Genomic DNA, 50,114 nt, shown 5'->3' with positions numbered 1-50,114 from the left:
TTTTATAAAGTTTAGTATACTTTGACCTTCAAATACTTCCATAATGACTGATTTTAAAGATATAAATATACAGAAACTAAATGACTAGCTCAATTATTTTTATTTTCATAATCACCTCTTTTTGGGAGGGAGTCGGATTTTTATTGGCGGCAAAATCCATTTTCAGGTTTGGGGATTTAAAAGAGAATAAGGAAATAAAACTAACAGAATATATATTGATAGGAACCCTTATAAGTTTTGCCCTGGCAATATTTATAGCAGAAATATATTTGAAATTAAAAAGTATTATCTAAAGAAAACTACAAATTTTGTAATAATCAAGAAGAGTAAACAATAAAACCAAATAATTATGAAAACAGATTTATATACTAAAATTGTATTAACGGTTATTGCCGTATGTTTATCCATATTAACGCTGCAAAACATAGATATTATACCCAAAACCTATGCAGCTGAACCAAACAAAAACGGGAATATTTTAGCTGCTAAAAATTATGGCTTAGTTCCTTTAAACAGTGACGGTACAATTGATGTCAACATAACACGGATTACCACAACTGATGAGCTCGATGTTAATATTGATGAAATTGGCGGCGGATCTGTTTCAAGTGGAGGTCCGATTCCGGTAAACATAAAAAACTAACATCACTCCTGTTCAACCGAAATTATATTAAAGAATGAAAAATAGTAATAACATTAAAAAAGAATTACCGATAGAGCAAAATATGGAACTGCTAGCAATATTGAAAACCCGTTTTGAGAAAAATATGAACCGCCATACAAATATCGAATGGAGGAAAATAGAAACAAAACTGCAGGCTGATCCCGAAAAACTATGGTCGCTCAACGAAATGGAAAGAACCGGAGGTGAGCCGGATGTAATTGGTTATGACAAAAAAACAGACGAATATATTTTTTATGACTGCTCAACAGAAAGTCCTAAAGACCGCAGAAGTGTTTGTTTTGATCGCGAAGGGCAGGAATCAAGAAAAGAACATAAACCTGAAAATAACGCCATTGATATGGCAACTTCAATGGGAATTGAACTTTTAACAGAAGAGCAGTATCGCGAATTACAGCAATTCGGGAATTTTGATGCCAAAACATCAAGCTGGATCCAAACGCCATCTGAAATCAGAAAACTGGGAGGGGCACTTTTCGCCGATTTCCGCTACGGTAATGTGTTCGTATATCACAATGGGGCACAATCATACTATGCAGCAAGAGGTTTTCGTGGGGTCTTAAGAGTTTAAAAAAGAAAGAATACTTAAAAAATCTGAATTTATATTTTACTGCTGACATAAGGCTGTCATTAAGCTATTTTACATTTGTTGTATAAACTTAGAAAAAAAAAATTTTTATGACCATTCGACCAGCAAATCCAAATAAAAAAGTAGCCCAGTTAAATGAGCTGGAAACTTTTTGCCCTGCCAGCCAGCAAGAATGGAGAGACTGGTTGAAAGAAAACCATAACTCAAAACAATCTGTCTGGCTCATTTGTTATAAAAAACAAACCAATATCCCCACCATATTTTGGAGCGATGCTGTTGATGAAGCACTTTGTTTTGGCTGGATTGACAGCACCCGAAAAACAATTGATAATGAGAAATTTATACAATTTTTCTGCAAAAGAAAACCCAATAGTGTCTGGTCAAAAATAAATAAAGGGAAAGTAGAGCGATTAATCAAAGAAGGAGTTATGGCACCCGCAGGTTATGAAAGTATTGAAAAAGCAAAGCAAAATGGTTCCTGGATAATTTTAGACGATGTAGAAGAATTGTTAATTCCTGAGGATTTGGAAAAAGCTTTTGAAAACCAAAAAAATTCAAAAGAATATTTTTTAAGTTTAAGCAAATCTGTTCAAAAGAGTATCCTGCAATGGCTTGTACTTGCTAAACGACCAGAAACCAGACAAAACAGAATTAACGAAATAGCAGAACTGGCTTCACAAAAGCTAAAACCAAAACAGTTTAGATAATAATCTAAGACTCTAAACAGATAACAAAAGTGAGGCATTGAATACAAAAAACACAAAAATCATTTAATGTTCAGTCTGAAAATGGTATTCTTTTAAATTCTAATGTTGATTTATGCTTTTCACATTCACTTTTAATTCATAATTTAGTATGTTTTAAAAATGAAAATCATGACTACAAAAGAAATTGCAAGAGATTTTCTAAACCTGGCGGCCAAAGGTCACTCTCATGAGGCATTCCGACTATATATAAGTCGAAATTTTAAGCATCATAATGTCTATTTTAAAGGTGATGCCGATACTTTGATGCTCGCCATGGAGGAATCAGCAAGACTGAATCCTAATAAATTTTTTGAGATTCATCATATTTTAGGAGATCAGGATATGGTGGCAGTACATTCACACGTTAAACAAAGTACCAGCGATTTGGGCGTTGCAGTGGTTCATATTTTCAGGTTCGAATCCGATAAAATAATTGAACTTTGGGACTTAGGCCAATGTATTCCTGCAAAAATGATAAACGAAAATGGAATGTTTTAATAAAATCAGAAATCGCCAGATAAAAATACCTTTCCAATGTCAAAAAACAAAACAACTGAAACTGAAAAAAGCGTTACTGATTTTATCAATACTGTTGAAGATGTAACTAAACGAAATGACGCATTTGAACTTGCAAGATTAATGCAGGTGCAAACTGGTTTTGATGCTAAAATGTGGGGAGCGGCTATTATCGGTTTTGGAAGCTATCATTATAAATATGACAGCGGACATGAAGGTGACGCACCACTTGTTGGATTTTCCCCAAGAAAAGATGCTATTTCACTTTATCTTTATCCTTCATTTGAAAATAAGGAAGAATTATTGTTGAAATTAGGAAAACATAAAGCCGGAAAAGGTTGTATCTATATCAAAAAAATAGCAGATATTGAAGTTGAAATCTTAAAAAAAATGATTTCACTTTCGGTCGAGAATTTAATCAAACTACATCCCCAAAACTAGAAATGGTCACAATTCTTATCATAATTTTTCTTTTAGGAGTTTTTTTATCTGCTTATTTGCAAAATCCAAAATTTGGAAAAGAACCTTCAGGGCAAAGACTGAATTTAATACAAAAATCCCCTCAGTTTAAGAACGGAAAATTTGAAAATAAAAGTAACACGCCCCAGATTACAGAAGGTTATAGTTATTTTGAAGTTTTTTCGGAATTCTTTTTCAAAAAAAAAGAAAGAAGGAATCCTGTTGACCTGTTTCCATCTGTAAAAACCAATTTATTAACACTTTCAATTGATGAGGATATTATGGTTTGGTTTGGGCATTCCTCATATTTTATTCAAATTGAAGGAAAACGTATTTTAGTTGATCCTGTTTTCAGCGGGAACGCCTCACCTATTCCCGGGACCACGAAATCATTTAAGGGAACCGATATTTATACAGTTGATGAACTTCCTGTAATTGATTATCTATTGATTACTCACGATCATTATGACCATTTGGATTATGAAACAATCCTTCAATTAAAATCAAAAACCAAAACAATAATCTGTGGTCTTGGTGTAGGTTCACATTTTGAGTACTGGGGCTTTCCTACTCAGAACATTATCGAGAAAGACTGGAATGAAAAAATAGAACCTGACCCGGATATTACACTTCACATTACTCCTGCAAGGCATTTTTCTGGCAGAAGTTATAAACGGTGTACCACATTATGGCTTTCGTTTGTTTTAGAAACCAAAAATTTCAAGATGTATTTAGGAGGAGACAGTGGTTACGATACTCATTTTGCTGAAATTGGCAATCAGTTTGGCCCTTTTGATATTGCTATTCTTGATAATGGACAATATGATATCAAATGGAAATACATTCACAGTTTGCCTGAAGAAGTGATTCAGGCAGCAAAAGACTTAAAAGCAACAAGATTATTTCCGGTTCATTCTTCTAAATTTCCATTAAGCAACCATCCTTGGGATGAACCTCTTAAAAAAATTACCGAACTCAATAGAAATTCTCAAAATCCTATCCCATTAATCACACCAATGATTGGAGAACTAGTATATCTGAAAAATGAAAATCAACCGTTTAAAGCTTGGTGGACAGGAATACAATAAATTAGATCATATTATGAGCCTCTTTACAAACAAAATACTACTACAGCTTACCTTTTTTACGATTGTCTTTTTGACTTCGTTTCAGGTATTTTCCCAAAACACCTACGCCTTCTTTGGATCATTCAACAGAGACAAATCTGCAGAATCCATTTTTGTTTACCAATTAGATACCGTAAATGGTAAACTGACTAAAATAACTGCCGTAAAAAATCTCGTTAGCCCATCATATTTAACGATATCGCCAAATGGTAAATTTGTTTATTCGTGCACGGAAAGTAAAACTCCAAACGGAGGAAGTGTTAGCAGCTTTGAATTTAACCCCAAAAATAAGAGCCTGACTTTTCTAAACACTCAAAAAAGTGGTGGTGAGAATCCTGTTTATGTTGCTGTCCATAAAAATGGAAAGTGGCTGGTGAATGCGAATTATACCGAAGGTAGTGTTTCTGTTTATCCACTATTAGAAAACGGGGGGATCGCTCCTATTACGCAAAATTTTCACTATTTGGAAGGAAGTGTCCATAAAGAAAGACAAACACGGTCGCATGTTCATTCTGCTGTTTTTTCTCCCCAATTTGATTATCTTTTTTTACCGGATTTAGGTGCAGATAAAATACGTTCTTATCAATTTCATGAAGATCAAAAACAACCTTTAACAGAAACAAAAATTCCTTTTACAAAAACCGGTCTGGAAAGCGGTCCCAGACATTTTGCTTTTCATCCCAATCAGAAATTTGGCTATTGTATTGAGGAAATGGCCGGAGCAATAAGCGTGTATGAATATGAAAACGGGATTTTGCAAAAAATCCAGCACATTAATATGCATCCGAATAAAATTACTGATGGTTTTGAAAGTTCTGATATTCATATTTCGCCTGACGGAAAATTTTTATATGCTGCAAACAGAGGGAAAGAAAATAATATCGTGATTTTTTCCATTGATCAAAACGGTCTTTTAACAAATATAGGATCCCAGTCTACCCTAGGAAAACACCCCCGGGTTTTTGCCCTTGATAAAACCGGAAATTTTTTGATTGCAACCAATGTAAATACTGGAAATGTGGTTGTTTTTAAAAGAAACAAAAAAACAGGCATGTTAAAAAAAACAGGTAAAGAAATTAAAATACCAAACGTTTCCTGTGTTAAAATCAAACAAATTTAACAAACTAATTCTAAAATGAAAAAATCCAATTTCAATTTACAACCTGAAATTTCAGAAGATATTAATTCCGTAAAACGAAAAGCATTTCAATGGCCTTTACAAAGTCACATCAGATCTTTTAATCATAGATTTGGCCGGCAGACTGAAAGTCAGTAAGGTTCTAACACTATTTATTAGAAGCTAAAGCAAAATGCACTAAAGTACATAGTTGCAAAACTATATCTGAAACCAATAAATGAGTTGATGTTTCCTCACAACGGAATTGATATTCCTCATTTCAAATACGAATTAAAAAATATAATAAATGAAAAGAATAACAGTTTTCTGCGGATCTAGTTTTGGTACGGATGAAATTTATAAGGAACAGGCAACATTACTTGGTGAAACATTAGCCATACAAAATATAGGCTTGGTTTATGGCGGTGCCAATGTAGGCTTAATGGGGGCAGTAGCAGATGGCGTTTTGAATAAAGGTGGTAAAGTAATTGGCGTTCTTCCTGATTTCCTGAGATCAAAAGAAATTGCCCATACAGGCTTAACCGAGCTTATTTTAGTAGAAAGCATGCATGAGAGAAAAACCAAAATGAATGATTTATGCGACGGCGTTATAGCACTTCCGGGCGGTTTTGGTACTCTCGAAGAGCTTTTCGAAATGGTAACATGGGCACAATTAGGCTTGCACAAAAAACCAATTGCCATCCTGAATATTAATCGATTTTACGATCCATTGGTAGAAATGATACAAACTATGGTAACTAAAGGTCTGTTGAAAGAAGCCAACCAGCAAATGCTTTTAGTCAGTGATACTATTGAAGATTTACTGGATAAAATGCAAAATTATGTTCCACCAACTGTTGGAAAGTGGATTGATAAGGAAAGGGTTTAGCCACATACAACCAGAAATGTACTTTTAACACTGTTTTTAAATTATGTTCCTTATATTGTAACTCCAAAAAAAAAATCATACAAATCAAACTATTTTACGTATAATGAAATATTTAAAAAACAATTATTTTTTACTCGCAATCATTCTATTCTTAAATTTAAATTTTACATACGCACAAAAAACAGATACAGGAAACTGGTTTATCTATTTTGGAAACCAGGCCATCAATAAAAAATGGAATTGGCACAATGAAATTCAATATCGAAATTATAATTTTGCCGGTGACACTCAACAATTACTGTTAAGAACTGGAATTGGCTATAATTTAACTGATAACAACAATAATCTTTTACTAGGTTATGCTTATATCAACTCACAGAATTATGTTCCTGATACTGATGATAAAATAAGTTTTGATGAAAACAGGATTTATCAGCAGTTTACAACCCGACAAAACTTTGGGAGAGTTTACATACAGCATCGTTACCGTATGGAGGAACGCTTTTTGAAAGATGATTTTCAAATGCGTTTTCGTTATTTTCTTGCATTGAATGTTCCAATTAACAAACCAACAATGGAAGATAATGCCTTTTATATTTCAGCTTATAATGAAGTTTTCCTAAATGCGGAATCCCCTGTTTTTGACAGAGATCGTGTTTATGGTGCATTGGGTTATGTTATCAATAAAAATTTTAAAATTGAAGCCGGCTTTATGAGGCAGATTCAGGAAAAATCAGGCCGAAATCAATTTCAAATCGTAATTTATAACAATATTCCGTTTAGCAGTGCCAAATAGAAAGTCTCTTTTATAAATTAAAAATTATGGCAACAGAGAATTCAAATTTCGCTAAAGCCGAAATGCTTATCAGAAAACCGGTTTCAGAAGTTTTTCAGGCTTTTGTTAATCCGGAGATTACTTCTAAATTCTGGTTTACAAAAGGTTCCGGAAAATTAGAGCAGGGCAAAAAAACAGAATGGACTTGGGAAATGTATGGTTTTTCACTTTCAGTTATGACTCATGTTATACATGAAAATAAAAAAATAGTAATTGAATGGGGAAATCCAGACGAAAGTACTTTAGTAGAATGGACTTTTACTCCAATGAATGAAAACGAAACTTTTGTAAGCATTACCAATTCCGGTTTCAGGGATCCTGACAAAATTATAGACCAGGTTCGAAATTCAACAGAAGGTTTTGCTTTGGTTTTAGCCGGTGCAAAAGCCTATTTAGAACATAAAATTCAGTTAAATCTGATTTTAGACAGATTTCCGAAAGGGCTCGCATAAAAAAAATCAGGTTTCAGGTTTACCACACAGCCCGAAACTTAAAAAACCAAAACTCATGGAAACTAAAAAACCCGAAAATATTGATGAATACATTGGCGGATTCCCGAATGATGTTCAGGAAATTTTAGAAAAAATAAGAATGGTAATACAGAAAGCTGCGCCTGATGCAAAAGAAAAAATCAGTTATGCGATGCCTGCTTTTAACCAAAATGGTATCGTAGTCTATTTTGCCGCTTTTAAAACCCATATTGGCTTATATGCTTTACCCACAGGTCATGAAGCTTTTAAAGATGAGCTTTCAGAGTATAAATCCGGAAAAGGATCAGTTCAGTTTCCTTTAAACAAACCGATTCCGTACGATTTAATTACCAAAATTGTAAAATTCAGAGTGAAGGAAAATCTGGAAAAAGCAAAAAAGAAATAATTTTAATGGATCTAAACGGGCATTATCAACAACTTTACACTAAGTCTTCTCAAGCAATTTTAGCGGGAAATTACAGCTTAGATCCCCAGATTAATGATTCATCCGATTCCCGATTTGGTATTACATTACTCATCCGTCCATGCCAAACTGTAAAAAACCAGATTCAGTTGTTTTTAGAGAAATTAAAGGCAATCGATCCCGCACAATATTATTATCCGGATTCCGATATTCATATAACGGTAATGTCGATTATTTCCTGTTATGAAGGTTTTAATTTAGATAAAATCAGCGTTGAAAATTATATCGAAATCATTCGAAAATGCATACTTGATTTAGGCGAAATTAAAATTAAGTTCAGAGGTGTAACAGCTTCTACATCTGCCATCATGATCCAGGGTTTTCCTACTTCCGGATCTTTAAATAATTTGCGTGAGAAACTCCGGGAGAATTTCAAAAAATCAAATTTAGAACAAAGTATTGATAGTCGGTACGCTATTGCCACGGCACATTCGACAGTAATGCGATTTCAGGAAGAGCTGCAGAACCCTGAGAAATTAATGACCGTTACAGAAAATTTCAGAAATTATAATTTTGGGGAATTTACGGTAGAAAAAATTGAATTAGTATGCAATGATTGGTACCAGCGAGAAAGAAATACCGTTACTATATGTGACTTTTATTTAAGGTAAATTTTCAAAATCAGCTTTGTTTAATTTTGTTAATAAAAGTTGGATTATGAAAATTTAAGCTTTACGAATTTCAATTACCTTTGAGTTTTAAAAAAGTAAATTGTAAGGTGCAGAAAAAATTATACGGATTAGATCATTTAAGAGTTTTTGCAATATGTTCTGTTTTTTTATATCATTATCAAATTCCGATTTTTGGGCATCCTGACTGGTTACCAAATATTGCTAAATTTGGATGGACCGGTGTCGATTTATTTTTCGTTTTAAGCGGGTTTTTAATTTCTTCACAGCTATTTTTTCAAATTAAAAATGAGACAAGAATTTCTTTTAAAGATTTCTTTTTAAAACGTTTTTTCAGAATTCTTCCGCTCTTTTGGTTTGTTACAGCAGTTTATTTTCTTGTTCCAATATTCCGGGAAAAAAAATCGCTTCCGCCTCTGTGGAAATTACTAACGTTTACTCAGAATTTCGGATTGAATATTCAGGATTTCGGAACATTTTCTCACGCTTGGTCGCTTTGTGTAGAAGAACATTTCTATTTGCTTTTACCAATTGTGCTAATTTTTCTCCAATCAACAAATCTTTTCAATAAATCGTATTGGATTTTAATTGTTCTGTTTGTTTTTGGTTTTGCAATTCGGTTTTATAACTGGGAAAATTTCTACCTGCCAAATAGTAATAAAGCCAATGAATGGATGTTTTGGTATAAATTTATTTATTACCCAACTTATAACCGTCTCGATGGGCTTATAACAGGTGTTACTATTGCCGCAATTTATCAATTTAAGCCTGATTTATGGAATAAACTTTCCAAATTTGGAAATCATTTTTTGCTGTTAAGTTTGATTTTATTGACAGGGGCCTATTTTTTATGCTACGAAGAAAGGTCATTTTATGCTTCCGTTTTTGGATTTCCTATAGTAGGCTTGGGATACGGATTTATGGTTTTAGGTGCAATATGTCCAACGAGTTTTTTATATAAATGGAATTCAAAAACGAGCACCTTTATTGCAGCACTTTCCTATGGAATTTATTTGACGCACAAGGGAATAATTCATATTACGCAGGAAATTATTTTGCTTTTTAATGCCGATATAGAAAGCACCTTTACACTTATAATTTGCATTTCAGCATGCCTGTTAGTTGCTTTTTTGCTTCATAAAACAATAGAAAAACCATTCATGGCACTAAGAACAAAATACGGTTCATTTAAGTGATTATAGTCTGGTTTGGTAAAAAGTCAACCCTGAATCATGATCTTTTGTAGTTAAATTTTGTGGGATTCACGGTTACAAAATCACTTAAACTCACCAAAATGCCACAAAATACCAGACGGATCATACAGGAAACATTCTCTTCCCCACTCTAAATTACGAATAGGAATCAATTTAACACCTGAATATTTTTCCGGAAGGTTCAAAGCTAAAAGTTCATTGTAATAACGTTTTACATCATCCACTTCTACAAAAATCATGGTATTGTCAATCCATTCTTTTGCATAATAATCCTGAAGATAAAATGCTGTTTCATTTGTTTTGAAAACAGAAAAATCAGAATCCAAAACCGTTTCCTGAAACCCTAAATCACGATAAAAACTTCTTGAGATTTCGAAATCTTTCGCACCGATAAAGGGGCGGATTGATTTTATTTTATGGTACATTTTTAATTTAGATTTATAGATAATGATTCAAACTGGAAGGATTTTCATGAAAACCAATCAATTCCATTATCAAGACGAACAAGAAAATCTGTAAAAGATTTTCCAATTTCAATATTATTTTTACTGTTCAAATCAACAAAAGGAGAAAGAATTATTTTTAAGTTTTCATATTGGTCAATTTCAATTCCAATAAATTCTCCACTCCCATTTGTCCCAATTCCAATTGTACCATTCAATTGCTTAACAATATTATAATTTTCATTTGCATGAATAATTTCTTCTAAACTCCAAAGTTTTATAAATTCAACCCCAATAAATTGATCAATACCAAAATAATTTTCAAGATAAAAAACATAATCTTTTGGGAGTTTTAGTTTCGAGTATGATTCTACATCAATAACCTTAAATTCAGATTTTATATCTCTTTCTGGAAAACTATACTTTTCGAATATCTTTTGTAAATTATCTTTCATAATGAAATTTATAAGTTAGCTTCACAAAATAATTAATCATCCCTTTTTCAAAATATTCCCTAAACCTCTACCAATCTGTTCTATTGCTTCGATTCCTTTTGTCAGTGGGGTTGACGTAAAATCTTCATAGGCGTCCATGGCGCTTTCTTGTCGGTTATCCTGTGGATATACCAAAATCAGGTTATTATCAATAAATGATTTTTCGAATTTTTGAGGCAGTTTCTCAAAAATTGACTGATACGAAACAGAACCTTTTCTCGATAAATTAAAAATAATCAGATCTGTTGGTTTTATTTCATCTGAAATCGCTTCAAAATCTTCCCAATCCAAAATGCTCTTAAATCCCAATTTTGCATTTAACTTTAAATTATTCACTATTTGCTGAATTGCCTGATGGGTTTTGTATTCACCGTAAATAACAATCTGAGTACTCAGTTCCTGCGATAACCTGAATATTTTCTGTATCAAAGGTTGAAATCCTATTCCTCTTTCAGAAAAAGGCGGACAAATGAAAACCAATCTTTTTTCTTCAACAAAAGGCTTTTGAAATCTGCAAATGAATAGGTTTTTATCTACATTATTAATTATTGAATCTACGTTATCTCCAAAAATTTTGTCCAGAAATCCGGTTTTTCTTGGCCAGCCAATAATCACAATATCCGACATGATTTCTTTAGAAGTTCGTGCAATTCCACTAGCCGGATTATGATCGATTCTGGCAATTGTATTAATTTTTATTTCAGAAGCTGATCCCTGTATGACAAATTTGTCAACCGCCTTTCGATATTTTAAAATATTAATCTCGGCCTGGTCATTATTAGGCACAATCGTTAACAGCGTTACCGGATTCACTGATTTTTTGTCTTTTATCAGTAGTGCAAAATCTAAAAGACTTGATGTAGCAGACGTCTTTGCCAGCGGAATCAAAATATGTTCATCTAAAATCTGGTCTCTGTTTGCATCTACAGAAGAAACTTCTTCTTCGCAAATGGCAATTTTTTTAGCTGCTTTTTCCGTAGCAAAAGAGGCGACAATACAGGTTATTAATATTAAAATAATGGTTCCGTTTAAAATATTTTCATCCAGGATGTTTGCTTTAAATCCAACTAAAATAACAGCCAAAGTTGCTGCGGCATGAGCACTGCTTAACCCAAAAATAAGCTGTCTTTCGGTTTTTGTGTATTTAAAAACGATCTGGGTAAAAAATGCTGCAATCCATTTTCCAAAAATGGCGACTACGCTTAATGTTGCGGCGACAATCAAAGCTGTAGGACCACTTAAAATAACACTAATATCAACCAGCATCCCTACAGAAATAAGGAAAAACGGAATAAATAATGAATTCCCGATAAACTCAATTCTATTCATTAATGCTGAAGAATGTGGAATCAGCGGATTTAATGCCAAGCCTGCTACGAAAGCGCCAATAATAGGCTCTACTCCTGCTACTTCAGCTAAAAATGCTGCAAAGAAAACAACTGAAAGCACAAAAATATAATGGGCATGTTTTTCACTTTCCAGTTTCTTAAAGAACCATTTGGCAATTCTTGGAATTACCAAAAACATAATGGCCGAAAATATAGCCAATGAAACCCCTAATTTTATCCAGAAAGCCTGATTTAAGTTTCCCTGACTGCTTCCCATAATCACCGCTAAAATAATCAGGACAGCAGTATCTGTGAGGATTGTTCCTCCAACGGTTATGGCTACAGCCTGGTTTTTTGCAATACCAAGTTTGCTTACAATCGGGTAAGCAACCAAAGTATGTGTTGCAAACATACTTGCTGTTAAAAAACTTGCATTAAAATCATATTGCAACAAATAATAACAGACGGGAAAACCAATTGTAAGAGGGAAAATAAAGGTAAAAAAACCGAATAATAAGCTTTTATTTCTATTAGCTTTAAATTCATTCATATCCAGTTCTAAACCGGCAATAAACATAATATAAAGTAATCCGATAGTAGAAAATAAATCGACAGCAGAATTTTTCTCCAGTATATTGAGTCCGTGAGGTCCTATGGCAACCCCGGAAAGTATCAGTCCGATAATGCCCGGAATATTTATTTTTTTCAATAAGATGGGACACAACAAAATAATAAAGAGAATCAGGGAGAAAATCAATACAGGATTGCTAAGTGGTAATTCGAATTCGTTAAATAAATGGGTGAAAAATTCTATCATAATAAATTATATTCTTCTTTTTGTGGTTTTTAAATTTTCGTAAAAAGACAGCTGTCAATTAAATGAGCGACCAATCTGAATTTTCAGTTCATTTATAATCCGAAATGCTTTGTTGATTGTTCCTGCTTTACAAAAATACCTAAAAAAACTACGCTCTTTTTACGAAAGCTGCATATTAAGGAATATATTTTATTTCATTGATAAATTATTAAAATTTAATATTTTTTTTAACAAAAACGCAACATTAACAAATGAAATCTAAAGTTCATTGCATTATTCAATTATCTTTGTCTTACTTAAAGATTGAACAATGGAAGAATGTATCTCTGTTTTTGATATGCTTAAAATTGGTGTTGGCCCTTCGAGTTCACACACACTTGGGCCGTGGCGGGCTGCAGAACGTTTTTTAGAAGAATTAAAAAATGAATCCATTTTAGAACAGGTTACCAGAGTCAAAGTAGACTTATACGGTTCCCTCTCTTTAACCGGTAAAGGTCACGCCACTGATCTAGCCGTTATGCTGGGCTTAAGCGGCCAGGATCCCGAATACATCCCAGTTGATAATATCGCCGGAATTATCAAAACCATCGAAACCAAAAATGAAATCATTTTAGGCAATCAGTTTACGATACCGTTTTACTTTCTTCAGGATATTGCTTTCAATAAAGACTTTCTTCCTTTTCATGCAAATGGATTAAAATTTACGGCTTACATGTCCGATGATTCCGAATATGAATCTATATTTTATTCTATTGGAGGAGGTTTTGTTGTGAAGGAAGAACGCATCAATGCAAAAAAAAAGGAGGTTATTAAATGTGCGTTCCCCTTTCCTGTTCAAAATGCCGTTGAGCTTTTAGATTACACCATCACTGAGAACAAAATGATTTCAGAAATTGTGTATGAAAACGAAAAATCAATGCGACCTGAAGAAGAAATCCATTCGGAACTGATGCGTATCTGGAATACGATGCTGGAATGCATGTACATTGGCTGCCATACGGGAGGAATTCTTCCAGGCGGATTAAATGTCCGCAGAAGGGCTTTTGATATGCACCAGAATTTAATTGGTCTGTCAAATTACAGCGACCCGCAAAGCTGGCTGGAAGAAATCAGAAAAACAGAGGTTAAATTTCGCCAGATTCTAAAATGGGTAAGTTGTTTTGCACTTGCCGTGAATGAAGTAAATGCCTCTTTAGGACGCGTAGTTACAGCACCAACAAACGGAAGCGCTGGTGTAATTCCGTCTGTTTTAATGTATTATCTGGTGATTGAAAACCATAATGCCGGAGAAAAAGAAATCAAACAATTTTTGATGGTAGCCGGAGAAATAGGAAGTATTTTCAAAAAGGGCTCTACAATTTCTGCTGCAATGGGTGGATGTCAGGCCGAAATTGGTGTTTCTTCATCAATGGCTGCCGCTGCACTTTGTGAATTAATGGGCGGATCCCCTGCCCAGGTTTTGATGGCTGCCGAAATTGCCATGGAACATCATCTTGGTTTAACCTGCGACCCAATTGGCGGTTTGGTTCAGATTCCGTGTATTGAAAGAAATACAATGGGAGCCATAAAAGCTATAAATGCTGCCGAACTGGCTTTAGAAACCGATTCTAAAAATGCAAAAGTACCACTGGATAAAGTAATTAATACGATGTGGCAAACAGCAAAAGATATGAATTCTAAATACAAAGAAACTTCTGAAGGCGGACTGGCGATTGCAGTAAATATGGCAGACTGTTAAATCTTAAAATCATTTTAATAGTAAAGGTTTTTATAAATGAAAACAATAAACATATATTTAATCCCAACTACATATTGGATAATTCAGTATCTGAAAAAGCCTTCATCGAAAAGTATGGAACATATATTGAAGCATCCCTAAAGTACACTCATAATTATTCTATTATTATGGAAGCCAGTCAATTTAGGATAGAATTCAAAAAAGAGAAGCTATTCAGCTTGGAAATATTCTTTTTTGCTGATCCTCAGTTTACAATTATTCAATACTTTTACATTCTCAAAAAAAAATAAAATGTCAGTAGCAAAAAAAGATTATAAAAGAATCACAACAAAATCGTTAATCGAAATGAAAAGTCACGGAGAGAAAATCTCTATGCTAACAGCTTACGATTATACGATGGCAAAAATTGTTGATACCGCAGGAGTTGATGTGATTTTAGTAGGCGACTCTGCATCCAATGTTATGGCGGGTCATGAAACTACTTTGCCTATTACTCTGGATCAAATGATTTACCACGCTTCATCGGTAGTCCGTGCTGTTGATAGAGCTTTGGTTGTTGTAGATTTACCTTTTGGAAGTTACCAGTCTGATCCTAAAGAAGCCTTGCGTTCGTCAATCAGAATTATGAAAGAAAGTGGAGGCCATGCAGTAAAGCTGGAAGGCGGAAAAGAAATTAAAGAGTCTATCAAAAAAATATTAAATGCAGGAATTCCGGTTATGGGCCACTTGGGTTTAACCCCACAATCTATCTATAAATTTGGAACTTACAGCGTTCGTGCGAAAGAAGATGAAGAAGCTGAAAAGTTAATGGAAGATGCCAAAATGCTGGAAAAAATTGGTTGTTTTGGAGTAGTTTTAGAAAAAATACCTGCTGATCTGGCTGAAAAAGTGGCCAAAAGTATTTCTATACCTGTTATTGGAATTGGTGCCGGTGGTGGCGTTGACGGGCAAGTTCTGGTTATTCATGATATGTTAGGAATGAATAATGAATTCAGCCCTCGTTTTTTACGTCGCTATTTAAATTTATATCAGGAAATGACTTCTGCAATTGGTCAGTATGTAACGGATGTGAAGTCAAGTGATTTTCCGAATTCTAATGAGCAGTACTAAAATAGTATTTTAGATTGTTGAATTTTTAGATTTTTCGAAAGATTCTTTTGAATTCAATACTATAAAATTATAAATTATTTAATGCATCGATTTAAAAAGACTTAGGATTTGGAAGTCCAGTAAACAATTTTGTTCCAAAATTTATAATATTACCTCAAATTTTCCAGAGCCTGAAAAATTTGGTTTAACGAATCAACTTCGTTGTGCTTCTGTGTCAGTTCCTTCTAAATATTCCAGAAAAGTGTTCACGAAGCAGTAATAAAGATTTTTCAAGGTTTCCTGAAATTACAATTGGTTCTATTTTCGAAATTGAAAACTCAGTTATTAATCTCTTTTGATTTAGGATATATAAATAAAAATTAGATGAATTATGTTTTAATACCATTTAGAAATATAAAACAGTTTTTTGTTTTCCTCACCCCAGCCCTCTCCAAAGGAGAGGGAGTTAAAAAAATCGGATTATTTTATATTTCTAAATGGTATAACCTGAATAGAATTGTAAAAATGACATTAAAATTTAAATCTGCTTTGATTTAAGTTCAGTCGAACAATCTAAAAATCCTATAATCTAAAATCAATTTTGAAAATAATTTCTAATAAAAACAACCTCCAAATTCTACACGAAGACAATCATATTATTGTGGTGAATAAACGTGTAGGCGATATTGTACAAGGCGATAAAACGGGAGACAAACCTTTATCTGAAGTCGTAAAAGAATATATTAAAGATAAATATAATAAACCAGGCGACGTTTTTCTGGGTGTAATTCACCGATTGGACAGACCCACAACAGGAATTGTAGTTTTTGCCAGAACAAGTAAGGCGTTAACACGAATGAACGAAATGTTCAGTAATCGTGAAACACAAAAAACCTATTGGGCCGTTGTAAAAAATAAACCTCTGGAAACAACTGCTAAGTTGGTTCATTATTTAAAAAGAAACGAAAAGAACAATACTTCTAAAGCACATATAAAAGAAGTTCCGGACAGTAAAATTGCCAGTTTGGATTATACTGTTTTCAAAGAACTTCAAAATTATGTGGCACTCGAAATAAATTTGCATACGGGCCGCCATCATCAGATTCGTGCACAATTGTCGGCTATTGGATCTCCTATAAAAGGTGACTTAAAATATGGTTCTGACAGAAGTAATCCTGACGGAGGGATCCATCTTCATGCAAGAAAGCTGGTTTTTGTTCATCCCGTTTCCAAAGAAAATATTACCATCATTGCACCAACACCTGATGAAACCATCTGGAATGCCTTATGATTTTATGACTAAATTGTAATTATTTCGATTTTTATCAAGTAACTTGCATAGTCAAAAAATCAAAAAAATGGACTATAAAAATGACATCGGATACCGTAAAGAAACGCTAAAGAAGTTATTGTATACTATTCAGGAAAGCGAGGATTTAATTGTAAAAGCTTTATACGATGATTTTAAAAAGCCTGAATTTGAAGCTGTTTTAACCGAAACTCATTATGTGATTTCGGAATTGAAAGCTACCATCAAAAATATTAATAAATGGTCTAAACGAAAACGCATTTTTCCATCCCTGCTCAACTTTCCATCCACTGATTATATTTATAAAGAACCTTACGGAAACGTTTTGGTTATTGCTCCCTGGAATTATCCTTTTCAATTGGCTTTATGCCCATTGATTTCTGCCGTAGCAGCAGGAAACAGAGTTGTCTTAAAACCTTCCGAACTTACTCCTCATACATCTGCCATCATAACCAAAATCATTGGAAAAACATTTCATATTAATCATGTTGAAGTCGTCGAAGGCGGCGTTGAAGTTTCGAATGAACTACTGGCACAACGCTGGGATTATATTTTTTTTACCGGAAGTGTTTCAGTCGGTAAAATTGTAGCTAAAGCGGCTGCGGAAAACCTAACTCCGGTAACGCTTGAATTAGGCGGAAAAAATCCGTGTATTATTGATGAAACTGCTAATTTAAAATTAGCCGCAAAAAGAATTGTCTGGGGAAAATTTATTAATGCGGGACAAACCTGTATTGCCCCGGATTATATTTTGATCCAAAAAAACATGAAAGTGCCGTTTGTCACTTTGTTTATTGAAGAAATTATAAACTCCTATGGTAAAAAACCAGAGAAATCACCTGATTTTGCCCGTATCATCAATACCAAAAACTGGCTGAGACTAGTGAATATGATTGAACCCGAAAAAGTGTTTTTTGGCGGAGAAAGTGACGCCAATAAATTGTTTATCTCACCTACTCTCATTGACGAACCCGGTTTAAATAGCCCTGTAATGAAAGAAGAAATCTTCGGCCCCATTTTGCCACTGCTTACCTACGAATCAGAATCTGATATTCATAATATAATTACCCGGTTTGAAAAACCTCTTGCTTTCTATATCTTCAGCGATGACAATTCTTTTGCCAAAAAGCTCATTAAAAACTATTCTTTCGGAGGAGGCTGTATTAATGATACCATTATTCATTTTTCGAATAAAAGATTACCTTTTGGAGGCGTTGGCCATAGTGGTATTGGTGCTTACCATGGCCAATTAAGTTTTGATATTTTTTCTCATCACAAAGCGGTGGTTAAAAAAGCGAACTGGCTTGATTTACCCTTGCGTTATGCGCCCTATCAAAATAAACTGGAAACTATTCGGAAGTTTTTAAACTGGATGTAAACCAACAAAACATTTATATACTATTAAGATTATGATACGTAATTGATAAAAAATATTATATTTACGTCTAAATAACCAACTTAAAGCCAATATTATAAAGCAATTTTACTAAAAAATGAAATCTACACTAAACCAAATTGAACAAATTAAAAAGTATGGATATACTTTGGATTTTTCGAATGTATTTAATCATGCTTTCGAAAACTATAAAAAAATTGCCCTTTATGCCGGATTAATTCTATTGATCTTATTTATTCTTTCCTTTTTCATTGGAGGTTTAGGTTTTGTGCTTTATTTTGGGGCAGAAAACTTAAATAAAGATTTTATTGAGAGTTTTTCTAACCAACAGCCTTCCACTACCAATTTAATTATATATACTGGTATTGCTACGCTAATATCTTCTGTTTTTAGTCCTTTTGCTGCCGGATTTTTAAAAATGGCCGATTGTGCAGACAAGGATGAAACTTTTAATGTTTCTACTCTCTTTACCTATTACAGGCCTAACTATTTTTCACAAATTTTTCTTGCCACCCTACTTATAGGCTTGCTTAACGGGCTAATTTCTATTGCCTTTAACTTTCTGGGAATATTATTCGTAGATACATTACTTACCATTATTATTTCCCTGTTTACGTCGTTAACAATTCCGTTAATTATTTTTGGAGATTTGCACGTATCAGATGCCATTAAATCAAGTATCCTAATTGTCAGTAAACAACCTTTTCTTATTGTATTGTTGTTTATAGTTGCCGGTATCGCCTCCATGGTTGGTTTTATAGGGTGTTGTATTGGGATAGTATTTACTATTCCGTTTACCTATTCGATGACTTATGCAATTTACAGCGCTATCATCCATACGGATAATCCAGATTCAATCGATTCTATTGGCCAATCAGATTTTGAATAAAAAGAATAAGCTAAATAAAAAAACCTGACTCAGTTTATTTGGAAAATTCAAAAAAAACTATTATTAAAACAAAACCAGGACAAATTCTATGGTAGTCTGTTATAGTTTTTTAAATTACCCGATTCACAGCCTGGCCTTTTTTGGAAATATTCTAAAATCAGTTGGTCTAAATTGTTTTGCTTTTAATTCAAATATTATATTTTACAACAATCACATTATATCTTACAACAATCCTAAAATTATTGTTTTAGGATTGTTCCTGTTTGGTTTTATAAGTTTACTGGTCTATCAGTTTTTTAAAATAAAAAGTAAAATAGGTTATTTTATTGAAAAAAATAAGGAAACTGATTTTTCAAAAAAAGAATACCATCTTTATTTTTTATTTTTTGGTATTGCTATTATTGTAATCGAAATTATCAATGAAATTTTTGATATCAGGCCTAAAAGTCTTTTGGTTATTAATTTATCTATTGGTTTTTTTATACTACTATTTTACCTCACAACGGAAAGAATCGTCTTTTTACGCAAAAATATTGATACTATTTTTATTGCTTTATTTTTAATATTCACTTTCTATATCGCCTTCAATATTATTTTTCTCCCTTTTGATATTGTACCTGTAATTGCTTTTTTAATCTCGTTTTATTTTTCTTATACTGTTTTAAAGCCCATAAAAATTTACTGGTTCTTTACTGGTTTTGTACTGCTTTTTTTAGTTACCACTATTTTTTTCCAAACGGTTCCTGTTAAAACATCTGTATTATTAATTAATTTCTGCCTTCTCATTTTTGTTATCAATCAGATCAAATATGCCGTTTCCGTGAACGAAAAGAATAATTTCAGGTTTACCAATGAAATTGTGCATAAAGGGAATTCCCTGACCATTGCCTGCAATAAAAAAGGTGAACTTATCTTTTGCAGCGAATCTATCCATGAAATTTTAGGATATATCCCTGATGAGGTACTGGGAACAGGGTTTTGGAAACTGACCGAAGACCCTGAATTTATTGGAGAAGCCTATTTTAATAATTATTCTGACAACAATTTATATATTAGGAAATTAAAATGCAAAAATGGTGAATACCGATATATCCAATGGAAAGATAAACGATTTTCTGAAGACCTGGTCATTGGTATTGGCCAGGACATAACAGAACAAATTAAGATACAGGATCAATACAAAAACCTGATTCAGACTGCTGCTGATATTATTTTTGAAATTGATAAAGAGGGGTATTTTACTTTTATTAATGATTTTGCTTTTACTGTGCTTTGTTATAGTGAAAATGAAGTTATTTCGAGACATTATTCTGATTTTATCCGACCTGATTTCATAGAAAAAACTACTGCTTTTTATGAAAATTTAGTAAAGACCGAAAATAATTACCCTACCATTGAAATTCCGATCCAGAAAAAAAACGGGGATGAATTATGGATTTCGCAAAAGGTTATCATACGCAAGAATGATTTAGGGCAAATTATAGGTTTTGCCGGTATTGCAAGAGATATTACCGAATTGAAAAATATAGAAAATGAGAAGAAAAGCCGCTTTGAAAAAATAGAATCCTATAATAACTCAACAAAAAAATTATCAACGATCAATTTTAATGACTTTGATAATTTAAAAGCATCCATCAATTTTATAATTCAGGAGGCCTCTCTGGTTTCAAACACCAATCGGCTTAGCTACTGGAAATATTCTAACGACATTATTACCTGTAAAAACCTATTTACCAGTGATAGTCATTCCTTGGGTGATAAAAACATCTTTAAAAAAGAGACATATCCTATTTATTTTGAAACCTTAAAAAACAAAACTGTCATTAATGCTGTTGATGTTTTTGATAAATTAGAAACATCGGAATTTCAAAAAGATTATTTTACAAAAAACAATATCAAATCCATGCTGGATGTGCCTGTTTTTTTAAATGGGCAGTTAGCAGGCGTTGTTTGTTTTGAAAATACATCCGCCACACGAGTATGGGACAATGAGGATATTAATTATGCCAAGACTATCTCTGATGTGATTTCGTTAGCTATATCGTCACAAATGCGACTGGAAGCTGAGCGAAGATTAGAATATAAAAGCCAGCTTCTTTCGGCACTAGCCCTTTGTACCGAGAAATTTTTACTGAGCAAAACCACCCTGAAGATGTTTGAAGAAACCTATAACCTGATAGGGAAAGCAGCAAGAGTGGACCATATGTTTTATTATGAGAAAGATTTTGAGACCAACATGATCAGCCAAAAACATAAATGGACCCGTGACGGTATCAAGCATCAGATAACCCCATTAGCCCAGTTTACTGAAGATAATTTTAAAGAGATTATTGAGAAAGCACAAAACAAGAAAATCCTAAATACGCTTACCCGTAAACTTGATGATGGTTTTTTTAAAAGATTATTAATCAACAATGAAATTTTATCTATCCTGATTATGCCCTTATACATCAACGATGTTTTTACCGGGTTTATAGGGTTTGATGATTGCATGAAGGAACGTAAATGGTCTGAGGAAGAAATCTATATTTTTCAAACCCTGGCCAATAATATTTCATCGGCCCTGGAACGAAATGGAAATTATGCCAAAATTCTGGAAAGCGAAGAGAAATTTAAACTAATTGCCAATAACATTCCTGGTACCGTTTATCTGTCTAAATTTGATGCGCTTTCTACCAAAATTTTCCTAAATGATGAGATTTTGAATCTTACGGGATACTCCAAAACTGAATTTATTGAACATAATCTGTCATTTTTATCACTTATCCATCCTGATGATAAAGATGAAGTTATCGATAATCAAATCAATAATTTACAGAACGGAAAACCGATGCATAATGTTTATCGCATTAAAAAGAAAACAGGAGAATATATCTGGGTGGAAGAATTTGGTGATGTGATCAAAAAGAAAGATGAAATTGAATTTGTAGGCGGTATTTATTTTGACATTACCAATAAAAAACTGACCGAAGATGCCATCAAAGCCAAGCAAATAGCCGAGGCAGCCAATAAATCGAAATCTGATTTCCTTGCTAATATGTCTCATGAAATCAGGACCCCGCTTAATGGCATTATTGGTTTTACCGATTTATTAATGAAGACAGATCTTGCCGTCATTCAGGAAAAATACATGACAACTATTAATCAGTCGGCACATTCGTTATTAGAAATCATCAATGATATTCTGGATTTTTCTAAAATTGAAGCCGGAAAACTGGAATTGTTTATTGATTTGTATGACATAAAAAAGCTATTGGGACAGGTATTTGACCTCATCCTGTATGAATCGAATATCAAAAATCTTACCCTCGAACTCCACGTAGCGGCTAATGTTCCCCAATATATACAGACCGACATTGTACGCCTGAAACAAATTCTGATTAATTTATTATCTAATGCTGTTAAGTTTACCCATAAAGGCACTATCAAGCTCAATGTATCTGTGCTTGAAAGGAAAGACAATGAGTGTTTAATACGTTTTTCCGTAGCAGATACGGGTATTGGCATTCTGGAACAAAATAAGGATAAAATCTTTAAAGCCTTTTCGCAAGAAGACAGTTCTACTACCCGCAAATTTGGCGGTACAGGATTAGGTCTGACCATCTCTAACCAGTTACTTGCACTAATGGACAGCCGTCTGCAACTTGAAAGTACTATTGACCAGGGAAGTACATTTTATTTTGACCTGAAACTCAAAACCAGCGAACAAAGCCAAAACGAAAACAACATTCCTGATTATCATACAACTGAACAATCTTCGGAATCTGCCGCATTGATAGCCAAAAGCCATACTATTTTAATAGTCGAAGATAACAAAGTCAATATGCTGCTTTTAAAAACCGTGATAAAAAACCTGTTTTATAATGCTGCTATTTATGAATGTGAAAATGGACACGATGCCCTGCTTCAATTTGAAACCATCACTCCCGACCTTGTTTTTATGGACATTCAAATGCCTGTAATGAACGGTTATGAGACTACCAAAATATTGCGAAATACCCTTAAGGGCGAAAAAATACCCATTATAGCTGTTACGGCCGGTGCCGAAAAAGAAGAGCGCAACAAATGCCTGCTTGCCGGAATGAACGATTATATCTCTAAACCCATCATGAAAGGGGCTGTTGAGGACATCCTGCTCAAATGGCTGAAATAATTAAAAAGGAATTTGGCCCTATTCGCATTTTATTCCGGAAAAAAATATAAATTCGTAACAGACAAATCATAAACAAGCTTAAAATACTATACTATGAAGTGGTTAGGCAGAAGACAAAGCGAAAATGTTGAGGACAGACGTTCTCTTTCAGGCGGAAAAGTAGCCATGGGCGGTGGTATTATTGGCATCATTATTTTACTGGTGAATGTTTTTGGAGGCGAAAATGCCCAGCTTATCACCCCTGTTCTGGAGCAGCTGCAGGGCGGCCAGACAACACAAACTGAAAATGCCGTTCCACTGAGTGCCGAAGATGAAGAAATGGGCAATTTTGTACGGGTTGTACTGGCTGATAATGAAGATATCTGGGGGGAAATTTTTGCTGACAACGGTATGACTTACAAAGCCCCAAAGCTGGTTCTTTTTAAAGGTTCTGTTCAAACTGATTGCGGTGGTGCTACCTCAGCCTCGGGTCCTTTTTATTGTCCCGGTGACCAAAAAGTATATATGGACCTTGCTTTTTTTGAAGAGTTAAAATCTAAATTTGGCGCCAAGGGTGGTGATTTTGCCATTGCCTATGTTATTGCGCATGAAATTGGACACCATATCCAGACGCTTCTGGGCACCTCAGCGCAAATGCGCCGTGACCAGAAAGGCAAAAGCGAAGCCGAAGCCAACAAACTATCTGTTGCCCTAGAGCTGCAGGCTGATTTTTATGCCGGTGTGTGGACACATTATAACAAGGAAAACCTTGATACCGGGGATATAGAAGAAGCCTTAAGTGCAGCGAATGCTGTTGGTGATGATGCCATACAGAGTAAAATGCAGGGGCATGTTGTACCGGATTCATTTACCCATGGTACTTCTGCACAAAGAATGTACTGGTTTAAGAAAGGTTTTAGTACCGGAGATATTAAACAAGGCACTACTTTTAAAGACTTATAAACCTTATTCAACCCAACTATAATAACCAGCAAGCATGACTTTTTAAAGGTCATGCTTTTTTTATTTTCAAAAAAATATTTAAATAATACATTATGTAAATTATTCATAAAAAACCATTTTACAAATTGCAAAATGGTTTTTAAAATTTTTAAGATTGTACTTATTATACCTGAAAATTGTAAACTAATTTTCTATAAATAATCGGTAGGGAAACACATTTGATGATTTATTTTTTAAGTTTTTCATAAAACTTTCACATAAATAATCCCATTCGCTGTAACTTATTGCCATTTTTTGTAATGGAAGAGGGAGACTAATGCTTCTTTCTATTGTTTTTCAATAAAACTCAATTTATATGCATGTGAATTAGATAACAATTACGGATTTTGTTATAAGATTAGCAATTTTCTAATATTTACTTTTGGGACTTATCAATTGATTTAAAGAACATTAAAATGAAAAATACTAAAATTTATAACAGCGTTAGCCATCAGACTGGCTCATTTCATAGCCAGATTTGCTCAGCAAATGATAACGATTTAATATACCGAAAAGCTTACAAGGGTGACTGGGGAGACTGGGATGATCAGCCTGAGATTGCGGACTCAAATGAAAATCATTTGGAGATGAACGAAAGTGAAGATTCAACAGTTGCAGACCGCTCCGAAAGCGATGTCACTTATGAAAATAGCTACCTATAATGTAAATGGAGTTAACGGCCGTTTACCTGTATTACTTCGCTGGCTAAAAGAAGCTACGCCTGATATTGTCTGCCTGCAGGAACTGAAAGCACCGCAGGATAAGTTTCCTGAAAAAGCTATAAATGATGCCGGTTATCATGCTATATGGCATGGGCAAAAACAATGGAACGGTGTTGCTATTTTAGCCTGCAACCTGGAAATTGAAGAAATTACCCGTACCCTTCCGGGTAATAAAGAGGACATTCAAAGTCGTTATATTGAAGCCCTGGTTAATGGCGTTGTCATCGCCTGCCTTTATCTGCCTAACGGTAATCCCGCTCCTGGGCCTAAATTTGACTATAAACTACAATGGTTTGAAAGGCTTTCTGAACGTGCTGTTGCTCTACTTCACTTACAAACACCCGTTGTCCTGATAGGCGATTTTAATGTTATGCCTACAGAACTTGATGTCTATAAACCCGAAAAATGGGTTAATGATGCCCTTTTCAGACCAGAAATCAGAAAGGCATTTAAAGATCTTGTTTCACAAGGGTGGACAGATGCGATACGTACCCTATATCATGATAAAAAAATTTATACCTTTTGGGATTATTTCAGAAAGGCCTACGAAAGAGATGCCGGTTTGAGAATTGACCATTTTTTACTGAGCCCTGAGCTTTCTAAAAAGTTAGTTTCTGGAGGTGTTGACCGCCACGTTCGGGGATGGGAAAAGACCAGCGACCATGCTCCGGTATGGGTTGAAATTAACTACACCGCTCCTATGGACTAAAAATCCATAGATTTGATTGGCAGACTGAAAATCTGCAAGGTCACAACACTTATTTATTAGAAGCTAAAGTATAATGCATTAAAGTGCTTTGTTTTAGACTATATCTAAAACCAATAAAAACATCATAAATAATAGGTAAGCCTAAACACTTTAGACTGCTTGTGGCATTACAAAATAATGCTATAACCAATGAATATTTACTAATTGTTATTCTTATTCTTAATTTCCATCACCTCTCTTTTTACTTGCAGGAGTAATTCCTTCAGGCTTTCTATTTCATTTAATTCCTGCTTTTTATCTGTACGTCCTATATTGCATTGGTACTCCCAAATTTCAATAATATCAGAGAGCCTGACTTCATAATTGGGATAGAAACTATTGTCTGATTCCAAGACCAGGGCATTTTTTTTATTTTTATTCAGTCTCTTGTATACCATTCCTTCATTTTTAGTAATCAGGATATAAGTCTTTCCATCCTGAACATCTCCCAGTCTTTCTACATAACGCCCGATAATAATACTTCCATCTTCATGGGGTGGCATAGAATCACCTTCGACAGGAAATCCCCTGTGTTTGCCTGAACCCAAAAAAGGGAGTGAAATTTGCTGAAGACTTTCAATATATTCCGGATCTGAATAGCCGTTTAAATAACCCGCTTTTACCTTTTGTGTAACTACCTCAATAAAATTCTCGCCTTCCCTATCTACCTGAATCGGTAAAATAAGCCTGTTGTTTTCCAGTTTCAATAGATCCTGCATGTTTATTTTCCGGACATCTACCGAAAGCAATAAATCAATACTAATATGGAAATAATAGGCGATCCTCTTTAGTATATCATAAGGAGCTTCGGAAGTTCCATCTTCATATTTCACGTATCTTCCTCTGGTAATTTGTAAACTCTCAGCAAGTTTCTCCTGAGAAATTTTATTCTTTACCCTTAGTGCCCTGATATTATCTGAAAATAATGACATACTTTATTTGTTACAATTTATAACAACAAATATACTGAAAATTGTTATTACATGTGCTAATTTTGATTACTCCAAAAAAACAAAGAAAATGACACTATTTAACGACACGGAATTATTTGCATCCGGATTGGGAGGCAAAAAAACATTTGACCTGCCGGATACCGAACTGCTTTTGATTGATCGTTTCTTCAGTAAGGAAGAATCCGATTATTATTATGAAACTTTGCTACATCAGACAAAATGGAGGGAATATGAAATGGAAATATTTGACAAGACGGTTACTGTACCAAGGATGATTGCCTGGTATGAAGATAAAGATGACATTGGAGACCCTCAAAATTGTCCTGAATGGCCCGCTGAACTTCTTATTATAAGAAATAAAGTTGAAAATGAAACCAATCTTAATTTTAATGCCGTATTATTAAATTTATACCGAAATGGGAAAGACGGAGTAGGCTGGCATAGTGACAAAGAGTACAATACAGGTAAAAACCCGATTATTGCCTCGGTAACTTTTGGGGAAACAAGAATGTTTCGACTGCGCCATAAATTTCGAAAAGAGATTCCACAAGTAGAGATTCCTTTGCATCATGGCTCATTTTTACTAATGGCAGGTACAACCAATAGTTTCTGGCAACACCAGGTTCCAAAAACTGCCCGGGATGTGCTGCCCAGAATTAATCTGACATTTAGGAGGGTAAGTTAAAAAGTAATATAATTTGATTTGGAATTATTCTTCCTATTGAGTTCTTAAATTTCAGGTATTCCTTAGTATTTAGTTTACTCCATTTTTCAACAACTTAAAACCCTTAAATTAATCAAACACTATGCATGTATTATCCTAACATTAATTTTTCTATTTCTGAAGATGAAATTTCAGGATTAGCGCCATCTGACTGAGCTACTAAAGCGCCCATAGCACATGCAAAATCAAGAGCAGTTTGTGGTGTTTTAGCTGTTAGCAGTAATGTTATTAAAGAAGCTAAAAATGAGTCTCCTGCCCCTACTGTATCTGCCACAACAACCGGATAACCTGCATTTTTGTATAATTGCCCTTTCCATAATAATAAAGCACCATTTTTTCCTTTAGTGACACATATTGAAACTGTATTGGTTTTTTCTGCGATGAACTGCATATTTTCTTCCAAACTTGTGAAAGGAGACTCCAAAGCTGCTGCTATTTCTGTTAATTCGTCGTCATTGAATTTTATAAAATCGGCAGAAAGCATTAACTGATCCAGAATTTGATATGAATAGTGGGGTTTTCTTAAATTAACATCAAATACCTTATATGCCCTGACCTGCAACAACTCCAATAGTGCCTGTCTAGACACCTCGTCCCTGCTAATCAAACTTCCATATATCAAAACATCCGCAGCCGCTACTAATTCCCTTGAAACATTATTCAATACAATTTTATCCCAGGCCGATGGATATGTTATCTCATAACTTGCGGAACCATGTTCATCTAAAGTAACATTTACCAAACCTGTAGGGAAATCTTCCGATTTAATTATAGTATCTGTATCAAGTCCTAAACGTTCCACCTGATTTATAATTGCCTCGCCATCTTGGTCATTTCCAACACAGCTTATCACTGCCACTTCACATCCCAACGTTTTCATGCGTAAAGCGACATTTAATGGTGCACCACCAATCTTTTTTTTATTGGCAAAAACATCCCAAAGGACTTCTCCAAATGCTACGGCCTTAAGTTTTTTTTCGTTTGTCATCCTAAATTATTTATTATTAACTTTTCGATCTTTTTTTCTAATTTTATTTTCGCGAAAACATTTATAGCGTTTTTCACCTTAAAAAAAGGGTCTTAATAACAAATTTAAGGGATAAATAGAACTATTATACCTTAAAGCCAAAATAATCAGGGATTATTTGAGCGTCTTGTAAGTATAAATTAAAAAAGGCTTAACTCTATCAAAGCTAAGCCTTTTGTAGATATTAATTAATTTAACTAAAATGTCTTTGAAACCTTATCAATTGCATTAATAGTAGAATCTAAGTCTTCATATGTTAAGGCATCCGTTATAAACCAAGTTTCATAGGCTGATGGCGCAATATAAATACCTTCCTGCAACAATCCGTGGAAGAATTTCTTAAACGTTTCATTATCTCCTTTTGCAGCTGTTTGAAAATCAACAACGGGATTTGCATCAAAATGAACAGAAATCATTGACCCTACTCTATTAATTGTAAAAACAACATTATTTGCTTTTAAAACCCTGTCGATTCCTGCTTCTAAATATGCCGTTTTTTCCTCTAAACGAGTAAAAATAGTACGGTCATTATCTAACGATTGCAGCATTGCAAGTCCGGCCGCCATTGCCAGCGGGTTACCTGATAAGGTTCCTGCCTGATACACAGGTCCAAGTGGCGCTAAATAATTCATAATTTCTTCACGCGCAGCAAAAGCCCCAACTGGTAATCCACCACCAATCACTTTTCCAAAAGTCACAATATCTGCATTGATATTGTACAATTCCTGAACACCGCCACGTGCCAAACGGAAACCGGTCATGACCTCATCAAAAATTAGTAAAATTCCGTTTGCAGTACATAAATCACGTAATCCTTGCAAGAACCCTTTTTGAGGCGGGATACATCCCATATTTCCGGCAACCGGCTCAATGATTATTGCTGCAATTTCGTTTTTATTTGCTTCGATTAAAGTCTTTACATTATCCAAATCATTGTATTTTGCCAATAAAGTATCTTTTGCAGTTCCCTCTGTAACTCCCGGGCTGTTTGGTGACCCAAAAGTTACGGCCCCACTTCCTGCCTGAATTAAAAATGAATCTGAGTGTCCGTGGTAACAACCTGCAAATTTGATGATTTTATCTCTTTTTGTAAAGCCACGTGCCAGACGAATCGCACTCATACAAGCTTCCGTCCCTGAATTCACGAATCTGATTTTATCAATATTCGGAACCATAGCAACGGCTAAAGCAGCGATTTGAGTTTCTAGTTCTGTTGGCATTCCAAATGAAGTTCCCAATTTTGCTTTTTCGATTACAGCATCAACAACTGGCTGATATGCATGACCCAAAACCATTGGTCCCCATGAATTGATATAATCTATTAATTTATTTCCGTCTTCATCATATAAATAAGCCCCTTTGGCACTTTTTACAAAAACAGGAGTTCCACCCACCGCCTTAAAGGCTCTAACCGGCGAATTTACTCCTCCGGGAATTACTTTTTCTGCTTCAGCAAAAAGCTGACTACTTCTTTTATAAATCATTTTTTTATAGATTATTAGATCTTTAGACTTCTTATATTTTTAGATTTTTTAGATCACAAACTAAGACCTCTATCTTTTATATATTCATTAAAATATTTTTGTTCGACTTGTTTTTCTTTTTAAAGTTCCTCAATTTTTAAGTCTGACATTCCTTGAGGAGAGTAAAACTCCCATTTCCAAATTAGGCGATGTTTTTACAAAAAAATGATTTTCTGCAAACTCATCATGACTAAACTCCGCAAAAAAGTCTCATAGTTAGAACTGCTGCAAAAGTAAAAATTCCAATTAAGATTTTCTTTTTCATCGATAATTAACAATTAATAACTAACAATTAATAATTATTTCACTTTTAATCTCTGTCCTATCGAAAGTGTATTATCTGAAAGATTATTTTTTCGTTTTAAGTCATCAATCAGAATATTGAATTTTTTTGAAATCGAATATAAGGTGTCTCCTTTTTGAACTTCATATAAAGAAGGATCATTAAAATTGGAATTGGAAGATGAGCTACTGGCTACAATTGATTTATCAGATGGTTTGTAATTTTTACCTGTAACCTCACAATCATATTGATGCAAATTATAACGTTCAATATAACTTATTAATTTATCCGGATACTTAGGATCGGTTGCATAACCTGCAGCTCTTAATCCTTTTGCCCAGGCTTTGTAATCGTCTTTTTCGTAAGTGAATAAAGTAGCATATCTGTTTTTACCCACTAAAAATAAGGCATGGTCCCGATACGATTCTGAGGCTTCCTTATATTTTCTGAAACATTCCTGAGCTGAATCATCATCGTGGCGTACACTTTCACCTAGCCAGTCTTTATGACATTTTATTCCGAAATGATTATTGGCCTCCAGAGCTAAATCTCCTCGACCAGCACCTGATTCCAAAATTCCCTGTGCCAAAATAATACTGGCAGGTATGCCGTATTTCTTCATATTCCCCATCGCAATATCTTTGTACTGCAAAACATAATCGCCAATTAAATTACTGGTTACAACCGTTTTTGAAGTTGACTCAATAACTTCTGTCGTATTATTTGTAGATGGATAATTTTTAGATGTTGCCTTGGTGTATGCTGGCTTTTTTGTTGATACCGTTTTTGGTTTCTGTACAGCAGCTGCTTTTTTGGTGGTTGCAATAGCCGGTTTGCCGGATGAACAGCTTGCCAAAGTCGCTATTATGAAGAGTACTATAATTTTTTTAAACATTCCTTTTGAGTATTGGTAATTTTTTCTGCTGTAATTTTAAATTCATACCTTCAATTCCCTGCAATCCGCCAGTGTGAATAAGTAAAATTTTTGAATGCTCAGGAAAATAATTTTTACGGATTAAATCTATAACGCCAAAAACCATTTTTCCCGTGTAAATTGGATCTAAGGGTACTTTGTTTTCTTCAAAAAAAGTATTAATAAATTCAATTAATTCTAAATTTATCTTTCCATAACCTCCAAAATGATAGTCAGAAATTAAATTCCAGTTATCTTTTTGGGCAAAAATACGAATTTCATCGGTTAAAAAGTCACCTTTTAATGCCGGAAATCCTAAAATTTTCTGATTTGGCAAAGCACTATTGATTAATCCTGATATGGTTCCGCCCGTTCCAACCGCACAACAAACGTAATTAAAAACAGCATCTTCTTTAGTCAAAATCTCCTCGCAGCCTTTTACAGCCAATTCATTTGTTCCGCCTTCCGGGACTAAATAAAAATCTCCAAACTTTTGTTTTAGCTTTTCTAAAAAAGAAAAATCATTTTTAATCCGATATTCTTCTCTTGACACAAATTCGAATTTCATTCCGTTTTCCTGAGCAAACCTTAAGGTTGGATTTTCTTCTGTTTTATCCAAAAGTTCTTCGCCACGAATAATTCCGATAGTTTTAAAACCTTGTTCATTTCCCGCAAAAGCAACCGCTGCAATATGATTGGAAAAAGCACCTCCAAAAGTCAGTAAGGTAGTTTGGTTTTCGGCTTTTGCCTGAATTAAATTGTATTTTAGTTTTCTAAATTTATTTCCTGAAACAAATGGATGAATTAAGTCTTCACGCTTTATTGTCAAAGAGATATTGTTCGAAAAAGGGATATATAGTTCTTGATTCAAAATCTATTTATTTAATTTGATATAATTCAGAAACTGATAAAAAGGTCGCTTTTTTAAGTAATTAAAATCTGTTTCTTTGGCGTACGCTTCTCTCTCAAAACTGATATTTCTATAGGCTATAGCTGTATTTTTATATTGAATTAAACGAATTACATATTCTGAAAAATACCAAATAAAAAAAGGAAAAATCAGCATTTCTATTTGTTGCCGTAAATGTATTTTTTCGTGATTGACAAAAGTCTTATTCACTTTATCAAAATCATATTTCATTAAAACAAATGGAAAAACTGCCATTCCACGATACCCTTTCGGAATTAAATATTTAGCAACAATTAGAAACATTAGCTGTAAAATTTATAAATTTGTAACGGTAAAATTGTTTGATTTCATTAAAATCTCAATCTGGTAATTGATTTTTATTTTAGAAACAAAGAACATTTCCTAAAATTGGATTATGAAAGAGCAAAGTAATGAAAATAAATTAATCGAAGGCGAAGATTTTTATTATACGCCTGAAGGCTATAAATGCTTTACCGAAAAACATCACCTCAAACGCGGTTATTGCTGCAAAAGTGGCTGCCGGCATTGTCCTTATGGATTTGATAAACGAACAGGGGAAATTAAGAAGAAAATTAATTAGATGATGAGTCAATTTGAGAACTCAAATCTAAAATCAACAATTTAAAATCTAAAATTATACATGGATATTCTCTTGCGAAAATTTAGGATTAAAATCCACAAATCTTATCACAGGTCGGATATTCGTTATCCATAGTTTAATTAAAAATGTGTCAATTAGAGAATTTGATAATTCTTTCAAAACGAATTTAATATAAAACTAACTTTCTGTTAAATAGATGTTTGATTATCTCCATTAGAAAAATCTCCTATCTAAAAATCTAAAAAAAAATGACTTTTCAAGAAGAAATACAACAAGGAATTCCATTAATATTACCTCAAAAAAAAGAATACGATTTAGCGATTAACCATGCGCCAAAGCGAAAAGATATCCTTTCGGCAGAAGAGAAAAAACTGGCTTTAAAAAATGCGCTGCGTTATTTTGAACCTCAACATCACGCAGAATTAATTCAGGAATTTACTGAAGAATTAGAAAAATATGGTCGTATTTATATGTATCGTTTACGGCCAGATTACAGGATGTACGCGCGACCAATTGAAGAATATCCAGGGAAATCAGTGCAGGCAAAGGCTATTATGCATATGATTCAGAACAATCTGGATTATGCTGTGGCCCAACATCCGCATGAATTGATTACGTATGGCGGAAACGGAGCTGTTTTCCAAAATTGGGCACAATATTTATTGACGATGCAATATTTGTCTGAAATGACAAATGAGCAAACCCTGACTATGTATTCAGGACATCCGATGGGATTATTTCCTTCACATCCTGAAGCACCAAGAGTTGTGGTTACAAACGGAATGGTGATTCCGAATTACTCAAAACCGGACGATTGGGAAAAAATGAATGCTTTAGGTGTTTCGCAATACGGTCAAATGACAGCCGGTAGTTATATGTACATTGGTCCGCAGGGAATTGTACACGGAACTACGATTACGGTTTTGAACGGCTTCAGAAAAATAAAACAAAATCCGGAAGGCAGCTTATTTGTAACTTCTGGTCTTGGTGGCATGTCCGGCGCACAGCCTAAAGCGGGAAATATTGCGGGCTGTATCACGGTTTGTGCCGAAGTGAATCCGAAAATTACTAAAATTCGTCACGAGCAGGGTTGGATTAATGAAATTGTAACTTCGACAGAAGAATTGGTAAAAAGAGTGGCTTCGGCGAAAGCCAATAAAGAAACGGTTTCTATTGCTTATCTAGGAAATGTGGTTGATGTTTGGGAATGTTTTGATAAAGAAAACATTAAAATTGATTTGGGTTCAGACCAGACTTCACTCCATAATCCGTGGGCTGGAGGTTATTATCCAGTCGGAATTTCATTTGAAGAAGCAAACGAAATGATGGCTGACAATCCGGAACTATTCAAAGAGAAAGTTCAGGAAACGTTACGTCGTCATGCCATAGCAATTAACAAGCACACCGCAAAAGGAACATACTTTTTTGATTACGGAAATGCCTTTTTATTAGAAGCTTCCCGTGCCGGAGCAGATGTAATGGCCGAGAATAATATTGATTTTAAATATCCTAGTTATGTTCAGGATATTATGGGGCCTATGTGTTTTGATTACGGTTTTGGTCCTTTTAGATGGGTTTGTACTTCTGGAAAACCAGAAGATTTACAAAAAACAGATGCCATTGCGAGTCAGGTTTTGGAAGAAATGGCTAAAACTGCTCCAAATGAAATTCAGCAGCAAATGCAGGATAACATCAAATGGATTAAAGGGGCCCAGGAAAATAAATTAGTTGTGGGTTCGCAAGCCCGAATTCTATATGCCGATGCTGAAGGCCGAATTAAAATCGCGGAAGCATTTAATCAGGCAATTGCCAATGGCGAAATTGGAACTGTTGTTTTAGGACGCGATCATCATGACGTTTCAGGAACAGATTCACCTTACAGAGAAACTTCAAATATATACGACGGATCACGTTTCACAGCCGATATGGCTATTCAAAACGTGATTGGAGACAGTTTTAGAGGCGCAACATGGGTATCGATTCATAATGGCGGAGGAGTTGGATGGGGAGAGGTGATTAACGGGGGCTTTGGTATGGTTCTTGATGGTTCTAAAGAAGCTTCAAAACGTTTAACATCAATGCTTTTCTGGGATGTAAACAACGGAATTTCAAGAAGAAGCTGGGCCCGAAATGACGAAGCAATTTTTGCCATAAAAAGAGCAATGAAAGTTCAGCCCTTATTAAAAGTAACTTTACCTAACTTAGTCGATGAAAGTTTATTTTAGCATAATTTATATTTAACTCTAAATAAGAACATTAAATTTAACAATATGAAAACATTCAAATTAGTACCGATTTTTCTGCTTTTAATACTAACATCCTGCAGCAGCGTTAGTGTTTATTCTGATTACGATAAAAATGTAGACTTTGCGCCTTATAAAACGTATGCTTTCTTTAAACCGGGAATTGATAAGGTTGAAATATCTGATTTGGATAAAAGAAGAATTCTTCACGCAATTGATACCGAAATGCAGGCTAAAGGTTTTACTAAAAGCGAGAACCCTGATTTATTGGTGAACATTTTTACCAAATCAAGAGAACAGGTAAATGTAAACCAATTTAGTGCCGGATGGGGCTATGGGTGGGGGTGGGGATGGAATCCTTTCATGATGTACGGAAACAATACGACCGTTTCAACTTCTACTGAAGGAACATTATTCATCGATTTAATTGATGCCAAAAAGAAAGAGATGATCTGGCAAGGTGAAGGTATTGCAACCCTGACTAAAAACGTTGATAAAAAAGACGCAAGAGTACAAGAGATTGTAAGCAAAGTCCTGGCACAATATCCGCCGGTTAAAAAATAATTAATACTTTTGCTTTGCAAACAAGAAAAATGACAAATTTAAATAACATAATTATCGCTATTATTAACATCATTGCAATTGAGCAATAATAGCGGGGTGTTGTATAAATAAGTAAACAAAATACAATTTATGTAACCTCCCAAATCGGGAGGTTTTTTATTTAGAAAACTATTTCCAGTGAACATTGTTAGAATCTTTTTGCCATAAATTACACGAATTAATTGTGAAAATTTGTGAAATTTATGGCAAATATTTTTAGAAGCTAAAACAAAATACACTAAAGTACATAGTTGTAAACTATATATCTGAGACCAATAAAAAATCAACTTAAACATTATGAATATATTTAACGAAGTACTGGCTGCAAAAAAACAACTTGAAAATGTGGTTGCTGCTACTCCACTCACACAAAATTTAAATCTTTCAGATGAATTTAAATCAACTATATTATTAAAACGAGAAGATTTGCAAATTGTCAGATCATATAAAATCAGAGGTGCTTACAATAAAATTTCTTCGTTATCCGATGTTGAAAAAGCTACGGGAATTGTTTGTGCAAGTGCCGGAAATCATGCGCAGGGTGTTGCATATTCCTGTCATCTTTTACAAATAAAAGGCAAAATTTATATGCCAAAAACCACTCCTAAACAAAAAGTAAAACAAGTTCAATTATTCGGAAAATCATTTGTTGAAATTGTGCTGACGGGAGACACTTTTGACGATGCTTATGCTTCAGCAACTGCCGATGCTGTCAAAAATCATAAAATATTCATTCACCCTTTTGATGATGAAAAAGTAATTGCGGGACAAGGAACTGTTGGTTTGGAAATTCTGGATAGCTGTAAGGAACCTATCGATTATGTTTTTGTTCCTATTGGTGGTGGCGGGCTTGCTTCCGGTCTTTCTGAAGTTTTTAAACATTTGAGTCCAAACACAAAAATTATTGGCGTAGAACCAAAAGGCGCTCCTTCGATGAAAACATCTATTGAAGAAAATAAAAATACGGCGCTGAAAACCATTGATAAATTTGTTGATGGTGCTGCTGTAAAACAAGTTGGTGATAAAACTTTTGAAATCTGCCGTTATAATCTTGAAGATATTATTCTGGTACCCGAAGGAAAAGTTTGCACTACTATTTTACGTTTATACAATGAGGAAGCAATGGTGGTTGAACCAGCCGGAGCATTAACAATTGCAGCTTTAGATTTTTATAAAGACAAAATAAAAGGCAAAAATGTGGTTTGTGTCGTTAGTGGAAGTAATAATGACATTGAAAGAACTGCCGAAATAAAAGAACGCTCTTTATTGTACGAAGGGTTGATGCATTATTTTATGATTCAGTTTCCCCAACGTCCGGGAGCATTGAAAGAATTTGTAAATAACATTTTAGGTCCCGATGATGATATTACCTATTTTCAATTTGCCAAGAAAACCAGCCGTGAAATGGGCTCTGTTGTAGTTGGATTAGAGTTAAAAAACAAAAAAGACATTCTGGCAATCAAAATGAATATGACCAAAAATGGTTTTGAATTTCAATATCTGAATGATAATCAGGATTTATTTACGCAGTTAATTGGGTAAAATAAATTTCGCTTTTTGTTTTTAACTTTGACATTCTCTGTGTAATCTTTGTGTAACTTTGCGTAATTTCTTTTTCAAGATTCACAAAGTTTTCGAAAAACTTCAGTAAGAAAAGTAATTATTCTTATTCTAAAAAACATGACAACTCAGGATATTTCCAAGATTGAAGACATTAAACTTTTAGTCAATACTTTTTATGAAAAAGTACAGAACGATGATTTAATTGGCCCTATTTTTAATGAAAAAATGATGGGTCGCTGGCCTGAACATCTGGAGAAAATGTATCGCTTTTGGCAAACTATACTTTTAGAAGAACACACTTATTCAGGAAGTCCTTTTCCTCCACACAAACATTTACCTGTAAACCAATCACATTTCGATCGTTGGATGAAAATTTTTACTGCTACCGTTGATAATTTATTTGTTGGAAAACTCGCCGAAGAAGCTAAACTTCGCGCTGCAAATATGGCCTATATGTTCAATTATAAAATTGAATATTTCAGGAATCCGGAGAATCAATAAAATGTCCTGTCAAAATTTCATTAATAAACAGAAATATTATTCTTAAATAATTAAATTTGACCAAACGATATTATTTAAATATGAAAAAAATAATTACACTATTGGTTCTATGTTGTGTGTTCTTTTCTATCAACGCAAAAGCTCAATCTACCATAAGCACTTTATACAAAGGCAGTATTGATGGTAAAATAGCGGTAACATTTTATATAAAAACCGAAGAAAATCCCTGTATAGGTGGCTTAATGTATACATCAATGTATCAGTATGATAAATCCGAGACTTGGATACAATTAGACATTACGCAAAATAAAAAGAACGAGAATCAATTTGCATTAGTAGAACACGGATTTTCTGGCGTCATGATTTTAAAGAAAGAAGGAATCAATTTTAATGGGTTATGGATAAGCCCCGATGGTAAAAAACAATTAAAAGTGGACTTGAAAGAAGTTCGCATGACTAAAAAAGAAATTGAAAATTACGAAAACAAGATGGAGAAAGTAAACTATGAAAATAACGATTGTTAAAATAACATTATTCTCATAGTTTTATACTTATCGCAATTTCCTGTCTGATTCGTTAATCTGAAGATCATTGATGCTTGCAAATCTTTTTTGCATAAGTCCGTTTTCATCGAATTCCCAATTTTCATTACCATACGCCCTAAACCAATTACCATCAGCAGTGTGATATTCATATTCAAATCTTACCGCAATACGATTTTCAGTATGTGCCCAATATTCTTTTTTCAGTTTATACTGTAATTCCTTTTTCCATTTTTGAGATAAAAAAGAAACAATAGCTTCTCTTCCGATAATAAACTGATCTCGATTTCGCCACTCACTATCTACTGTATACGCTTTTGAAACACGTTCGGGATCCTGGCTATTCCAGGCATCTTCTGCCATTTGAATCTTTTGAATTGCTGTTTCAAAAGTAAAAGGCGGCAATGGTAATTTCTGCTCCATATAAATTAAATTTTCAAGAATTATTTTTGATTATTAAATGAGTTTGTGGTTTAAAAAACTGAAAAGTTTAATAAAGGGAGAAACAAATCAGTTTACAATTTTTCCGTTCCTGAATTTATTTTTCCCATCCTCCCATACATTATTTTCAGAAGTCATTTTGAATGTTTTTGGATTTGCTCCTTTGACAACAGCATCTTTATAATAAACATTAACATGATCTTTGGAATATTCATCATAAATTATTTCGAAACCGGAGGGAGAAGCACCAATTATTTTTTTGCAGTCATAATAAACATTTTTCTTGTCTTTTGAAAAGCTGTAATTTAATAATTCCAAGGTTTCAACATCAATTTCAGGATATAATATGCCTTTGTAAATCAAAGTATCATTCACTGCTATCCTCCAATAATCAATTGCTTTAGTGCTTTTAATAGGTTCGAAAATATGAAGCGTGAATTCATCGTTTGTAAAAGCAGAAACAATAGAATTCCCTATCTGAACATAAGTTTCATTGATGACATGAATTTCGCCTTCAATCCTTTTATGTTTCTGAATAACTTCATCAACATCCAACAATTCCAAATCCTCCCCTCTTTGATGAATAATCGAATAAATATAATTATTATCTACAGCTATAGCATCGTTTAAAGGCTTGAAAGTTTCCGGATCGCCTTGTATTTTCTTGTTTTTGTAGTAAACAGCATTAGCATCCTTAAACCAGTTATGACGACTATAATCGGGTAACGATGGATCTAATAATTGATACGTTTTATGATCTGCCCCTTTGATAATCTCTAAAAAATTATACTCTTTTCCGTTTGTATTATAGACATGATTCTTATCTTTAATAATACCTGAAACATCAATTACGAAAGTTGCATAATCAACAGATTGCTTTTTTCCCTTCCAAAAAACATTTTTTTTATCTTTTCCAAAATCTCTGTTTATCGGCTGAAAAGATTCAACATCAGCATCAGATTCGAAATAACCCAATTCAAACCAATTGCCCATTGGAGAATAAACAATTAATTTTTTTCTGTAATGATAGAAGTACGAATCGGAAACTTTTAAATTGACAGGATTTCCTATTTTAAACAAAAAGTATCGTATTCCTAAAAAGCCCAGAACCACTACTATTAAAACGATAAAAACAACTTTCATATACAATATTTAAAATATACTATGTGTAAAACTAAGTAATTTTTATCATTATATTTTATACTGGGTTTAGTAAAAAAACAAAAAAAGACAAAATTTCCCATTATAAAACAAGCTTATCAAAACTAACAATTACCCAACAAAACACTCTTATTTTTAAAAATAACAATTAAAAAGGATCTTTTTCGAGCACTAAATTCGTAATTTTACATTTCATCTATAGAAACTTTTGTAATGAGCCCAACTATCGAAACAAATCCATTACTTGAAAAATTGCCGAAACATTTAAAGCAATTTATTAAACCACAAGATTATAGCGATTACACGCCAATCAACCAGGCAGTTTGGCGTTATGTGATGCGTAAAAACATAGATTATTTATCGAAAGTAGCACATCATTCGTATTTGGATGGTTTACGAAAAACAGGAATAGAGGTTGATTCAATTCCGAGTATGTATGGGATGAACCGAATTCTGACTGAAATTGGCTGGGCCGCCGTTGCCGTTGACGGATTTATTCCGCCAAATGCTTTTATGGAATTCCAGGCTTACAATGTTTTAGTTATTGCTTCAGACATTAGACAATTAGAGCATATCGAATATACGCCTGCACCGGATATTATTCACGAAGGTGCCGGCCACGCCCCTATTATTGCAAATCCTGAATATGCTGAATATCTGCGCCGTTTTGGAGAAATTGGCTGCAAAGCGATTTCATCTCATAAAGACTATCAGATGTATGAAGCTATCCGACTACTTTCTATTCTAAAAGAAGCCGAAGATACACCTCAGGAAAAAATAGACGAAGCCGAAAAAGCAGTTTCCGATTTGCAAAACAATATGGGCGAATTATCAGAAATGGCGCAGATTCGAAACCTGCATTGGTGGACAGTTGAATACGGTTTAATTGGAACTGTTGAAAATCCTAAAATATATGGCGCAGGATTACTTTCATCTATCGGAGAAAGTGCCTGGTGTATGACAGATAACGTAAAGAAAATCCCTTACGATATTTCAGCTGCCAACCAGAATTTTGATATTACGCAACTACAGCCTCAACTTTATGTTACGCCTACTTTTTCTTATTTGAGTTTAATTTTAGAGGAATTTGCCAATAAAATGGCTTTACGAACCGGTGGTCTTTCCGGAATTCAAAAATTGATTCATTCAAATGCTTTAGGAACGATTGAATTAAGTACAGGTTTACAGATTTCAGGCATTTTTACCAATGTTATTGAAGAAGAAGGAAAACCAGTCTACATTCAGACAACCGGAAAAACAGCTTTATCATATCGTGAAAAAGAATTGGTTGGTCACGGAACGTTGACACACCATGAAGGTTTTGGAAGTCCGATTGGAAAACTGAAAGGCTTCAATTTAGCAATTGAAGATATGAGCCCTAAGGACCTACAAGCGTATAGTATTATGGAAAACGAAACCGTAAAACTGGAATTTGAGGGTAATATTATTGTAAAAGGTGAAATCATTACGGGTTCAAGAAACTTACACGGGGAAATTATTCTGATTAGTTTTAGAAATTGTACGGTGACACATGGTAAAACGATTTTGTTTCAACCTGAATGGGGAAATTACGATATGGCAATTGGTAAAAAAGTGGTTTCTGCATTTTCCGGTCCGGCCGATGTAAATAGTTTTGACCTGATTAATACTGTTCCGAAAACTACAACAATCAAAGCTAAACATACAGACGAACGTGATGATTTAGAGATTTTATACCAAACCGTTCGTATGATGAGAGAAAGTAAAGATTCTAAATCAGATTCGACCGATAGTGAACAGGCGAAGCAATTAAAATCTGTATTTGAAAAACTTAAAAACAATCATCCAAACGATTGGTTATTATCTGTTGAAATTGCTGAGCTTTTAAAAGATTCAGATGAAAAACAGCTTTTAGAGGAAGTCCTGGTTTATCTTGACCAGTTAAAAGAAAAACGTCCTGAAGCGGCACACTTAATTTCCGGCGGATTAGATTTAATTTTTGCATGAGAAGAAGGCAGTAAACATCTACTGAACAAAAAATTAAAACAAAGTATACCTTATTAATATACTTTGTTTTAATTTCTGACTTATAAATATTCTCCTTACAACAAATTCGCTTAAGTTAAAAATATATCTTTTATTTATTTTTAACTGACAATAATTACCAATCTTCTTTTTTTTTCTAAATTTTCTACTAAATCATAAAATATTTCTTATACTTGTGGTCAAATTAACCATTAGTATAGAAGGTATGATTTGCCATTTTTTAAAAAATTGCACACTAAACCTAACTTACTAAAAAACTATAACTTTATTATTTAACCATTTTTATTATGAGAAAACAACTTAAAAATTACAAAATGCTCGCTATCCTATGTGTAGCTTTATTTGGAAATCTTGCTTGCAGTAATGATTCGCTTATTGAAGAACAGCAAGAAGCTACCACAGAACAAGAGATTGTAACCCAGACTACAGTTTCAACAGCAAGGTCCTACCCTAGCTACAATACCAATCCATTGCCAGCAGACGCTAACGGAATGGGGAGCAATGCCCAGACAATTGCATCCAATATAAAAATTGGATGGAATCTTGGAAATACGCTGGAAGCAACAGGCGGTGAGACATCGTGGGGAAATCCAAAGGCCACAAAAGCATTAATTGATGCAGTAAAAAACAAAGGTTTTAATGCTATACGTATTCCTTGTTCCTGGAGTAATAATTTAGCAAACTCTACTACTTTGCAAATAAAATTGGAATGGCTTAACAGAGTAAAAGAAGTGGTTCAGTACTGTGCTGACAATAATATGTATGTAATAATAAATATCCACTGGGATGGCGGATGGTTAGAAAATAATGTAACTGTGGCTAAACAGGCAGAGAACAATGAAAAACAACAAGCTTTTTGGGAACAAATAGCAACCCATTTGCGTGATTTTAACGGACGTTTACTTTTTGCCAGTGCCAATGAACCTAATGTAAGTGACGCTACTCAAATGGCAGTCCTAAAATCATATCACCAAACCTTCATAAATGCTGTACGTTCTACAGGAGGAAAAAATGCTTACAGAACATTAATAATTCAGGGACCTGATACAGATATTGCAAAAACAAATCAGTTAATGACATCATTACCTGTCGATAAAGTGCCAGGACGAATGATGGTCGAAGTTCATTATTATGCACCATGGCAATTTTGTGGGATGACTACAGATGAGTCCTGGGGGAAAATGTTTTACTATTGGGGTTCAGGTTTTCATTCAACGACAGATACTGGAAGAAATGCTACCTGGGGAGAAGAAGCCGCTGTTACTGCCGATTTTAAATTAATGAAAACCCAATTTGTAGATAAAGGAATTCCTGTTATTATGGGAGAATTTGGCGCTATACGCCGTACTTCATTAACTGGTGCAAATTTAACAAAACACTTAGCTTCAAGAGCTTATTATTTAAAACATGTAGTTAAACAAGCAAAACTTAATGGTTTGGTACCTTTTTATTGGGATGAAGGAAGCTTAACTAATAATGGTTTTGGAATCTTTAAAAGAAGCGATAATACTGTTGGTGACACCCAGGTTTTAACCGCCTTAATGGATGGATTGAAATAAATCAATAATGCAGTTTGGATAAAGATGTTTGTCCAAACTGTATTTCTAATTTTATCTTTGTGTAATGGTTTCTCTATGTGTTTTCTTTACCCATGTGTACCTTATATAATTGACCCAATTCCACAAATTAACACTATCAATCTGTGTTAATTTGTGGAATTCGTGTTTTATATTTTTCTACAGCTTCAAATCCTGATCAAAATCTTTCTCATTTTCAATCGTTTTTCCATTATATTGAAGCTTCCAGCCCATTGTATTGGTTAAAATCAAAATCTTAGAAAGCTCAGTAATCAATCTATTCTGAGCATTTGTTTTGAGTGATGATTTCTCGATTTTTTTAGCCAGATTCGCTTTTACCGATTTGTTTATTTTATTATAATCATCTCCTGTAAACGGATTTAATTTGCTTTGCTCTACATCATAAAACTGAATATCGGGATTAATTGTAATTTCTTCTTTCGGAATATTGAGAATCGTTATGGTTTTATTTTTTTCGTTGATATCATATTTCATTTTATGTAAATCATAAGCCACTGTAACATTTGCATTTACCACCACTAGTGCTTTTTTTTCAAAAGAAACCATATCCATTAAATATTTCTGCTGATTTTTATAAGTGATAACTTCAGAGAAATGTCCTTCGGTAACAATCAATTTGCCAACGTTTAAAATTTGCTGCTGAATCAGATTTGTGTTATAATCGATTGTAGAGTCGTCGTCTTTTTTGAATTCACAATACTTAAAAGCAAGTATGATTGCAATTATAACAGCGGCTCCAACTAAAATCTTTTTAAGCATAATTTTAATATAAATGATAAGCTAATTTAATGTTTTAAGAAGAGTTACTGTAAAAGAAAATGAGAATTATTTACAAACATTGAAATTATATAAAATTATTGTTTTTTTTTAATAAACTACCAGAAATGTGATTCGATATATTTGTAAAAATAATTTAATCTTCAAATTAAAATTTTATGATTCAAAAAATTAACGAATTACCGGCAAATATGATTGGCTTTAAACTGCTGGTCACATAGTAAAAAGGCGATGTTGATTTTGTTACATCAGAAGTTAGACTCTTAATGAAGATACACCTCAAACTTAATTATTTATTGTTTTTTGATAACTCTCTCCAACTAATCTTACTTTAAGTATCTGGTTACATGAGGCTCTGTAAAACATTAAAAAAAAAATCACAAAGACACGAGCTTCTATCGTAACTGATTGCCGGAGAATGATTAATTTTACTAAAGTTTTCAATACAATTATACCTGGAGAATTCAAAGGTTTCAAAAAAGAGGATTACATCCCCGCCATAGACTTGGACAGCAGAAAAAATAGATTTAGAATAATTTAAAAACACTATTATGAATAAGGATTTAAATAATAAAGAAGCGGTCAATAAATTAATTTCATTAGTTAAAGACATCAATGTGGCCATTTTTTGTACTGAACTTACAAAAACACCACTTCAATCAAGGCCAATGAGTGTTCAGGAAGTTGATGACCAGGGAAATTTATGGTTTATCAGTTCGTCGACAAGTAACAAGAACTTTGAAATTTTAAAAGACAATCAGGTTCAGTTGTTTTTTGCCAATAATTCGAGTTCGCAATATATTTCCATATATGGAAATGCAGCTATTTATAAAGATCAGGAAAAAATAGATGAGTTATGGACTCCCATTGCCAAAGCCTGGTTTGAAGAAGGCCAAAGAGATTCAAATGTTACTGTTATAAAAGTAACACCATCAGATGCTTATTATTGGGATACAAAAGATGGAAAAATAATATCATTACTAAAAATGGCCGGTTCAGCAATTTTTGGCACAACATCAGATATCGGCGTTGAAGGGAAATTAAAATTATAAAAAAATGAGACTCTAAACCGGGTCTCATTTTTTATATTTAAATTCCAAACTATTTGTTTTCATTTAATTCGTCTATCACTTCTTTAGTCAATTGCAGACTTTTCAATTTTGCCTGATGTTCAAAAATAGGGCTGGTTATCATCAGCTCATCAATTTTAGCATAATCAATAAATTTTTTCAAATCTGCTGCAATTTGCAATTTGCTTCCCACAAAAGTACCACCAGTCATCTGATTGACATGAAATCGCTCTTCTTCGCTCATAATGTCATCCAGTGACTCAACAGGTGGCTGAAGTCCTTTACGATCGTTTCTAATTAAATTCAGAAACATTTGGTATAAACTTGTCGATAATTTTTCGGCTTCTTCATCTGTATCAGCTGCAATAATATTTATACAAGCCATTGATTTTGGTTTATCCAAAGTTGCCGAAGCCTGAAAGTTATCGCGATAAAATTCGAATGCCTGCAACATTTGGCGAGGTGCAAAATGTCCGGCAAAAGCATAGGGAAATCCGTAAGAAGCAGCAAGTGATGCGCTTTCCATACTTGAACCCAAAATCCAGATAGGTACTTTTGTTCCTTCAGCAGGGAAAGCACGAACTTTTGCAGTTGCATTTTCTTCCGAAAAATATTCCTGAAGTTTAGACACATTTTGTGGAAATCTTTGTGTTTGTTCAAAAAAGTCTTTTCGAATGGCCTCAGCTGTAGGCTGATCGGTTCCCGGAGCCCTCCCTAAACCTAAATCAATTCGGTTTGGATAAAGCGTTTCCAATGTACCAAATTGTTCCGCAACAATCAAAGGAGAATGATTTGGTAACATGATTCCACCAGAACCTACCCGTATATTTTCTGTCTGACTGGCAATATACCCAATTAATACTACAGTTGCTGTACTGGCAACATGTGCCATGTTATGATGTTCAGCCAGCCAAAACCGCTTATATCCTAATCGATCTGTTAATTGCGCTATTTCTTTTGTTTTATTTAATGTTTCAGAAGCATTGCTGTCATTGTTAATAATAGCAAGCTCTAATATGGAGATTGAAATTGAGTCTTTCATGGAAATAATATCTTTTATGCAAAATTAATTCATTTGGCATGAAAGCTGAATTCTTCGATGTTAAGAGAATTATAATGTTTGGAACATAATTAAAAAACTTATTTTACTAAGGCGTCTTATACTTTTATAAGTATTCTTTTGGTTTAGTCAGATAATAAACCAGAATTCCAATAAGCATGATTAAGATTCCCCCAGCCATATGTTGAGAATTTTGTGATTAATAATGAAATACTAATCACCGAAGCTAAAACATGGATATCCAAAAGCTTATATAGTCTTTCTACATTGGGCATTTTTTTACGCAAGATGAAGATTCCATAGATTTAAGAAAATAAAAAAGCCTGTATAACATTGATTTTACAGGCTTTTTTTGTGGAGTCGCCGGGAATCGAACCCGGGTCCAAACAAGCAACTAAAGAGCTTTCTACACGTTTATTTCCTGATTGGATTTTCGATGTTAAGCTAGGTCAGGAACAACCACTCAACACTTATCTTCTTAATTTCGATATCCACCCGAAGCTCATGGAAATCTAGGTTTATTTTTACGGTTCCCCTGTACTGATCGCCACAAACCAAGGCTTTCAAGGAGAATCCAGCTTTCCTATCTGATAGGAACGTGGCTTAATCTTACTATAATTCGGATTATGCAGCTAAAGCGTAGTTATTTTCGCCGTGTGAAATTGTAAGATCTTATATTTACGAGCAAGGTCTCAATGCTCGACGTGCTTACTTTCCAATTCGACTTGCTGTCAAAACCAGTCGACCCCAAAAATGAGTTTGCAAATTTATACTATTTGAAGTTAGATTTATAATAAATTTTACTTAAATTTTATTATTCTTCATTTTTAAATTTAAACGGATAATCTCCAAAAATAGGTGCCAGCTTTCTAACTGCATAAGTTTTTCTGGTCATTTTATTTGATAATGCAATAATGGTAACCTGCTCTTCCTGAAGCGTTATATAGGATGAAGTATTACCATGCCACCAACCATTGTGAAAATAAAAATTTTGTCCAGTTTCCCAGTTAATCATTCTGATTCCCAATCCATAATTTTTTGTTCCCTTGTGTTCATTACTATAACCAGTATAAACTTGTTTTAATAAAGCAGGTTTCAAAAAATCTGGTGAATTTCTGGCACGATCAAATTTCAATAAATCACGCGGTGTAGAAAATATATTTTTATCTCCATACACATTATCCAAATAATCAAACCCAATTTCAATATTATTCCCTTTATATGAAGGAACTATAGATTTTCTATCTTTATCATTATCAAAAACATAGGTATGAGTCATTCCTAATGGCTTAAAAATCATTTCTGACATGGCTTCTTTATAGGTCAATCCTGTTATTTTTTCTATAATCAAAGCCAGCATGGCATAATTAGTATTGCAATAACTAAATCGTGTCCCTACCCTTGATTCTAAACCAACATTTTTAGTTGCCAGAATATTTAAAATATCTTTATTCGTTAATTGATTATGCCTGTCCCAAACCGATTTGTCCCTGTCTGTGAAATAGGCATAATTTCGCATTCCGCTTCTATGGCTCAATAACATACGAACCGTACACTCCTCGTAAGGAAATGTTTTTAAAATTGTATTGACTTTTTGGTCTAGGTCAATTTTGCCTAAATTGACTAATTTTAAAACTGCTGACGCCGTAATTACTTTACTTACTGAGGCTATATGAAGCGGGGTATTAACTGTAATTTTCGTTTCTTCATTTCTATTGGCAAAACCATTATATTTTTCAAATAAAATGATGCCATTTCTGGCTACTAAAAAACTACCATTCATACTATTGTTTGGCCAATTTTTATTATAAAAATAATTTATTCTGGGTTTTATTGAATTTACATAATGGGCAGAAAGTTTTTTTTCTGATTTCATTGGGATCATTTTACCCAAAGTGTCTTTTACTTCTAAAGTATTGTCAGGATTAGATTTTTTATCTTTTCCACAAGAACTTAAAACTAATATTAGAAAAAGTATTTGTGGTATATTTGCTTTTTTTAGGAATCTCATTTGCATTATTCTTGAAAAAACAAATATATAGAATTCAATACTTTTGTTCTGCCATTTTTATAAACATTAGTTTTCCTTTTTAACAAATAATTAATGTAATTTATTGTTAGTCGATTGTACATCAGCTTTTAACAATTTATCAAGGATTTAAATAATAAATTGGCAACAAAAAATTAACTAAATTTGTTACGTTTAAAACAAATTAAGTAAAAAAAGTTATATTATTAAAAATTTAAATATCAATAAATGAAATTCGGAATTATAAAAGAAAGAAAAAACCCTCCAGACAGGCGTGTCGTTTTTTCTCCTAATGAATTGGCTAAAATTAAACAACAATATCCTGAAGCTCAAGTTATTGTAGAAAGTTCAGATATTCGAATCTTTTCTGACGAGCAATACCAAAACATGAATATTACAATCTCTGATGATGTTTCAGATTGTGATGTTTTATTTGGTGTAAAAGAAGTACCGGTTGATAATTTGATTCCAAATAAATCTTATTTCTTTTTTTCGCATACTATAAAAAAACAGCCTTATAACAGAAAATTGCTGCAAGCTATATTAGAAAAAAGTATTGATTTATACGATCATGAAACGATTGTAGATAAAAATAATCGCAGGCTGATTGGTTTTGGCAAATATGCAGGAATGGTTGGTATTTATAATGGAATTCGTGCCTTTGGAATAAAATTTGAATTGTTTAAACTTCCAAAAGCAGAAACTTTGGCGGGAAAAGAGGCTTTAATCATGCAATTAAAACGTATTACCCTGCCGCCAATAAAATTTGTAATTACCGGAACCGGTAAAGTTGGAAATGGCGTCGAGGAGATTTTAAAAGCTATCAAAGTAAAAGAAATTACGGTTGATAATTATCTAACAAAAAACTATGCTCAACCTGTGTATGTACAATTGGATGCTTTAGAATATAACAAAAGAATTGACGGGCAAATCCTTGATTTTAAAGATTTCGCTGAACATCCGGAGGCCTATACATCTGATTTTGAAAAATTTACTAAAGTAAGTGACATCTATATCGCTGGACATTTTTACGCAAATAATGCTCCTATAATTTTGACACAGGATATGTTAAATGCAAAAGATTGCAAAATAAGAGTTGTAGCTGATATATCATGTGATGTTAACGGGCCAATTGCCAGTACATTGCGTTCGTCTACCATTGCAGAACCTTTGTATGGTTATTTACCATCAGAAAATAAAGAAACAGATATTTATCATCCTGCAGCAATTGTAGTAATGGCTGTTGATAATTTACCTTGCGAAATTCCTAAAGATGCCAGCGAAGGTTTTGGAGAACAGTTCATGGAACACGTTATTCCTGCTTTCTTCAATGGAGATAAAGACGGAATCCTAAAACGTGCCAAAATAACTGAAAACGGGAAGTTAACACCCAGATTTAGTTATCTGCAAGATTATGTTGATGGGAAATAATTACTTAATAATTAATAATTGTTAATTGATAGTGTTTATGTCATTCTCCTTCATCGAAATTGACAACATTGTAAAAAAGGGTTTTATAAAAGTTTAAACTTTTATAAAACCCTTTTTTAAGATCAAGCATTAATTAATAATTTACCATTAACTAATTAAATGAATTACCCCGAGGCAGAGCCTCGAGGTATCGCGTTACTCGAAAGATAACCGCAATTGATTTTTGTTAAACGATTTATAAACTATTTTTT

General features: G+C 33.6%; 49 protein-coding genes and 1 other RNA gene. 34 read left to right on the top strand and 16 right to left on the bottom strand.

Annotated features, from left to right (window positions below):
- The first annotated feature begins 349 nt into the window (after positions 1–349).
- The 13 genes from J2W48_RS21920 (at position 350) to J2W48_RS21860 (ending at position 9,739) form a co-directional block, all read left to right on the top strand.
- Positions 350–643: a hypothetical protein gene (locus J2W48_RS21920; protein ID WP_310284200.1), complete on the top strand. Its 294-nt coding sequence runs from the start codon at positions 350–352 to the stop codon at positions 641–643.
- A 34-nt stretch (positions 644–677) separates the two neighbouring features.
- Positions 678–1,253 carry a DUF4256 domain-containing protein gene (locus tag J2W48_RS21915; protein ID WP_310284199.1) on the top strand — a complete coding sequence of 192 codons (576 nt, stop codon included), beginning with the start codon at positions 678–680 and terminating at the stop codon, positions 1,251–1,253.
- A gap of 107 nt (positions 1,254–1,360) precedes the next feature.
- Positions 1,361–1,978 (top strand): YdeI/OmpD-associated family protein, encoded by a 618-nt coding sequence (locus tag J2W48_RS21910; protein ID WP_310284198.1) that lies wholly within the window; start codon positions 1,361–1,363, stop codon positions 1,976–1,978.
- A 168-nt stretch (positions 1,979–2,146) separates the two neighbouring features.
- Complete coding sequence (locus J2W48_RS21905; RefSeq protein WP_310284197.1) at positions 2,147–2,515, top strand: nuclear transport factor 2 family protein; 369 nt, start codon at positions 2,147–2,149, stop codon at positions 2,513–2,515.
- 36 nt (positions 2,516–2,551) lie between these two features.
- Positions 2,552–2,974: a DUF1801 domain-containing protein gene (locus J2W48_RS21900; protein WP_310284195.1), complete on the top strand. Its 423-nt coding sequence runs from the start codon at positions 2,552–2,554 to the stop codon at positions 2,972–2,974.
- 2 nt (positions 2,975–2,976) lie between these two features.
- Complete coding sequence (locus J2W48_RS21895; protein WP_310284194.1) at positions 2,977–4,080, top strand: MBL fold metallo-hydrolase; 1,104 nt, start codon at positions 2,977–2,979, stop codon at positions 4,078–4,080.
- A complete protein-coding gene (locus J2W48_RS21890; RefSeq protein WP_310284193.1) occupies positions 4,037–5,239 on the top strand; it encodes a lactonase family protein in 1,203 nt (400 codons plus the stop codon). The genes J2W48_RS21895 and J2W48_RS21890 overlap by 44 nt, the downstream gene beginning before the upstream one ends.
- 304 nt (positions 5,240–5,543) lie before the next feature.
- Positions 5,544–6,125, top strand: coding sequence for an LOG family protein (locus J2W48_RS21885; RefSeq protein ID WP_310284192.1), 582 nt, complete (start codon positions 5,544–5,546; stop codon positions 6,123–6,125).
- Positions 6,126–6,228: 103 nt separating this feature from the next.
- Entirely contained in the window at positions 6,229–6,921 is a 693-nt protein-coding gene (locus J2W48_RS21880) for a DUF2490 domain-containing protein (protein WP_310284190.1), read from the top strand.
- A gap of 26 nt (positions 6,922–6,947) precedes the next feature.
- On the top strand, positions 6,948–7,412 hold the full coding sequence (locus tag J2W48_RS21875; protein ID WP_310284189.1) for an SRPBCC family protein: 465 nt from the start codon (positions 6,948–6,950) through the stop codon (positions 7,410–7,412).
- Positions 7,413–7,467: 55 nt separating this feature from the next.
- Positions 7,468–7,836, top strand: a complete 369-nt coding sequence (locus J2W48_RS21870) for an iron chaperone (RefSeq protein WP_310284188.1) — start codon at positions 7,468–7,470, stop codon at positions 7,834–7,836.
- Positions 7,837–7,841: 5 nt separating this feature from the next.
- On the top strand, positions 7,842–8,525 hold the full coding sequence (locus tag J2W48_RS21865; RefSeq protein WP_310284186.1) for a 2'-5' RNA ligase family protein: 684 nt from the start codon (positions 7,842–7,844) through the stop codon (positions 8,523–8,525).
- A 107-nt stretch (positions 8,526–8,632) separates the two neighbouring features.
- Positions 8,633–9,739 carry an acyltransferase family protein gene (locus J2W48_RS21860; RefSeq protein ID WP_310284183.1) on the top strand — a complete coding sequence of 369 codons (1,107 nt, stop codon included), beginning with the start codon at positions 8,633–8,635 and terminating at the stop codon, positions 9,737–9,739.
- Between the two features lie 80 nt (positions 9,740–9,819).
- Here J2W48_RS21860 and J2W48_RS21855 read toward each other — a convergent pair whose 3' ends face one another.
- From J2W48_RS21855 to J2W48_RS21845, 3 genes are read right to left on the bottom strand one after another with little or no spacing between them, the layout of a single operon-like run.
- Entirely contained in the window at positions 9,820–10,182 is a 363-nt protein-coding gene (locus tag J2W48_RS21855) for a VOC family protein (RefSeq protein WP_310284181.1), read from the bottom strand.
- 44 nt (positions 10,183–10,226) lie between these two features.
- Entirely contained in the window at positions 10,227–10,655 is a 429-nt protein-coding gene (locus tag J2W48_RS21850; RefSeq protein WP_310284180.1) for an SMI1/KNR4 family protein, read from the bottom strand.
- A 36-nt stretch (positions 10,656–10,691) separates the two neighbouring features.
- Entirely contained in the window at positions 10,692–12,839 is a 2,148-nt protein-coding gene (locus J2W48_RS21845) for a cation:proton antiporter (protein WP_310284178.1), read from the bottom strand.
- Positions 12,840–13,149: 310 nt separating this feature from the next.
- Between J2W48_RS21845 and J2W48_RS21840 the strand changes: the two genes are divergently transcribed.
- The 10 genes from J2W48_RS21840 (at position 13,150) to xth (ending at position 25,825) form a co-directional block, all read left to right on the top strand.
- A complete protein-coding gene (locus J2W48_RS21840; protein ID WP_310284176.1) occupies positions 13,150–14,577 on the top strand; it encodes an L-serine ammonia-lyase in 1,428 nt (475 codons plus the stop codon).
- A 291-nt stretch (positions 14,578–14,868) separates the two neighbouring features.
- The gene (gene panB / locus J2W48_RS21835; protein WP_310284174.1) at positions 14,869–15,687 is read left to right on the top strand and encodes a 3-methyl-2-oxobutanoate hydroxymethyltransferase; all 819 of its coding nucleotides are present in this window, start codon (positions 14,869–14,871) and stop codon (positions 15,685–15,687) included.
- 85 nt (positions 15,688–15,772) lie between these two features.
- Positions 15,773–15,946 carry a four helix bundle protein gene (locus J2W48_RS21830; protein WP_310284201.1) on the top strand — a complete coding sequence of 58 codons (174 nt, stop codon included), beginning with the start codon at positions 15,773–15,775 and terminating at the stop codon, positions 15,944–15,946.
- 321 nt (positions 15,947–16,267) lie between these two features.
- Positions 16,268–16,957: an RluA family pseudouridine synthase gene (locus J2W48_RS21825; protein WP_310284172.1), complete on the top strand. Its 690-nt coding sequence runs from the start codon at positions 16,268–16,270 to the stop codon at positions 16,955–16,957.
- A gap of 67 nt (positions 16,958–17,024) precedes the next feature.
- Positions 17,025–18,353 (top strand): aldehyde dehydrogenase, encoded by a 1,329-nt coding sequence (locus tag J2W48_RS21820; RefSeq protein WP_310284171.1) that lies wholly within the window; start codon positions 17,025–17,027, stop codon positions 18,351–18,353.
- A gap of 115 nt (positions 18,354–18,468) precedes the next feature.
- Positions 18,469–19,260, top strand: a complete 792-nt coding sequence (locus J2W48_RS21815; RefSeq protein ID WP_310284169.1) for a hypothetical protein — start codon at positions 18,469–18,471, stop codon at positions 19,258–19,260.
- A gap of 88 nt (positions 19,261–19,348) precedes the next feature.
- Positions 19,349–23,413: a PAS domain S-box protein gene (locus J2W48_RS21810; protein WP_310284167.1), complete on the top strand. Its 4,065-nt coding sequence runs from the start codon at positions 19,349–19,351 to the stop codon at positions 23,411–23,413.
- A 93-nt stretch (positions 23,414–23,506) separates the two neighbouring features.
- A complete protein-coding gene (gene ypfJ, locus J2W48_RS21805; protein ID WP_310284165.1) occupies positions 23,507–24,355 on the top strand; it encodes a KPN_02809 family neutral zinc metallopeptidase in 849 nt (282 codons plus the stop codon).
- Between the two features lie 455 nt (positions 24,356–24,810).
- On the top strand, positions 24,811–25,056 hold the full coding sequence (locus J2W48_RS21800) for a hypothetical protein (RefSeq protein ID WP_310284163.1): 246 nt from the start codon (positions 24,811–24,813) through the stop codon (positions 25,054–25,056).
- Positions 25,037–25,825, top strand: a complete 789-nt coding sequence (gene xth, locus J2W48_RS21795) for an exodeoxyribonuclease III (RefSeq protein WP_310284161.1) — start codon at positions 25,037–25,039, stop codon at positions 25,823–25,825. The genes J2W48_RS21800 and xth overlap by 20 nt, the downstream gene beginning before the upstream one ends.
- Positions 25,826–26,025: 200 nt before the next feature.
- On the opposite strand, the gene J2W48_RS21790 is transcribed toward xth, so the two are convergent.
- Complete coding sequence (locus tag J2W48_RS21790; RefSeq protein WP_310284160.1) at positions 26,026–26,796, bottom strand: XRE family transcriptional regulator; 771 nt, start codon at positions 26,794–26,796, stop codon at positions 26,026–26,028.
- An 88-nt stretch (positions 26,797–26,884) separates the two neighbouring features.
- On the opposite strand from J2W48_RS21790, the gene J2W48_RS21785 reads away from it, so the two are divergent.
- Positions 26,885–27,502, top strand: a complete 618-nt coding sequence (locus J2W48_RS21785; RefSeq protein ID WP_310284159.1) for an alpha-ketoglutarate-dependent dioxygenase AlkB family protein — start codon at positions 26,885–26,887, stop codon at positions 27,500–27,502.
- 130 nt (positions 27,503–27,632) lie between these two features.
- Here J2W48_RS21785 and J2W48_RS21780 read toward each other — a convergent pair whose 3' ends face one another.
- The 5 genes from J2W48_RS21780 to J2W48_RS21760 form a co-directional block, all read right to left on the bottom strand.
- Positions 27,633–28,529 (bottom strand): carbohydrate kinase family protein, encoded by an 897-nt coding sequence (locus tag J2W48_RS21780; protein ID WP_310284157.1) that lies wholly within the window; start codon positions 28,527–28,529, stop codon positions 27,633–27,635.
- A 236-nt stretch (positions 28,530–28,765) separates the two neighbouring features.
- The gene (hemL, locus tag J2W48_RS21775; RefSeq protein ID WP_310284155.1) at positions 28,766–30,052 is read right to left on the bottom strand and encodes a glutamate-1-semialdehyde 2,1-aminomutase; all 1,287 of its coding nucleotides are present in this window, start codon (positions 30,050–30,052) and stop codon (positions 28,766–28,768) included.
- Positions 30,053–30,390: 338 nt separating this feature from the next.
- Entirely contained in the window at positions 30,391–31,269 is an 879-nt protein-coding gene (locus tag J2W48_RS21770) for a glucosaminidase domain-containing protein (protein WP_310284153.1), read from the bottom strand.
- Positions 31,262–32,158, bottom strand: a complete 897-nt coding sequence (locus tag J2W48_RS21765) for a 1-aminocyclopropane-1-carboxylate deaminase/D-cysteine desulfhydrase (protein WP_310284152.1) — start codon at positions 32,156–32,158, stop codon at positions 31,262–31,264. The genes J2W48_RS21770 and J2W48_RS21765 overlap by 8 nt, the downstream gene beginning before the upstream one ends.
- 3 nt (positions 32,159–32,161) lie before the next feature.
- A complete protein-coding gene (locus J2W48_RS21760; RefSeq protein ID WP_310284151.1) occupies positions 32,162–32,500 on the bottom strand; it encodes a hypothetical protein in 339 nt (112 codons plus the stop codon).
- A 112-nt stretch (positions 32,501–32,612) separates the two neighbouring features.
- Between J2W48_RS21760 and J2W48_RS21755 the strand changes: the two genes are divergently transcribed.
- The 6 genes from J2W48_RS21755 (at position 32,613) to J2W48_RS21730 (ending at position 38,253) form a co-directional block, all read left to right on the top strand.
- Complete coding sequence (locus J2W48_RS21755) at positions 32,613–32,798, top strand: C1orf53 family protein (protein WP_310284150.1); 186 nt, start codon at positions 32,613–32,615, stop codon at positions 32,796–32,798.
- A 269-nt stretch (positions 32,799–33,067) separates the two neighbouring features.
- The gene (locus tag J2W48_RS21750) at positions 33,068–35,044 is read left to right on the top strand and encodes a urocanate hydratase (protein WP_310284148.1); all 1,977 of its coding nucleotides are present in this window, start codon (positions 33,068–33,070) and stop codon (positions 35,042–35,044) included.
- A 45-nt stretch (positions 35,045–35,089) separates the two neighbouring features.
- Positions 35,090–35,626, top strand: a complete 537-nt coding sequence (locus J2W48_RS21745; protein ID WP_310284147.1) for a DUF4136 domain-containing protein — start codon at positions 35,090–35,092, stop codon at positions 35,624–35,626.
- A gap of 336 nt (positions 35,627–35,962) precedes the next feature.
- Positions 35,963–37,207, top strand: coding sequence for a threonine ammonia-lyase IlvA (ilvA, locus tag J2W48_RS21740; protein ID WP_310284145.1), 1,245 nt, complete (start codon positions 35,963–35,965; stop codon positions 37,205–37,207).
- Positions 37,208–37,345: 138 nt separating this feature from the next.
- Positions 37,346–37,729 (top strand): group III truncated hemoglobin, encoded by a 384-nt coding sequence (locus tag J2W48_RS21735; RefSeq protein WP_310284144.1) that lies wholly within the window; start codon positions 37,346–37,348, stop codon positions 37,727–37,729.
- Positions 37,730–37,785: 56 nt separating this feature from the next.
- Positions 37,786–38,253 (top strand): hypothetical protein, encoded by a 468-nt coding sequence (locus tag J2W48_RS21730; protein ID WP_310284143.1) that lies wholly within the window; start codon positions 37,786–37,788, stop codon positions 38,251–38,253.
- 27 nt (positions 38,254–38,280) lie between these two features.
- Here the strand turns inward: J2W48_RS21730 and J2W48_RS21725 are convergent, their stop codons facing one another.
- The gene (locus J2W48_RS21725; RefSeq protein WP_310284142.1) at positions 38,281–38,694 is read right to left on the bottom strand and encodes a nuclear transport factor 2 family protein; all 414 of its coding nucleotides are present in this window, start codon (positions 38,692–38,694) and stop codon (positions 38,281–38,283) included.
- A gap of 87 nt (positions 38,695–38,781) precedes the next feature.
- Positions 38,782–39,855 carry a DKNYY domain-containing protein gene (locus J2W48_RS21720; protein WP_310284141.1) on the bottom strand — a complete coding sequence of 358 codons (1,074 nt, stop codon included), beginning with the start codon at positions 39,853–39,855 and terminating at the stop codon, positions 38,782–38,784.
- A 231-nt stretch (positions 39,856–40,086) separates the two neighbouring features.
- On the opposite strand from J2W48_RS21720, the gene J2W48_RS21715 reads away from it, so the two are divergent.
- On the top strand, positions 40,087–41,859 hold the full coding sequence (locus J2W48_RS21715) for an aromatic amino acid hydroxylase (RefSeq protein WP_310284139.1): 1,773 nt from the start codon (positions 40,087–40,089) through the stop codon (positions 41,857–41,859).
- 326 nt (positions 41,860–42,185) lie between these two features.
- Entirely contained in the window at positions 42,186–43,457 is a 1,272-nt protein-coding gene (locus J2W48_RS21710) for a glycoside hydrolase family 5 protein (protein WP_310284137.1), read from the top strand.
- 177 nt (positions 43,458–43,634) lie between these two features.
- Here J2W48_RS21710 and J2W48_RS21705 read toward each other — a convergent pair whose 3' ends face one another.
- Entirely contained in the window at positions 43,635–44,255 is a 621-nt protein-coding gene (locus J2W48_RS21705) for a DUF4230 domain-containing protein (protein WP_310284135.1), read from the bottom strand.
- 569 nt (positions 44,256–44,824) lie between these two features.
- Between J2W48_RS21705 and J2W48_RS21700 the strand changes: the two genes are divergently transcribed.
- Positions 44,825–45,325 carry a pyridoxamine 5'-phosphate oxidase family protein gene (locus J2W48_RS21700; RefSeq protein ID WP_310284133.1) on the top strand — a complete coding sequence of 167 codons (501 nt, stop codon included), beginning with the start codon at positions 44,825–44,827 and terminating at the stop codon, positions 45,323–45,325.
- 49 nt (positions 45,326–45,374) lie between these two features.
- On the opposite strand, the gene J2W48_RS21695 is transcribed toward J2W48_RS21700, so the two are convergent.
- The 4 genes from J2W48_RS21695 to J2W48_RS21680 form a co-directional block, all read right to left on the bottom strand.
- A complete protein-coding gene (locus J2W48_RS21695; RefSeq protein WP_310284132.1) occupies positions 45,375–46,385 on the bottom strand; it encodes an LLM class flavin-dependent oxidoreductase in 1,011 nt (336 codons plus the stop codon).
- A 143-nt stretch (positions 46,386–46,528) separates the two neighbouring features.
- Positions 46,529–46,678, bottom strand: coding sequence for a hypothetical protein (locus tag J2W48_RS21690; RefSeq protein WP_310284131.1), 150 nt, complete (start codon positions 46,676–46,678; stop codon positions 46,529–46,531).
- 77 nt (positions 46,679–46,755) lie between these two features.
- Positions 46,756–47,152, bottom strand: a transfer-messenger RNA (tmRNA) gene (gene ssrA / locus J2W48_RS21685).
- Between the two features lie 65 nt (positions 47,153–47,217).
- Positions 47,218–48,420, bottom strand: coding sequence for a serine hydrolase domain-containing protein (locus tag J2W48_RS21680; RefSeq protein WP_310284129.1), 1,203 nt, complete (start codon positions 48,418–48,420; stop codon positions 47,218–47,220).
- A 240-nt stretch (positions 48,421–48,660) separates the two neighbouring features.
- Here J2W48_RS21680 and J2W48_RS21675 point away from each other — a divergent pair, with 240 nt between their 5' ends.
- Positions 48,661–49,863, top strand: a complete 1,203-nt coding sequence (locus J2W48_RS21675; RefSeq protein WP_310284126.1) for an NAD(P)-dependent oxidoreductase — start codon at positions 48,661–48,663, stop codon at positions 49,861–49,863.
- Positions 49,864–50,114: the final 251 nt, after the last annotated feature.

The organism is Flavobacterium piscis, assembly GCF_031457575.1.
Taxonomy (GTDB): domain Bacteria; phylum Bacteroidota; class Bacteroidia; order Flavobacteriales; family Flavobacteriaceae; genus Flavobacterium; species Flavobacterium piscis_A.
This window is presented reverse-complemented; position numbering and strand designations above follow the sequence as displayed.

Coding starts and splice junctions, on each gene's coding strand:
- ypfJ (WP_310284165.1), top strand. CDS start 23,507: ATGAAGTGGTTAGGCAGAAGACAAAGCGAAAATGTTGAGGACAGACGT.
- hemL (WP_310284155.1), bottom strand. CDS start 30,052: ATGATTTATAAAAGAAGTAGTCAGCTTTTTGCTGAAGCAGAAAAAGTA.
- J2W48_RS21675 (WP_310284126.1), top strand. CDS start 48,661: ATGAAATTCGGAATTATAAAAGAAAGAAAAAACCCTCCAGACAGGCGT.
- J2W48_RS21875 (WP_310284189.1), top strand. CDS start 6,948: ATGGCAACAGAGAATTCAAATTTCGCTAAAGCCGAAATGCTTATCAGA.
- J2W48_RS21855 (WP_310284181.1), bottom strand. CDS start 10,182: ATGTACCATAAAATAAAATCAATCCGCCCCTTTATCGGTGCGAAAGAT.
- J2W48_RS21800 (WP_310284163.1), top strand. CDS start 24,811: ATGAAAAATACTAAAATTTATAACAGCGTTAGCCATCAGACTGGCTCA.
- J2W48_RS21920 (WP_310284200.1), top strand. CDS start 350: ATGAAAACAGATTTATATACTAAAATTGTATTAACGGTTATTGCCGTA.
- J2W48_RS21715 (WP_310284139.1), top strand. CDS start 40,087: ATGAGCCCAACTATCGAAACAAATCCATTACTTGAAAAATTGCCGAAA.
- xth (WP_310284161.1), top strand. CDS start 25,037: ATGAAAATAGCTACCTATAATGTAAATGGAGTTAACGGCCGTTTACCT.
- panB (WP_310284174.1), top strand. CDS start 14,869: ATGTCAGTAGCAAAAAAAGATTATAAAAGAATCACAACAAAATCGTTA.
- J2W48_RS21725 (WP_310284142.1), bottom strand. CDS start 38,694: ATGGAGCAGAAATTACCATTGCCGCCTTTTACTTTTGAAACAGCAATT.
- J2W48_RS21870 (WP_310284188.1), top strand. CDS start 7,468: ATGGAAACTAAAAAACCCGAAAATATTGATGAATACATTGGCGGATTC.
- J2W48_RS21745 (WP_310284147.1), top strand. CDS start 35,090: ATGAAAACATTCAAATTAGTACCGATTTTTCTGCTTTTAATACTAACA.
- J2W48_RS21735 (WP_310284144.1), top strand. CDS start 37,346: ATGACAACTCAGGATATTTCCAAGATTGAAGACATTAAACTTTTAGTC.
- J2W48_RS21810 (WP_310284167.1), top strand. CDS start 19,349: ATGGTAGTCTGTTATAGTTTTTTAAATTACCCGATTCACAGCCTGGCC.
- J2W48_RS21785 (WP_310284159.1), top strand. CDS start 26,885: ATGACACTATTTAACGACACGGAATTATTTGCATCCGGATTGGGAGGC.
- J2W48_RS21915 (WP_310284199.1), top strand. CDS start 678: ATGAAAAATAGTAATAACATTAAAAAAGAATTACCGATAGAGCAAAAT.
- J2W48_RS21895 (WP_310284194.1), top strand. CDS start 2,977: ATGGTCACAATTCTTATCATAATTTTTCTTTTAGGAGTTTTTTTATCT.
- J2W48_RS21865 (WP_310284186.1), top strand. CDS start 7,842: ATGGATCTAAACGGGCATTATCAACAACTTTACACTAAGTCTTCTCAA.
- J2W48_RS21770 (WP_310284153.1), bottom strand. CDS start 31,269: ATGTTTAAAAAAATTATAGTACTCTTCATAATAGCGACTTTGGCAAGC.
- J2W48_RS21710 (WP_310284137.1), top strand. CDS start 42,186: ATGAGAAAACAACTTAAAAATTACAAAATGCTCGCTATCCTATGTGTA.
- J2W48_RS21900 (WP_310284195.1), top strand. CDS start 2,552: ATGTCAAAAAACAAAACAACTGAAACTGAAAAAAGCGTTACTGATTTT.
- J2W48_RS21695 (WP_310284132.1), bottom strand. CDS start 46,385: ATGAAAGACTCAATTTCAATCTCCATATTAGAGCTTGCTATTATTAAC.
- J2W48_RS21845 (WP_310284178.1), bottom strand. CDS start 12,839: ATGATAGAATTTTTCACCCATTTATTTAACGAATTCGAATTACCACTT.
- J2W48_RS21690 (WP_310284131.1), bottom strand. CDS start 46,678: ATGCCCAATGTAGAAAGACTATATAAGCTTTTGGATATCCATGTTTTA.
- J2W48_RS21705 (WP_310284135.1), bottom strand. CDS start 44,255: ATGCTTAAAAAGATTTTAGTTGGAGCCGCTGTTATAATTGCAATCATA.
- J2W48_RS21780 (WP_310284157.1), bottom strand. CDS start 28,529: ATGACAAACGAAAAAAAACTTAAGGCCGTAGCATTTGGAGAAGTCCTT.
- J2W48_RS21890 (WP_310284193.1), top strand. CDS start 4,037: ATGAAAATCAACCGTTTAAAGCTTGGTGGACAGGAATACAATAAATTA.
- J2W48_RS21815 (WP_310284169.1), top strand. CDS start 18,469: ATGAAATCTACACTAAACCAAATTGAACAAATTAAAAAGTATGGATAT.
- J2W48_RS21840 (WP_310284176.1), top strand. CDS start 13,150: ATGGAAGAATGTATCTCTGTTTTTGATATGCTTAAAATTGGTGTTGGC.
- J2W48_RS21820 (WP_310284171.1), top strand. CDS start 17,025: ATGGACTATAAAAATGACATCGGATACCGTAAAGAAACGCTAAAGAAG.
- J2W48_RS21755 (WP_310284150.1), top strand. CDS start 32,613: ATGAAAGAGCAAAGTAATGAAAATAAATTAATCGAAGGCGAAGATTTT.
- J2W48_RS21760 (WP_310284151.1), bottom strand. CDS start 32,500: ATGTTTCTAATTGTTGCTAAATATTTAATTCCGAAAGGGTATCGTGGA.
- J2W48_RS21680 (WP_310284129.1), bottom strand. CDS start 48,420: ATGCAAATGAGATTCCTAAAAAAAGCAAATATACCACAAATACTTTTT.
- J2W48_RS21750 (WP_310284148.1), top strand. CDS start 33,068: ATGACTTTTCAAGAAGAAATACAACAAGGAATTCCATTAATATTACCT.
- J2W48_RS21885 (WP_310284192.1), top strand. CDS start 5,544: ATGAAAAGAATAACAGTTTTCTGCGGATCTAGTTTTGGTACGGATGAA.
- J2W48_RS21910 (WP_310284198.1), top strand. CDS start 1,361: ATGACCATTCGACCAGCAAATCCAAATAAAAAAGTAGCCCAGTTAAAT.
- J2W48_RS21905 (WP_310284197.1), top strand. CDS start 2,147: ATGACTACAAAAGAAATTGCAAGAGATTTTCTAAACCTGGCGGCCAAA.
- J2W48_RS21720 (WP_310284141.1), bottom strand. CDS start 39,855: ATGAAAGTTGTTTTTATCGTTTTAATAGTAGTGGTTCTGGGCTTTTTA.
- J2W48_RS21850 (WP_310284180.1), bottom strand. CDS start 10,655: ATGAAAGATAATTTACAAAAGATATTCGAAAAGTATAGTTTTCCAGAA.
- J2W48_RS21880 (WP_310284190.1), top strand. CDS start 6,229: ATGAAATATTTAAAAAACAATTATTTTTTACTCGCAATCATTCTATTC.
- J2W48_RS21700 (WP_310284133.1), top strand. CDS start 44,825: ATGAATAAGGATTTAAATAATAAAGAAGCGGTCAATAAATTAATTTCA.
- J2W48_RS21790 (WP_310284160.1), bottom strand. CDS start 26,796: ATGTCATTATTTTCAGATAATATCAGGGCACTAAGGGTAAAGAATAAA.
- ilvA (WP_310284145.1), top strand. CDS start 35,963: ATGAATATATTTAACGAAGTACTGGCTGCAAAAAAACAACTTGAAAAT.